Below are 55902 nucleotides of genomic sequence, written 5' to 3'. Positions count from 1 at the left end.
TCCAACCCCAACCACCACCAACCAACTAGTTCGCTGATCGCGATGAGTTCGTCGGTGGGACCGGGTCGGTATGTCATGCATCAGCCCACCTTCACCACCGTCCACTGCAGCATCTCTCTCGATGGCTTCATCGCCGGGCCGAACCAGAGCTACGACGCTCCAGGCGGGATCGGCGGATTCGACCTTCATCGCTGGCACTCCGACCGCGAACAGGGCGGCCGGGTGGTCGACAAGGCCTGGGCGGACTCGTTGCTCCGTCCGCGGGGCGCATACCTGATGGGACGCAACATGTTTTCGCCGGTGCGCGGGGCCTGGTCATCCTGGGAGGACATGCACGGCGAGTGGCGCGGTTGGTGGGGCGACGAGCCCCCGTACCACGCCCCGGTCGTCGTACTGACACATCACGACCATCCGCCCGTCACGATGAACGGCGACACCACTTTTCACTTCGTCACAACCGGTTTCGATGCCGGGTTGGCGCGGGCGCGAGAGCTCGGCGACGGCGACGTGCACGTCGCGGGCGGCGCCGCCACGATCCGGCAGGCACTGGCCGCCGGCGTCGTCGACTCGCTCGCCCTCGACATCGCACCAGTTCTGTTGGGCACCGGCGAGAGGATCTTCGACGGCACGGCCCAGCCCCGGCTGAGCATTGTCGAGGTCGCGCACTCGCCGTACGCGACACACGTGCGATACGACATCGGCTGAGGCCGACAGACAAGCCGTGTCTGTGGTCGCCCCCGCCGGACTGCCGTCAGAGTGACGGTGCACATGTGTCGGACTGCACGCCGTAGCTGTCGACTTCGCGCACCGGTTGGCCTTCCGGTTCCGGCCCCCGTCGTGAATGATGGAAAGATGCGGGGCCCGAGGCAGATGTCGACTGGATGCAGTTGCGTGGCCTTCGCGGTGGTGTTGACGCTCTCCGGTTGTAGCGCAAACGATTCCCGTACGATCCCGGCGGCGACGTCCTCTCCGTCCGCAACCGATCTGGGTGCTCCAGCGGGAATGCGATCGGTGGGGCCGCCGGAGTTCGAGCGCGCCATCGCCGGTGGCGAACGCGTCATGATCAACGTCCATGTGCCCTACGAGGGTGAGATCGCCGGAACGGACCTGTCGATCCCGTTCGACCGGATCGAGGCGGAGAGCGGGCGTTTACCCTCCGACCGTTCGGTCCCTCTGGCGATCTATTGCCGCAGCGACCGAATGAGCGCCGTTGCCGCCCAGTCGCTCTCCCGTCTGGGGTACGACGACATCGTGGAACTCGACGGCGGCATGCAAGCCTGGGAGCAGAGCGGGCGAGCGCTGATCTGGCGCTGACCGCCGGTCGTCGACGAGGGGCAGGTGACGAAGCCATCTCGTTCCGGTGGAGATGTGGTGTCCCGCTGGGGTCATGCGGGGTCGCGCTGTCATCATCGGACGCGTGGTGAGCGGACCAGCGAGGAGGACCGACACGGCCCTCGCGGCCCGGTTGGCCGCACTCGCCTCGTTCGGTGCGGCTGTCATCCACTTTGCGGTGGTGCCGGCGCATTGGCAGGAGTGGATGGTCGCTGGGCAGTTCTTCGCACTCCTGGCGCTGTTCCAACTCGTGTGGGCACGCGCGGTGCTGGCCCGACCGACGAATCTCGTTCTTGCCGGCGGAGTCCTGCTCAACCTGGGAGCCATTGCGCTGTGGGTGGTGTCCAGAACCGTGGGAGCGCCGTTCGGTCCGCACGCCGGAGAGCCTGAGCTCGTGCAGGCTGCCGACCTGTGCGCGCTGCTGCTCCAGCTGTATGTGGTGATGGGAGCGGGGTGGCTGTGCCACCGCGGCCTACGGGGCAAGCCGATTTCGTGGTTGGCCAACGGTGTCGTCCTCCTCGGTGCCACCAGCATCGTCGCGCTCGCCTCCACTGTCGGCGTCGCTTCCGGGCTCCAGCACGGCCATCACTCCCCGTCCGGGACGGGCACCGGTCATCACGGGCCCGGCGTCGATCACGCCGATGAGCATCGAGCTCACCCGCCGGAGGCGAACTCTCCCGCGCCCCTCGACGAATCGGTCGGCACGCCGGCGCAGACCGCACCTGCGCCGCGGGTCGCCCCGTCAGCTGTGCCGTTACACGACTCACATGACCACGAGCACGGCTGACAGCTGATCTCCCGCCGGGATGACAGCGTGCCCGCCGAACGTCGTCGGGATCCCCGCCGGGACAGCCGTCAGCGCCCCATCGAGGCGCGACTGGTGTGACGGTGCTCATGTGTCGGGAACAAATGCGGTGCGCAACCCGTTGACCCGAGCGATAGTTGAGTGAACCAGACTCAAGTCAGGCTTGACACCACGGTGTGACAAGAGCAGGCTTGAGCGCGGCGCACTCAGTTCCACCAAACGTTCTATTCAGGAGGCAGTAACTATGGCTCGTGCGGTCGGTATCGACCTCGGGACCACCAACTCCGTCGTCGCAGTGCTCGAGGGTGGCGACCCCGTCGTCGTCGCGAACTCCGAGGGCTCCCGGACCACCCCGTCGATCGTCGCGTTCGCGCGTAACGGCGAGGTGCTGGTCGGCCAGCCCGCCAAGAACCAGGCCGTCACCAACGTCGACCGCACCATCAGGTCGGTCAAGCGTCACATGGGCTCGGACTGGAACGTCGAGATCGACGACAAGAAATACACGCCGCAGGAGATCAGCGCGCGTGTGCTCATGAAGCTGAAGCGTGACGCGGAGAGCTACCTCGGTGAGGACATCACCGACGCGGTCATCACGGTGCCCGCCTACTTCAACGACTCGCAGCGTCAGGCCACGAAGGAAGCCGGCCAGATCGCCGGCATGAACGTGCTCCGCATCGTCAACGAGCCGACCGCCGCGGCGCTGGCCTACGGGCTGGACAAGGGCGAGAAGGAACAGACCATCCTGGTCTTCGACCTCGGTGGCGGCACGTTCGACGTGTCTCTGCTCGAGATCGGCGAGGGGGTCGTCGAGGTGCGTGCCACCTCCGGTGACAACCACCTCGGTGGCGACGACTGGGACGACCGGATCGTCGAATGGCTGGTCGACAAGTTCAAGGCCAGCAGCGGTATCGACCTGACCAAGGACAAGATGGCGATGCAGCGTCTGCGCGAGGCGGCCGAGAAGGCCAAGATCGAGCTGAGCTCCAGCCAGTCCACGTCGATCAACCTGCCCTACATCACCGTCGACTCCGAGAAGAACCCGCTGTTCCTCGACGAGCAGCTGACCCGCGCGGAGTTCCAGCGCATCACCCAGGATCTGCTGGACCGCACCCGTCAGCCGTTCCAGTCGGTGATCAAGGACGCCGGCATCTCGGTCGGCGAGATCGACCACGTCGTGCTGGTGGGTGGTTCCACCCGTATGCCCGCGGTGTCCGAGCTGGTCAAGGAAATGACCGGCGGCAAGGAGCCCAACAAGGGCGTCAACCCGGACGAGGTCGTCGCCGTCGGCGCCGCGCTGCAGGCCGGTGTGCTCAAGGGTGAGGTGAAAGACGTTCTGCTGCTGGACGTCACGCCGCTGTCGCTCGGTATCGAAACCAAGGGTGGCGTGATGACCAAGCTCATCGAACGCAACACCACGATCCCGACCAAGCGCTCGGAGACGTTCACCACCGCCGACGACAACCAGCCGTCGGTGCAGATCCAGGTGTTCCAGGGCGAACGCGAGATCGCCGCGCACAACAAGCTGCTCGGCAGCTTCGAGCTGACCGGCATCCCGCCGGCCCCGCGCGGTGTGCCGCAGATCGAGGTCACCTTCGACATCGACGCCAACGGCATCGTGCACGTGACCGCCAAGGACAAGGGCACCGGCAAGGAAAACACCATCCGCATCCAGGAGGGCTCCGGCCTGTCCAAGGAAGAGATCGACCGGATGGTCAAGGACGCCGAGGCCCACGCCGAGGAGGACCGCAAGCGCCGCGAGGAGGCCGACGTCCGCAACCAGGCCGAGTCGCTGGTCTACCAGACGGAGAAGTTCGTCAAGGAGCAGCGCGAGGCCGAAGGTGGCTCGAAGGTCCCCGAGGACACCCTGACCAAGGTCGACGCCGCGATCAGCGACGCCAAGTCGGCGCTGGAGGGCACCGACATCGGTGCCATCAAGACCGCGATGGAGAAGCTGGGTGAGGAGAGCCAGGCCCTGGGCCAGGCGATCTATGAGGCCACTCAGGCCGAGCAGGCCTCTGCCGGTGGCCAGGAAGGCGCTGCAGGCGGCGCCGGCGGCTCTGCCGACGACGTCGTCGACGCCGAGGTGGTGGAGGACGATAGCGCGGACGGTGGCGAGCGCAAGTGAGCGACAAGGATCGAGAAGAGCCGATCACCGTCACCGACAAGCGCCGCATCGATCCCGACACCGGACAGGTTCGTGAGAGCCCGAACTCGGCCGGCCCGGCCCCCAGTGGGTCGGGGCCGGACGAGTTCGCCGGGGAGACGCCCGAGGAGGCCGGCAAAGCCGCCGAACTGCTCGCGGATCTGCAGCGGGTCCAGGCCGACTTCGCCAACTACCGCAAGCGGGCCCTGCGCGATCAGCAGGTGACCGCCGACCGGGCCAAGGCGACGGTCATCGGCCAGCTGCTTCCGGTACTCGACGATCTCGACCGGGCGCGCAGCCACGGCGACCTGGAATCCGGGCCGCTGCGGGCGGTCGCCGACAAACTCGTCAGCGCGCTGGAAGGCCTCGGCCTCACGGCGTTCGGCGACGAGGGTGACGAGTTCGACCCGGGGTTGCACGAAGCGGTGCAACACGAGGGCGACGGGACACATCCAGTGGTCGGCACCGTGATGCGCAAGGGCTACAAGGTCGGCGAGCAGGTCGTCCGTCACGCGATGGTCGGTGTCGTCGACACCGTGCCCGAGGCGAATGGTTCCGGCGACACCGGCGCTGATGCCGGCTCCGAAGCCGGCGAGCCCTCAGAATCGTAAGAAGTGACCGCGAACAAGAATCATTAGGTAAGGAGGTGACGCGGTATGGCCCAACGAGAGTGGGTTGAGAAGGACTTCTACAAGGAGCTCGGCGTCGCCTCCGACGCCAGCCAGGACGAGATCAAGCGGGCTGCCCGCAAGATCCTCGCCGAGAACCACCCCGACCGGAACCCGGGCAACTCCGTGGCCGAAGAGCGGTACAAGGCCGCCTCCGAAGCCAAGGAGGTGCTCACCGATCCGGCCAAGCGCAAGGAATACGACGAAACCCGCCGGCTGTTCGCAGGCGGCGGGTTCGGTCGTGGCCGGTTCAGCGGTGGCAGTGGTGGCTTCGGTGGATTCGCCGGAGGCGACGGTCAGGAGTTCAACCTCAACGATCTGTTCGACGCCGCCGGGCAGACCGGCGGCGCCAACATCGGCGACCTCTTCGGCGGACTCTTCGGTCGCGGCGGGGCGCAACCGCGCCCGTCGCGGCCCCGGCGGGGCAACGACCTCGAGACCGAGACCGAGTTGTCCTTCCTCGAGGCCACCAAGGGGGTGGCGATGCCGTTGCGGCTCACCAGCCCCGCCCCGTGCACCAACTGTCACGGCAGCGGTGCACGGCCGGGCACCAGTCCCAAGGTGTGTCCGACCTGCAACGGCGCCGGAGTCGTCAACCGCAACCAGGGTGCTTTCGGGTTCTCTGAACCCTGTACCGAATGCCGCGGCAGCGGGTCGATCATCGAGCATCCGTGCGACGAATGCCGTGGCACGGGTGTGACCACCCGTACCCGCACCATCAACGTGCGGATCCCGCCGGGCGTCGAGGACGGTCAGCGCATTCGGCTGGCCGGTCAGGGCGAGGCCGGGCTGCGCGGTGCACCGTCGGGCGACCTGTACGTCACCGTGCACGTCCGGCCGGACAAGGTGTTCGGCCGCAACGGCGACGATCTCACCGTCACGGTCCCGGTCAGCTTTCACGAGCTGGCGTTGGGCACCACGCTGTCGGTGCCCACGCTGGAGGGCAAGGTGGGTGTGCGGGTGCCGAAGGGCACCTCGGACGGACGAATCCTGCGGGTACGGGGGCGCGGTGTGCCCAAACGCTCCGGCGGTAACGGCGATCTGCTGGTCACCGTCAAGGTCGCGGTGCCGCCGAACCTCGAGGGCGAGGCCGCCGAAGCGCTGGAGGCCTACGCGAAGGCCGAACGCGCGAGCGGGTTCGACCCGCGGGCGGGATGGGCTGGATCCCGATGAGCGCTTGCGCGAAGAGGCGAGAATACCGATGAGCGCCAGTCGGAAGGATCCGGCCGAACAGGCTCGAACCTTCCTGATCTCGGTGGCGGCCGAGCTGGCCGGTATGCATGCGCAGACGTTGCGCACGTACGACCGGCTCGGCCTGGTCACTCCTCAGCGGACCTCCGGTGGGGGGCGCCGCTATTCGCAGCGTGACGTCGACCTGTTGCGCGAAGTCCAGCGGCTCTCGCAGGACGAGGGTGTCAATCTGGCCGGGATCAAGCGGATCATCGAGCTGACCAACCATGTCGAGGCCCTGCAGGCCCGGGTCCGTGAGTTGACCGAGGAGGTCGAACGGCTGCGCTCGCAGCCGCGGCCCAAGAGCACCGCGCTGGTCGTGTGGCAGCCCCGCAATCAGCGCTAGCCGTCAGCCGGGCCATGCGTGAACTCGGCCTCGCGGGCGTTTTCGCAGTGGTGCCCGACGGCTTCACAGCCGAGATGGTTCGGTAGCCGGCTCAATCTGCAAGGCGGTGTTGCAGGCAGCGCATGGGCTGGACGCCGCACTCGCCTTTCATTGCAGGCCACTCGTAGGCTCGGATGCGTGTCCTCCATCTGGCCCGTCCTGCACTACGACGATACGAGGGGAGCGCTGCGGTTCCTCGTTGACGTCTTCGGCTTCCATGAGATTCTCGCCGTCGCCGACGAGGACGGTGACATCGTGCATGCCGAGGTGGGCTGGCCGGGTGGCGGCTGCATGGTCTTCGGCTCGACCAAACATACCGACAGCGTTCACGGAGCCATGAAGCCAGGAGGCAGTGCCGTGTACGTCATCTCGGGCGACGTGGACGCCGTCTACGAGCGAGTGGTTCACGCCGGCAACGCCACCGTCGTCCAGGCGCCGAACAACACTCAGTTCGGTTCGGGCGTTCAAACCTACGCATTCACCGCAGCCGATCCTGAGGGCAACCTCTGGACGTTCGGCACGTACCAAGGGACGACCCAACGGTTGTAGGGGATCACTTCGTGCGACGGCCGGCTGACCGAGAGGTGCGTCGCTCCGCCGACGTGGGGGACTGGCCCGCGCAATCAGCGCTGGCCGTCAGCCGACCACGATCCGGAACTGGGCGGTGACCGACTCACCCGGCTGGACCTCGCGGTAGCCGCCGCGCCGCAACGCATCGGTGGGGGCCGCCATCGGCTCGAAGCACACCACCTCGTCGGTGGCGGGGGCGAAGACCTGCGCGGCGGTGTAACCGGCGTCGAAGTGGACCTCGATGCGGCGGTCCCCGCCCGAGACGGCGAACACCGAGCCGTCGGCGACCTCGTCGAAGCCGTCGTCGATGACCTTGTCTCCCAACGTCTCCGAGGTGGCCGGATGGGCTATCGCGGCCCCGGTCGGGATGCCCCACGGATTGACCGGCCGGTGCCGCATCGTCGGGGTCTCGATCTGCCACTGCGCCCGCGGCACACCGGGGAGTGTGAGATAGGGATGGAAGCCGAAGCACATCGGGACCCGCGCCCCCGTCGTCGCCGTGACAGTGGTCTGCACGGTCAGCGTGCGCTGCATCAATGTCACGTCGAGCGTCAGCAGATGCGGAAACGGGAACGAGGCCAGCAGACCCGGGCGCGCGGCGAAGTCCAGTTCGGCGGTCAGCTGAGATTCCAGCTCGGTCGTGACGCGCCAGCCCGGGTAGGCGGCCAGCGTGCCGTGGATCGGGACACCGTGCTCGTCGGTGCGCACCCCGCCGGTGCCCGGGGTCAGGGTCACGACGGCGCCGTCGACGCCGTAGCCGTTGCTGCTGAGCCGGTTCGCCCACGGGTAGAGGATCGGGATGCCCATGGTCTTGTGGTTCGAGACGTAGGCCTGCAGGCCCCGACGTTGACCCAGCAGTTCCGCGCCGGCGTCGGACAACGACGTGGCGATCATGCCGGCTTCGGGGACATAGGTGGCGGTCAGCGCCGATGACGGGTCGCGCAGGGTGACGGTTTCGAACTCGGCCATGACCCTCGATCCTGCCACGCCGGGATCAGCTGGCCAGCGGGTCGTGCTGAATTCGTTCCGCCGGTGCGCCTTTGGCGATGAGCGCCTGCTTGGTCGCCGTCACCATCGCCGGCCCGCCGCAGAGCAGGATCTGACGGTCACTCCAACTGCCGTAGCGGGTCACCACCTCCGGTAACAGGCCGGTCTGGCGCACGTGCAGTCCGCGTGGCGGGGTGGGGTCGGGGTAGTCGGCGGCCCACGGCGGGTCGAACGTCAGCTCGGACACCGGGGTCACCGACAGCCACGGGTTGGTCGCGGCGACCTCCCACAACGTCGGGAGATCGTAGAGGTCGGCGGGATATTTCGCGCCGAAGAACAGGTGCACGCGCGGATTCTCGCTGAACCGGGCCAGGTCCATGATCAGCGCCCGCAGCGGCGCCAGCCCGGTGCTGCCGGCCACCATGAGCACGTCGCCGGCGTCGCGGTCGATGTGCAGCGCGCCGTGTGGGTTCGACACCCGCCAGCGGTCGCCGGGCCGGGCCTCACCCAGGATCGCGGTGGAGACCATGCCGCCGGGCACCGAGCGGACGTGGAACTCGACGTAGCCGTTCGCGTCGGCCGGAATCGAGGGGCTCAGGTAGCGCCACCGGCGCGGCCACTGCGGTATCTGCACCGGCACGTACTGGCCGGGCAGATAGGACAGGGCATGGTCCATCTTCAGCCGGATCACCGACACGTCGCGGGTCGGGCGCAGATGCTCGAGCACGGTGCCGTCGCAGAACGGGGGGCTGGTTTCGGCATCGGCCGCTCCGCTCATGACTCCCACGACGAGGGTCACGACGTCGTTGACCGCCTCGGACATCCGCCGGTCCCAGTGCTCGGCCAGATGGGTGCGCAGCGCGCCGAGCAGGGCAGTCTTGAGCGTTTCGTAATGGGCCTGGGTGACGCCGTACTTGCGGTGGTCGCGGCCGAGCTGGGCGAGAAAGGCCACGGGCTCCTCGGCCCGCTGGGCGATGAGCTCGTCACACAGCCATGTCAGGGCCTCGGCGAAGACGTAGCGCTGCTTCTCCATGTCCGGCGGGAACAGGTCGCGCGCGGACAGGTCGGTGGCGAACCAGCGGGTGTAGAAATCGCGGATCAGCATCTCGGACTCCGGGCCCGGGCAGACGGCGGCGCGCAGAATGCGCATCGTCTCCCGGTCTTCGAGTCCCACGCCGCACGATCCTAAGTCACCGGGCCGCGAGCTTCCTGTGACGCAACGCAGCAGCCGATAACAGTGCGGTACCGGTCAGGGCCCAGCACACCAGCACGGCGACCGCACCTGACGACCCGGCTCCGTCGAAGAAGGCCGCCGACCGCAGCACCGTGGCGGTCGCCCCCTGGGGCAGCAGCTGGCCCAGCGCGCCCCAGCCCGCAGGCAGCATCTCCGGGGCGCTGGTCAGGCCGGACAGCGGATTGCCGACCAGGACCGCGAGCAAGGCGCCGACGCCGAGCCCGGCCTTGCCGAACAGCGCACCCAGCCCGAGCAGCAGCAACAGCGCAGCCCCCACACCCAGTGTCAGCCCGCCGGCCACGCCCCAGAAGTTCGTCGTCGTCGACCCGAGCACGTAGCGCAGCAGCGCCGCGATCGTGACCCCCGACAGCGCCGCCGAGGCCAGTGCCGCCCCGAACTGCAGGCCGGGCGCCCGCGGGAAGGCGAGTACCAGCGCGATGGCCGGCAGCAGCCCGGCCAGCGTCAAGGGCAGTGCCGAGGCCGCCAGGCCGGCGCCGCGGGGATCGTCCGGGGTGGGCGGGGCGAGGTCCTCGATCGTCACCGGCATGCCGGTGTGCATCCCGAGTTGGTGCCCCATCTGGGTCAGCAGCCCGGCCACGGCGGGGCTGGCGCCGGTGGCGATCAGCAGCGTGGCCGGCTCGCCAGGCGCCGCGGGCAGCGTGATGCCGCCGTAGACCTCCCGGTCCTCGATGGCCCGGGTGAGCGCGGCCCTACTGGGATAGAACGTCACGGCGAAGGCGTCCCGACCGCTGCGCTCGAGCATGTCGACGGTCTGTGCGGAGGCCGCCTGCGGACCTGCCGCGCCGATCGGGACCTCGCGGGGGGCCGAGTGCACCGCGGGGAGCGCGAAGGCCATCGCGACGACGGCCAGCGCCGCGGTGATCGCGAGGACGAGACCGGCGGCCCGGGCGGCCGGAGGTGGTTGGTGACCCTCGCCTGCCGGAGGGGTGGGACGAGCGTTCGTCTGTTGGGTGCCAGTCATGTCGACCCGCCTTTTCACTGGGCGATGAATTAATGCCAGTGACGTTAGACGTCCGTCGACATAATTTCAACGCTCATTGAAATGGTAGCCTGCGTCGATGGCCTCACCAGGGAGAACGCCGCGGCGCCGGGGGCGTCGGGAGGGTGAGCCGGTGTCCCGGGACGTGGTGCTGGCCGCGGCGAAGTCCCGGTTCGCTGCAGACGGCTACGAGAAGACGACGCTGCGTGCGGTGGCCACGGACGCGCGCGTCGACCCGGCGATGGTGCTGTATCTGTTCGGTTCCAAGCAGGAACTGTTCCGGGAATCGCTGCGCCTGATCATCGACCCCGCTGTGCTGGTGGCTGCTCTACAGGGACCGGAAGCCGACGGCGACCCGGACGTCGGAGCCCGGATGGTGCGCACCTACCTCGGGGTGTGGGAAGCACCCGAGACCGGGGATTCCATGCGGGCGATGCTCGCCTCGGCGACGTCGAACACCGACGCGCGCGAGGCGTTTCGCTCCTTCATGCAGAGCTACGTCTTGGCTGCCGTGTCCGAGGTGCTCGGCGGTGGCAGCGAAGCCCGTCTGCGCGCCTCGCTGGCAGGCAGCAGCCTGGTCGGAGTCGCGATGCTGCGCTATCTGATGAGCGTGCCTCCGTTGTCGGAGCTGCCGGCCGACGACGTGGTGCGGCTGGTGGCCCCTGCTGTCACGCGGTATCTGACCGCGGACGCCGACGAACTCGGGCTGCCCACCTAGAGGGCGTGGATCCCCTTGTAGGCCACCAGCAGTCCGATCACGACGAGGATCACCGCGACCAGCGTGGCGTGCTGACGCTCCATCCAGTCCTTCAGCCGCTCCAACGTGGGGTCCAGGCGATCTCCCGACACCGCGTAGGCCAGGATGGGCAGGGCGACGGTGGAGCCGGCGAACATCACGTACCAGATCTCGGCGACGAATGCCCCCGCTGGGCGCAGACCGGAGGTGCCGATGGCCAAACCGGCTGCGGCGCAGATGAACAGCACCTTGAGGTTCAGCACGGTGAGGACGACGGCGGTCACGCCGGCCTTCGCGGGCGTCAGCGTGCTCATCCGCGACATCCATCCCGGCATGTGCTCGGATTTGTGGCGGGTCGCCCAGCGGTAGACGCCGAAGACGATCAACGCGACGCCGATCACGATCCGCAGCCAGGAAGCCCAGCTCGGTGGCTTGTGGTCGAGCCCGCCCAGCAGATTGGACACCGCCACGAACAGTGCGGTGAGTGCGGCGAGGCCAACCAGCCATCCGATCATGAACGCCAGCCCGGTGGGCTTGGGCCGCGGGGTGTGCAACACCAACACGGCCGGGATGATCGTCAGCGGCGACAGTGCGACCACCAGAGCCAACGGGATGAGTTCGGTCAGGACTGAACGCCAAATCTCCGACACGTGAGAGAACCTAGCAAGGCGTGCACCCCGCTGCTCGGAATCGTGCGACCCGGCGGTCGGCACTATCGTCGCTGAGATGGCTGAGGTGCATCTCGGGCACGTGTTCCACATCGCCGGACAGCCCGTCGTCGCCGATGCGTCTGCCGCGCTCGTGTCGATACCCGACGGCGCGCTCGTCGTCGCCGACGGTCGGATCGCCTATTGCGGAGACCGCGACGCGGTGCCCGCCGAGTTCGCCTCGGCGCGGATCCGCGACCATCGTCCCGGGTTCCTGCTGCCTGGATTCGTCGACACGCACATCCATTTCCCGCAGACCTACGCCGGTGACTCCTACGGCGGCGGACAGCTGCTGGAGTGGCTCGAGGGATGCATCTTCCCGGCCGAGGCCCGGTTGTCCGACCCGGATTTCGCCCGGCGGATCGCGACCGAGTTCTGCGATCGGCGGATCGCTGCGGGCACCACCGCGGCGATGGTGTTCGGTTCGGCCTTCCCGCACGCGCAGGACGCGCTGTTCTCCGAAACCCGGCGCCGGGGTCTGCGCATCGTCAGCGGGCGGGGCATCCAGACCGTGGGGCCGGCCTCCGCCGGCGCCCTGATCACCTCCGAAGCCGATGCGCTGCGGCTGACCCGCCAGGAGATCGACACGTGGCACGCCGCCGACACGAATGACGTCGCCACCGCGCGGCTGCACGTCGCGATCGTTCCCCGGTTCTCCCTGTCGGTCACCGCCGAGACCCTGAAAGGCCTTGGGGAACTGTATGACTCGGTACGTGATCGCGGTGTGTACGTGCACACCCACCTCAACGAGAACAACCGGCCCGGCACCGGTGAGATCGACACCGTCAAGCGACTGTTCGGCGTCGAGAGCTATCTCGACACCTACGACGGCAAGTTCCTGCCCGGGTCGTCGGTCGGCGGTTCGAGCCTGCTGGGTCGTCGCACGATCCTGGCCCATTGCGTGCACTGCTCTGATGCCGAGCTGGCGCGGATGGCCGAGACGGGCACGTCGATCGCGCACTGCCCGGTGTCGCAGTTGTTCCTCGGGTCGGGCACCATGCCGTGGCGGCGCACCGTCGCCTCCGGTGTGAACATCGCGGCCGGAACGGATTTCGGCGGCGGCGACGAGTGGCTGATCCCGCGCGTGCTCGCCGACGCATTCAAGGTGCACATCAGCGAGCCCGGTTGTGACAGCGTCTCCATGCACCCCGCCGAGATGCTGTTCCTCGGCACACTTGCCGGCGCCCGCGCCCTGGACATGGAGGACCGTTTCGGCAACTTCGACGTCGGCAAGGAGGCCGACGTCGTGGTCGTCGACCCGGGCCGGACCCCGGCGTTGGCGAGTGCTGTCGACTACGGCGTTCGCTCGTCCGACCCGGCGATGGCGGCCCAGCAGACCCTGTTCGCGCTGTTGATGGGGTTGCGCGAGCCGGCCATCAGCGAGGTCTACGTCCAGGGCCGGCGCCTCGACAACGGCCCGCGATGACTTCTGGCCGACGTGCGGGTCGGTACTGGGGAGAAAGAGAGGATCACATGCCGATCTCGCACGTGCTGGCCGTCGTCCCGGTGACCGACATCGAGGCCAGCAGGCGGTGGTACACCGCGTTGTTCGACCGCCCCGAAGACAACAATCCGATGCCCTCGCTGGTCGAGTGGCAGGTGCTGCCCGGCGCCTGGGTGCAGGTGTTCGCCGACGAATCCGCCGCGGGGCAGGCGTACCTGAACTTCGCGGTCGACGACCTCGACCAGCATGTCGACGATCTGCGCCGGCGCGGTCTGCATCCGGGTGAGATCAGCGCGGCGGACAAAGGGGTGCGACTGAGCCGGATCAGCGATCCAGATGGCAACACCGTCGGGCTGATCGGCGGGTTCCGGGTGGTGTACTGAGCATCGCGTAAAGACAGTGGTGGCCTGGTGTTCGCGGCCCGCTCACGGAACCGACACCTGCCGACGCCACAGTGGTCACGTGTCCGTCGACGTGGCACTCGGCCCGCCGCAGCGCTTCCACAGCTGGTGTGCGCACCTCGTGGCGCGGCTGCCGTTCGGGCTGGCCGGCCTGGTCGCCCCCACTTTCCTGGGCTTCTGCCTCATCAACAGCTTCACCTTCGGGGTGGACCTGGTTCTGCTGGTGAGCCTGCACGGCCTACTCGGCGTGCCCTACCCGGCCGCGGTCAGCGTCGCCTACGGGTGCGCGTTCGGGCTGAGCTACGCGCTGAACCGGTATTTCAACTTTCGTTCGCATGCCCCGGTGGGGCCACAGCTGAGCGTCTACGTCGTCGTGGTGGTGATCAACTACGTCGCGTTCATCCTCGCGGTGTCGTCGGCGCTGACCGCGCTGGGCCTGGACTACCGGGTGGCGCGCATGCTGGCCGGCGCCTGCGAAGCGGTCTACATGTACTCCGCGATGCGCTGGGTGGTGTTCCGCAGGTCCTGACCGTGACCCTGATCTGAAGATCGGCGATTGATCGCCCGACCGTTCGGGTAGTCGTGCATCGATTGCACGACGGTGTCAGTCAGCGGCCAACCACTGCGGCGACGGTGAGGACCTCACACATGACAACGCCCGAACGCCCCGCGCTCGACCCCGACGTGTCCGAAAAGCCTCGACCGCCCGCGGAATCGACGCGGGTGGCTCTGCTGGGGGCCATGTTCCTGATGGCGACCAGCGCGGTCGGGCCCGGCTTCATCACCCAGACCACCGACTTCACCATGCGCCTCGGTGCCGCCTTCGCCTTCGCGATCGTCGCGTCGATCGTCATCGACTTCGCCGTGCAGTTGAACGTGTGGCGGGTGATCGGCGTCTCGGGGTTGCGCGCCCACGAGCTCGGCAACCGGGTACTGCCGGGTGTCGGCTATGCATTGGCGGCCCTGGTGGTACTGGGCGGCCTGGTCTTCAACATCGGCAACACCAGCGGGGCGGGGCTGGGTACCGACGCGATGTTCGGCCTCGACCCGCGCATCGGAGGTGCGGTTTCCGCGCTGATCGCCATCGGCGTGTTCCTGAGCAAGCGGGCCGGCGTCGCGCTGGACCGGATCGTCGTCGTCCTCGGGGCCGGAATGATCGCGATGACCGCCTACACCGCCATCGTGTCGCGGCCACCGCTCGGTGAGGCGCTGCGCAACGCGGTGCTGCCCGAGTCGATCGACTTCCTCGCCATCACGACGATCGTCGGCGGCACCGTGGGGGGCTACATCACCTACGCCGGTGCGCACCGGATGCTCGACACCGGCATCACCGGACCCGCCAACGTCGGACGCATCACCACCGCCTCGGTGTACGGCATCCTCGTCACCGGTGTCATGCGGGCGTTGCTGTTCCTGGCGATCCTGGGTGTGACCGCCGGCGGCGTCGCCCTGGCGAAAGACAATCCGACCGCCTCGGCTTTCGAGACCGCCCTCGGCACCGCCGGTGGTGTCTTCTTCGGCGTCATCCTCTGGGCGGCATCGATCACGTCGGTGATCGGTGCGGCGTACACCTCGGTGTCCTTTCTCACCAGATCGGAGACGTCCCGGCGTCGGCAGAACGTGTTGACGGTGGGTTTCATCGCGGTCAGCGCCGCGCTTTTCGTGCTGCTCGGCGCCGCGCCGGTGAAGCTGCTCATCTTCGCCGGCGCGTTCAACGGGTTGATCCTGCCGATCGGTTTCACCATCGTGGTCTGGGTGGCCTGGATGCGCCGCGACCTGCTCGGCGGATATCGGTATCCGCTGTGGCTGAAGGTGATTGCGCTGGCCGTGTGGCTGTTGACGCTGTACCTCGGGTGGATGTCGCTGAGCGAGCTGCCCGGGGTGTGGAGCTGATCCCCGCCCATGTCCGCTGATCCGGCCGGTATCCCGCCCGCGCAGGCGCGGACCCGATTCCGCGCCGGGCTCAGGGTTCCGACCGCGGGATGGTCGGCGGGTTACGCCCAGGCCAACCTGATCGCCGTGCCGCGCGACCATGCCTACGACGTGCTGCTGTTCGCTCAGCGGAACCCGAAGGCCTGCCCGGTACTCGACGTCCTCGAACCCGGAAACCGCAGCGGCCCAATGCTTCCCGACGGCGACATCCGCACCGACCTGCCGGCCTACCGGGTCTACGTCGACGGAGAGCTCGTCGCCGAGCCCAGCGATGTGGTCGAGTTCTGGACCGAGGACCTCGTCGCCTTCCTGATCGGCTGTAGTTTCACCTTCGAAGCGGCACTGCAGGATTCAGGGGTGGCGATGCGCCACATCGAACAGGGGCGCAACGTGCCGATGTACCGGACCAGCCGCATGTGCCGCTCGGCCGGGCGGATGAGCGGCCCGCTCGTGGTGTCCATGCGGCCGGTGGCGCCTGAACAGGTCGCCGACGCGGTGCGTATCACCTCGCGTTATCCCTCGGTGCACGGCGCCCCGGTGCACGTCGGCGATCCGGCCGCGCTGGGTATCGCCGATCTCGCGGCGCCTGACTTCGGTGAACCGGTGACCGTGCTGCCGGGTGAGATACCCGTCTTCTGGGCTTGCGGTGTGACACCGCAGGCGGCCGTCATGCAGTCTCGCCCGCCGGTGGCGATCGGTCACGCCCCCGGGCACATGCTGATCACGGATCTGCGCGACGCCGCTCTGGTCGTACCGTGAGTCACCGATCGGGGCTGTCGGCGTCGTAGCGGACGAACTGCACGGTCAACCCGCCGTCGTCGGTCAGCATCGCCGAATCGGCCCTGGCCGCACCCAGGCGGTAGGGCGGGCGCGTCACCTGCAGCGGCGGTGGAGGTGACGCGGCCGCCGCGTCGACGTCATCGACCTCGAAGGCGAGGTGAGCCAGCCCGTCGGCGCCGGACTCGATGAGCTCGAGCTTGAACCCGCGTTCATCGGAGAGCATCGCGATCCTGCGGCCGGGGTCGGCGCTGAGCGAGCCGACCCGTCGCACCACCATGCCGAGCTGCTGCAACATTGCGATGCGGTCGTCGAAATCGCCGACCTCGACCGCGATGTGGTCCAAGCGTGCGCTCATCGGCCCGGCCCCGTCCACGCTCCGGTCACCCGCTGCCCCAACCACCCGATGAACCAGAACACGACGATGCCCAGCGACGAGGACGCGAAGATCGCGGCGATGAGGCCCTCATAGTTGAGGTTCGCCCGGTAGATGTCGAGCAGCCGGCCGATCCCCGGATAGCCCTGGCGGAAGAAGAAGTCGCTGACGATCGCGCCGATCACCGACAGCCCGCCGGCGATCCGGATCCCGGTGAACATCGCGGGCAGCGCATTCGGGAAGGCGATGGTGCGCAACCGGGTCCAGCGCGACGCGTTGTGCAGGGTGGCCAAGTCGTGCAGGCCCGGGTCGGCGGACTTGAGCCCGAACAGGGTGTTGGTGATGATCGGAAACAGGCTCATCACCACGCACACGATGACCCGGCTGGAGAAGTTGAACCCGAGCCACAACCCGACCAACGGCACGATCGCGACGATCGGCAGCGTCTGAACGATCACCGCGTACGGATAGATCGACTCCTCGAGCCAGCGGGCCTGGCTCATCAGCACCGCGATCGTGACACCGACGAGCACGGCTACCCCGAGCCCGGTCAACGCGACCGTCGCGGTCTGGGTCAGCGCGGCGACGATGGCCGAACGCGAAACTGGGTCGACCAGACCGGTGTGGGCGACCGCCCACGGCGGCGGCAGCAGGAATCGGCGGCGCTCGTCGAGCACCAGGTACGTGACCGCCACCCACAGCGCCAGACCGGCCAACAGCACCAGTGCGGGAAGCACGATGCGACGGGCGCGGTGCGCCGCCGCGCGACGTGGCGTCGCGGTGGTCGTGGACGCAGCGAGGACTCGCGGTTCTTCGGTGGTCGTGCTCATCGGCTCACCGCCCGCAACGCCTCGGAGGCCGCGGCGCAGACTTCGGCGAACTGCGCCGAGTAGCGCAAGTCGTCGCCACGCGGGTAGGCAAACGGCACGTCGATGTCGGCAACGATGCGACCCGGCCGCGGCGACATGACCAGCACCCGGGTGCCCAGGTACACCGCCTCGGCGATGGAATGCGTCACGAACACCCCGGCGAACGGGGCGTCCCGGAAGACCTCGATGAGTTCGTCGTTGAGTCGTTCGCGGCTCAGTTCGTCCAGTGCGCCGAACGGCTCGTCGAACAGGAAGACGTCCGGGCGTAGCGTCAGCGATCGGGCGATCGACGCCCGCATCCGCATGCCACCGGAAAGCTGTCGCGGGTAGTGCTTTTCGAAACCGGAGAGGTTCACGCGGTCAATGGCCTGCTGGGCGAGGCGGCGACGTTCGGCCCTCTTGACGCCGTTGAGCTCGGCCAGGTAGCCGACGTTGCCGATCAGGGTGCGCCACGGCATGAGCGTGGGGTCCTGGAAGACGTAACCCAGCTCCCCGCGCACCGACACCGTTCCGGCGGTGGGACGCAGCAGACCCGAGGCGAGTTTGAGCACCGTGGACTTCCCGCAACCGGACGCGCCGACGATGCTCACCATCTGTCCGGGCGTCACCTCCAGATCGACGCCGTCGAGCACTTCGGTGCCGTCCGGGTAGCGCATGCTCACGCCTGATAGTCGAAGGCCTTGTACGACAGTGTCGTTGGGTGCGACGGCGACGGCGCTCACAGCATCTCCTCGATCGGGTCGCGCCGGTACTTCAACGAGAAGTCCTTGGTGGCGTTGGCGATGTGCACGCTCATCAACTGATCGGCCCCTTCTACGTCGGCGGCTTCGATGGCGTTGAGCAGGTCGGCGTGTTCGTGCCACGACGACGCTGCCCGGTTGGCGATGTCCACCGAGTACATCCACGCCACCTTCTTCATCAGATCGGCGATTATGCGGCGCGCGACCTGATTGCCGCTGGCCTGTGCCAGCAGATCGTGGTACTCGGTGTTGAGGGCGGCCAGGTCGTCGAGGCGATCCTGCGCCATCGCGGCTTCGGCCTCGCCCATCACCCGATGCAGTTGCGCCAGGTGCGCGTCGGTGCGCCGTTGCGCTGCCGAGCGGGCGATGAGCGTTTCCAGGTTCGCCCGGACCTCGAGAATGCTTCGTGCTTCGTCTTCGTCGAGGCGCGCGACGACCACGCCGCGCCCCGGCCGTGACACCAGGAAACCTTCGGCTTCCAGCACTCGCACGGCTTCGCGCACCGGGTTGCGTGAGACACCGAGCTCGGCGGCGACCTCCGCCTCGCCGAGCGCCGTTCCGGGGGCACGCCAGCCCTTGATGATCTCTTCGCGCAGACGGTGGGCCACACGTTCGTGCAGCGGGTCCAGGCGCGATCGGCGGGTCAGTGCGTCGGTCATGGCATCAGCTTGCCCGGGTTGAGCAGTCCGCGCGGATCGAATGTGGCCGCCGCCGCCAGGTAGCCGTCGAGGCCACCGTGGCTGCCGACGAGCCAGGTGTGCGGGTTGACGACCACGACTCCCAGCGCACGGAGGGCCTCGATGCCTCTGGTCAGCGTCTCGTCGTCGACCCACGTGGACAGCAGCAGGCCCGAGAAGCCCTTGCCGTAACGCCGGGGGGCGTTCCCGTCCAGATGGATGCGGGCGTCCGGAAGCGCTGCGCGGACGGCCTTTTCGTGTTCGACCACGGCGTCGCCGCGGATCTGCACCGCCGCCAGCCCTGGGTCGCAGCGGTGAGCCCGCAGCGTGCTGTGGTTGTAGACGCTGCTGGTCATCGCGCGCACGGCGGTGTCGTCGATCGCCGTGACCCGGCCCCCGGCCGCGCCAGTGATCGTGCGGGCCGCCTCGGCGGTGCCCACCTCGAGCATGGCGCGCAGCAGCACCGCGCCGTCGTGACCGTCGTGCGCGATGAAGGTCTCCCAGACGGCGCGGTCGTCGACCGAGATCGCGCGTGGCAATACCGGGAGATCCATCAGCTCGCGTCCGGCCCGGCTGGCCGCGGCGAGCGTGTCGAACGCGGCGAACAGCACGGTGCGGTCCCGCTTGGGCGCGGTACCCAACCTGGCTCGGGTGATGATGCCGGTGGTGCCGTAGGCGTGCAGGTGCCGGCCCATCGAATCGCCGGTGATGTCAACGGGTTCGGGGTCCTGCACGCAACCGACGACGGTGAGGCCCCGGACCCAGCCGTCCCAGATGGAACCGAACTCGATGGAGCCGATGCCCTGGTTGCCGCCGGACAGGAAGCCCGCGACCGTGCTGGTCACGGTGCTCGGCATCACCGCGACCTCCCGGTTGTGTTCGGCCAGCGCCTCTTCCAGCGCCGCGAAGGTGACGCCCGCCTCGACGAGGACGCTGTCCGCGTCGATGTCGCTGATGCCGGTGAGCCGGGTGGTGTCGAGCACGATGCCGGGTGCCATCGGAACGGACTGGCCGTAGTTGCTGGTGCCGGCGCCGCGCGGCGTCACCGCCAGCCGGCGCCGGTAGGCGAAGTCCAGCACGTCGGCGACCTGATCGGTGTGCTCGGGACTGACCGCGACGGAGGCGGGCACCGAGCGCAGATCGCGCGACAGGATCGGTGACAGCCAGGAGAAGTCCCGTGACAACCGGTGGAGCACCTCGGGTCTGGTCTCCACCCCCGGCCGGCCGACGAGCGCGATGAGCTCGTCGGCCAGATCGGCCGATACCGTCACAGGCCGATCTCCGGATCGATGAACTCGTTGGTGTAGACGACCGCCGGGTCGTCGACAGGGATGAAGTCAGGGTTGGACTCGGCCAGAATCGGTGTCACCCGCGCCGCGAACTCCGCGACGCGGGCCGGGTCGAAGTTGCCGAGCGTTCCGTCGGCGCCGTTTCCGACCACGCCGCGTTCCCGCATCGTCTCGGTGGCGAACTCGTTGGCGTCCAGAGTCAAGGTCCACGAACTGGCCAGCTCCTCGACGATCGAGACGAGCCGCTCGTTCATCGGTGCGGGATCGCTGATGTAGTCGACCTGGGCCTGCTGGAGCAGCGGCACCAGACCGGCGAGGCAGTCGCGGCGCTGCTCCAGGGTCTCCGGGGTGGCGCCGAGTGCGTTCTCGTACGGGTTGTAGCCGGCCTCGGCCAGCAGCAGCGAATCCACCGGCTGGCCCCATTCCGGGAAGTCGTGCTGGTAGGTGTAGGGCTCGCTGGTGACATAGCCCTGCTGCACGACGTCGCCGCCGCTGGCCACCAACCGGGACGGCGAACCGTCGTAGCTGTCATCGATCTGGCCCGCCGTCAGCTGGCCTTCCTCGACGAAGTAGGTGACCCAGGGGTCGTCGGAGCCGTAGACCAGCACCGGCAGGCCGGAGGCTCCGATGTCGGCCATCGAGCCGAACTCGTGCTTCTCGGGGTCCCACAGCAGCACCTGCGGGCTCTGCTCGAGCGGCGCGAACACCGAGACCGTCGGGAACTCGGCGTTGAGGTTGAGTGCCTCGTCGGTGTTGATCTCGCCGAGCAGGATGTCGGGATCCTGGTACAGCATGGACACCGCGGACTGATCGCCGACGTACGGGCCGCGGACGCGCACTTCCAGATCGACGCCCGTGGAGCCCAGCGGCCCGACGTAGGCGCCTTTGTCCACATCGACCACGCCCTCGGTGCCGATGAGCTGGTACAGGTAGCCGCGTTCGGGTTGCGGGAACCACCCGGTCTGGATGACCACGGTGTCGGGACAGACGCCCGACAGGTCGGTGGTGTAGGCCGCGGCCGCACGTTCGTCGGACCCGGCCTCGGGTGCGGGATCCGAGGAGCAGCCGGCCAGCGCGGCGGCCGAGCCGACCGCGGCAAGCACCGATGCGGTGCGGGCAATCTTGTATACATCCATGCCCGCAATGTTGTGGGCATGCTGTTTCGGGGTTGTGACGTGGTCGTGAAGATCGCTCGACGGCTGACGGTGCGCCGCGGCCCGCACGCGCATCGGCGAGAGCCGCCGCGTCGTCGGTGTTGCCAGGTGGTGCGGGGGTGCGCGGACCGATCGACGCTCAGCGGCTCTCGAACTGGTTGCGTCCCAGGCTGCCGACGAAGCGCGGGCCCACCGCGTCGAGTTCGCGGCGGTAGGACTCGGCCCAGGTGCCGAACGGGTGCTCGGCCAGGTATTCGTTGCGGAACCGGTCGTCCTCCGAGACCTCGGTGGTGCAGAACGACGGGATGGTCAGGTCGACCACGGGTCCGTCCCGCTCGACCTCGGCCATCATCAGCGGCGCGTTGCCGGCGAGGAACCGGTCGATGATCCAGCCGTCCTCGCCCAGCCAGACCGAGGACCGCACCTTGAGCACCACATGCGCTGCCCGCGAGACGATCTGGCCGGCCACCAACGCGTCGAGCTCGCGTTCGGCCTCGTAGCGGGTGCCGCCCGCGGCCGGCCCCTTGGCGGTCATGGTGCCGATCGCATCGTCACCCAGCATGGTCAGCAGCTCGGCGAGACTGGCATCCAGGTCGGCGGGCGCGGGCCCCTGCAGTCGAACCCTTACCGCGTACCCGTCGGCGGCGAACAGATACGCCTGGGCGATGAGGACGGGACTGGGGTCGGAGGCCGCCACGGCCGGCATGTCGAGCACGAAGAACTTCCGTTCGAACTCGAAGTCACCGAAGTCGGCCATCTTGGGACGTTAACCCGGACGCGTCCTCAGCTCCGGCGACCAGGGGCTGTGTTGGGCGTGCAAAATTGCCGGAAATTTTCTAGAGTTGAGCGGAACAGACTCAACCTTGACTGCGTTGGCCTAGAGGACAAGCATTTTTCCCACCGATGAATGGAGGTGTCGTGGACTCGTTCAACCCGACCACGAAGACCCAAGCGGCACTGACCTCGGCGATGCAGGCGGCCACCACCGCGGGCAACCCACAGATCATGCCCGCGCACCTGTTGATGGCGCTGCTCACCCAGAACGACGGCATCGCCGGCCCGCTGTTGGAGGCGGTCGGAGTTGATCCTGCGACGATCCGCGCCGAAGCGGAACGCCTGATCGGCCGGCTGCCCACGGCCAGTGGTGCCAGCACGACCCCGCAGCTGAGCCGGGAGTCGATCGCCGCCATCACCGTGGCCCAGCAACTGGCCACCGAACTGGACGACGAGTACGTCTCCACCGAACACCTGCTGGTCGGCCTGGCCAGTAACGACACCGACGTCGCCAAGCTCCTGACCGGCCACGGCGCGTCCCCGCAGGCGCTGCGCGAAGCGTTCCAGAAGGTGCGCGGCAGCGCGCGGGTGACCAGCCCGGACCCCGAGGGCAGCTATCAGGCGCTGGAGAAGTACTCCACCGACCTGACCGCCCGGGCCCGGGAAGGCAAGCTCGACCCGGTGATCGGCCGTGACAACGAGATCCGGCGCGTCGTGCAGGTGCTCTCCCGGCGCACCAAGAACAACCCGGTTCTCATCGGCGAGCCCGGCGTGGGCAAGACCGCCATCGTCGAGGGCCTGGCGCAGCGCGTCGTGGCCGGTGACGTGCCCGAGAGCCTGCGCGACAAGACCGTCATCTCGCTCGACCTGGGCTCGATGGTGGCCGGCGCCAAGTACCGCGGTGAGTTCGAGGAACGCCTCAAGGCCGTCCTCGACGAGATCAAGAACTCCGCGGGGCAGATCATCACGTTCATCGACGAGCTGCACACCATCGTCGGCGCCGGCGCCACCGGCGAGTCGGCGATGGACGCCGGCAACATGATCAAGCCCATGCTGGCCCGCGGTGAGCTGCGGCTGGTCGGGGCGACCACGCTCGACGAGTACCGCAAGTACATCGAGAAGGACGCCGCGCTGGAACGCCGCTTCCAGCAGGTGCTGGTGGGCGAGCCGTCTCCCGAGGACACCGTCGGCATCCTGCGTGGCCTCAAGGAGCGCTACGAGGTGCACCACGGTGTGCGCATCACCGACTCGGCGCTGGTGGCCGCGGCGACGCTGTCCGACCGGTACATCACGTCGCGGTTCCTGCCCGACAAGGCCATCGACCTCGTCGACGAGGCGGCCTCGCGGCTGCGGATGGAGATCGACTCCCGCCCCGTCGAGATCGACGAGGTGGAACGCCTGGTGCGGCGCCTCGAGATCGAGGAGATGGCGCTGGCCAAGGAGCAGGACGTCGCCTCCAAGGAACGCCTGGAGAAGTTGCGGGCCGAGCTGGCGGACTACAAGGAGAAGCTCTCCGAGCTGACCACCCGTTGGCAGAACGAGAAGGGCGCCATCGACGTGGTGCGCGAGCTCAAGCAGCAGCTGGAGGACCTGAAGGGGGCCGCCGACCGCGCCGAACGCGACGGTGACCTCGCCAAGGCCGCCGAGCTGCGCTACGGGCGCATCCCCGAGGTCGAGAAGAAGCTCGACGCCGCGGTCCCGCAGGCCGAGGCCCGCGAGAACGTGATGCTCAAGGAGGAGGTCGGCCCCGACGACATCGCCGAGGTGGTGTCGGCGTGGACCGGAATCCCGGCGGGCCGGATGCTCGAGGGAGAGACGGCCAAGCTGCTGCGCATGGAGGAGGAGCTGGGTCGTCGCGTCGTCGGGCAGAAGAAGGCCGTCGCCGCGGTGTCCGACGCGGTTCGCCGCAGTCGCGCCGGTGTCGCCGACCCGAACCGGCCCACGGGCTCGTTCATGTTCCTGGGCCCGACCGGTGTCGGCAAGACCGAGCTGGCCAAGGCGCTGGCGGAGTTCCTGTTCGACGACGAGCGCGCGATGGTGCGCATCGACATGAGCGAGTACGGCGAGAAGCACTCGGTGGCACGCCTGGTCGGCGCCCCTCCGGGGTACGTCGGCTACGACCAGGGTGGTCAGCTGACCGAAGCGGTGCGCCGGCGCCCGTACACGGTGATCCTGTTCGACGAGATCGAAAAGGCCCACCCGGACGTGTTCGACGTGCTGCTGCAGGTGCTCGACGAGGGCAGGCTGACCGACGGCCAGGGCCGCACGGTCGACTTCCGCAACACGATCCTGATCCTGACCTCCAACCTGGGTGCCGGCGGCACCGAGGAGCAGGTGATGGCGGCGGTGCGGGCGGCGTTCAAGCCCGAGTTCATCAACCGGCTCGACGACGTGATCATGTTCGACGCGCTGAACCCCGAGCAGCTGGTGTCGATCGTCGACATCCAGCTGGCCCAGCTGGACAAGCGCCTCGCGCAGCGCCGGCTGGCGCTCGAGGTGTCGTTGCCGGCGAAGAAATGGCTGGCCGAGCGTGGCTTCGACCCGCTCTACGGGGCCCGGCCGCTGCGCCGCCTGGTGCAGCAGGCCATCGGCGACCAGTTGGCCAAGATGCTGCTGGCCGGCGATGTGCACGACGGCGACGTGGTGCCGGTGAACGTGAGCGCGGACGGCGACTCCCTGGTGCTGGGATGAGCGCTTGCGCGAAGACCCGAGGGCCGGGCTGACAGCCCGAGGGCCGGGCTGACATCCCGCCGAGACTGCGGTCAGATCGCGAAATCCCCGTTGGGGGCGATCTGACCGCAGTTTCGCGCTGTGTGGGGGCTCAGCTGTGTGGGGACTCAGTTGAACGCGCTGCTGGGCACGTCGGTTTCGTCGCCCAGCAGCGCGTTCACGATGCGCTCGGCGACCACGTCGGGGTCCAGGCCGGTGGGCAGCCGCGGCGGCTCGCCGGCGATGGCCCGGCCCGCCAGCCCGGTCTCGGTGTGCGGCGGCCGGACGTCGACGACCCGGATCTTGCGTCGCCGGGCCTCTCCGCGCACGGCCGTGAACAGCGCCGCCGCGGCGGCCTTGACCGCCGAGTAGACCGCCATGTTGGCCATCGGCTTCTCGGCGACGACCGCGCTGATGTTCAGGAGCACCCCGCCGGGGGCCAGCTCGGGCAATGCGGCCCGTACCACCCGCAGCGGCGCCAGGAAGTCCACCAGCACCAGGTCGTCGACGGTGTCGTCGTCGATGTCGGTCACCGGCCCGAACGCCACCACGCCCGCGGCGATGACGACGCCGTCGAGGTGCCCGTGCTGCTCAACCGCGGCGGCGACGACGCTTCGGCCGGCGTCGGGGTCCCGCAGATCCGCGGTGACGACATGGGCCCCGTCGAACGCCGCCAGCGCGTCAGCGGAGCGTCCCGTCACCGTGAGCGCGGCTCCGCGCGCGGCGAGTGCCTGCGCAACGCGTGACCCGAGTGCGCCGCTGGCGCCGACGACGAGGTAGGCCTTACCGGAGAAGTCGGTCACCATCCGAGTATGCGTGGGCAGCGCCGACGGCGGTCCCGGGAGAAGGTGACCGGGTTGTGACCCATTCGGATTCGGAGTGCGCCGCCGGAAGCGGATACTCTGGAGCCAATGGTCCCGCTCTGGTTCACGCTGTCCGCACTCTGTTTCGTGGGTGCGGGCGTGTTGCTGTACGTCGACCTGGATCGACGCCGCGGTCTGGGCCGCCGCCGCAAGTCGTGGGCCAAGTCGCACGGCTTCGACTACGAGGCCGAATCCGCCGACATCCTGCAGCGCTGGAAGCGCGGCGTGATGTCGACCGTGGGCGACGTCACCGCACGTAACGTCGTGCTCGGCCAGATCCGCGGCGAAGCGGTGTTCATCTTCGATCTCGAGGACGTCGCCACCGTCATCGCGCTGCATCGCAAGGTCGGCACGAACGTGGTGGTCGACATGCGGCTCAAGGGCCTCAAGGAGCCCCGCGAAAGCGACATCTGGCTGTTGGGCGCCATCGGCCCCCGGATGGTGTATTCGACCAACCTCGACGCCGCCCGCCGCGCCTGCGACCGGCGCATGGTCACCTTCGCCCACACCGCGCCCGACTGCGCGGAGATCATGTGGAACGAGCAGAACTGGACCCTGATCAGCATGCCGGTGACCAGCACGCGCGCCCAGTGGGACGAGGGCCTGCGGACCGTGCGGCAGTTCAACGATCTGCTGCGCGTGCTGCCCCCGGTGCCGTCGACGGCCGCCGGCCAGCCCGCCCCGCGGCGCACCGGCTCACCGAGTCGCCCGCTGACCCCGGCACCGGCGGGCCGCGCCGAGATGCCTCCCGGCTATCCGCCGCCGCGTCCGGAACCCGGCCGCGCGCAGCAGCCGACGCGCAACGGTCGGCAGTCGCCGAACTATCAGCGATAAGTACTGTCTAGGGCATGTCCCGCCCTGTCGCCCTGATCACCGGGCCGACGTCCGGCCTCGGTGAGGGCTTCGCCCGCCGCTATGCGCTGGACGGCTACGACCTGGTGCTGGTGGCCCGCGACCAGGACCGTCTGACCCGATTGGCCGCCGAATTACGCGACGAGGCGGGTGCTGATGTCGAGGTGATCCGCGCCGACCTGGCGCAGGCCGCTGACCGTGCCGCCGTTGCCGACCGGTTGCGCGCCGGTGTGCAGGTGCTGGTCAACAACGCGGGGTTCGGCACAGCGGGGGAGTTCTGGTCGGCCGACTACGCACTGCTGCAGTCCCAGCTCGACGTCAACGTCACCGCCGTCATGCAACTGACCCATGCCGCGCTGCCGCCGATGCTGGCCGCGGGGACGGGCACGGTCCTCAACGTCGCCAGCGTCGCCGGCCTCCTGCCGGGCCGCGGGTCGACGTATTCGGCGTCCAAGGCCTGGGTGGTGTCCTTCTCCGAAGGGCTGGCCAACGGATTGGGCGGCACCGGGGTCGGGGTTCATGCGCTGTGCCCGGGTTTCGTGCGCACCGAATTCCACGCCCGCGCGGGCATCAACATGACGGGCACCGCGTCGTTTCTGTGGCTCGAGGTCGACGACGTGGTGCGGGAAACCATGGCCGACATCGCCAAAAACAAGATCGTCATCATCCCCGGCCTGCAGTACAAGGCGCTGACGACCGGTGGACGGATGATCCCGCGGAACGTGGTGCGGGCGCTGACCCGAGTGGTGGGCAAGGGCCGTGACCGGACGTGAGCCGCGGTGCGGCTGATCGTGCTCCTGGCGGCGATCATGCTGGCCGCCACCTCGTGTGCCGGGGGAGATGACCGCTCCGACGTGTATTCGGCGCCGACCGCCGCCCTCGGGGAGTCGATGGCGGTGCTGGGCTGGAACATGTCGGTCGCCAACCTGCGCTTCGACGCCGACTATGTGCTGGTCGACGTCGACGCATCGCCCTCGCAGGAGGGGGGTGAGCACGTCGCCCCCGGGGACGTCCGGTTCGGGCTCTACGGCGCGCTGGCCCACCCCATCGAGGCCGACGCCGTCGGTGGCTGCGGGGACGTGCCCGACCTGGACATCGACCCCGTGTCGGCGTCGACGCCGGACCGGATGACGGGCACGGTGTGTCTGGGTCCGCTGCGCGACCAGTCGCAGGTGCGGGGCGTGTATGCGTATTCGTCCGAGGACCGGATCGCCGGCACCACCGCGGCCTACCCGGCGGCGTTTCCGGTCGGCGTGCTGCCCACCAACCAGAACGACACCGGTCTGGCGATGAAGACCACCAGCGTCGACGCGTTCCGGGCCGACGGCGCGAAGCTGGACCCGTCGGCGCTGGGCGATCCCACCGCCTTCACCGGCAACGGTTACATGCTCATCGGACTCGAGATCGACGGGCTGGCGGCGCGGTATCGGGAGGAGTCCGCCGAGCGCGGCGGCCCACTGATGGTGGTGGCCGGTCCCACCATCGACGGCCGCGGCCTCAGCCACGCCTGCGACAAGTACGGGGCCTCGGTGCTGGTGCTGCCGGAAGCCTCCCGCGAGCGCGTGCAGGTCCAGGTGTCGCTGTGCACGCAGGGCGAGATCAACAACGCCCTGCTCTATGCGACGGTGTCGATGACGGGGACCCACGCCGCGCTGTGGCTCGTCGATGCCTGAGCTGCGCGAGCCTGAGCCGCCGGGACCCGAACTGCCCGGCCCGACCGAGTGGGGCGACGGCCCCGGGGTCGGGCCGTGGCAGGGGCCGCCGCCCGACGACCCCCGTTACGACCCGGATCTGTTGCGCGACGGAGACACCCGCAACGTCGTCGACGCGTACCGGTATTGGACGCGGGACGCGATCGTTGCCGACATCGACGCACGCCGGCACCGGCTGCACATCGCGATCGAGAACTTCGGCAACGACGCGAACATCGGCGCGGTGGTACGCACCGCCAATGCGTTCGCCGTGCACACCGTGCACATCGTGGGTAGGCGCCGCTGGAACCGGCGCGGAGCCATGGTGACCGACCGTTATCAGCGGTTGTGCCACCACGACACCACGGCCGATCTACTGCGGTTCGCCGCGGGTGCGGGACTCGTGGTCGTGGCCGTGGACAACGTCCCCGGCGCCGCACGGATCGAGGACACGGTCCTGCCGCGAGACTGCCTGCTCGTCTTCGGGCAGGAGGGGCCGGGCATCACCCCCGAGGTGAAGGTTGGGGCCGATGCGACGGTGTCGATCGCACAGTTCGGCTCGACGCGCAGCATCAACGCCGCCGTCGCCGCCGGAATCGCCATGCACACCTGGATCCGTCAGCACGCCGACCTCGGCGATGCCTGGTGACACCGGATGTGTGCGCAGCAGCCACCAGACCGCGACCGCGGCCGAGAGCAGCAGGGCCGCACCGACTCCCGAGGCGACGGCCAGGCCGTGGGTGAAGGCTTCCCGTGCCGGATCGAGCAGCCGTTCGGCCTGCTCGGCCGGCAGTGACTGCGCGGCGTGGATCGCGCTGGGCAGCGAATCCCTTGCCTGCGTGGCGATCTCGGCAGGAAGGCTGGGCGGGACCGACACCGTGCGGTACACCGCGGTCAGGATCGAACCCAAGGTGGCGATGCCGAGCGCCATGCCGAGCTCGTAGGCGGTCTCGGAGACCGCCGCCGCCGAACCCGCGCGCTGCGGGGGGACGCTGGCCAGGATGACGTCGCTGGCCACGGTGAAGGCCAGGCCGAGCCCGACCCCGACGACGAACAGCGCGATGCCCAGCGGCAGGTAGGAGATCGGTGAGATCAGCAGCAGGAACGCCATGAGCGTCCCCATCGCCACCCCGACCAGCGTCAACCCGGCGGTCAGGACCAACCGGTGTGACACATACCGCACAGCGATCCCGGCCAGCACGCCGAACACCGTGGCGGTCACCGCGGCGGGCAGTTCGGCCAGCCCTGCCTGCAGCGGACCGTAGCCCCGCACCAGCTGGAAGTACTGCGACAGGAAGAACACCAGACCCGAAAGGCCCAGCACCGAAAGAAGGTTCGCCACCACCACGCCGGTGAACACCGGGCGGCGGAACAACCGGACGTCGATCAGCGGGACGGGAAGGCGCAGCTGACGGCGCACGAACAGCGTCAACGCGGCGGCGCCGAGCAGCGCGGCCAGCACCGCGTCGATCCGGATACCGTGCGCGGCAGCCGCGATGCCCTCCTTGATCGCGTAGACGACGCCCAACATGCCGACCATGGACAGGCCGACACTCGGCAGATCCCACGGTCCCGGCTCGGGATTGCGATGTTCGGGCAGCAGCACGAGACCGCCGACGACCAGGACGACCATCGCCGGAATGTTGATCAGGAACACCGAGCCCCACCAGAAGTGCTCCAGCAGAACACCTCCGATCACCGGGCCCAGCGCCGCACCGGCCGAGAAGGCCGACGCCCAGATGCCGACGGCGATGCTGCGTTCACGTTGGTCGGGGAACAGCCCGCGGATCAGCGCCAGCGTGGCCGGGGCCAGCGTGGCGCCGGCCATCCCGAGCAGGGCGCGGGTGGCGATGAGCATCTCCGGCGACGACGAGTACGCCGTGATGGCCGATACCACGCCGAATACCGTTGCACCGCAGAGCAACAGCTTCTTGTGTCCGATGCGGTCACCGAGGCTGCCCATGCTGATGAGCAACGCGGCCAGCACGAAGGAGTAGATGTCGCCGATCCACAGCAGCTGGGTGCCGCTGGCCGAGAGGTCGGCGCTGATGAACGGCATCGCCAGTGCGAGCACGGTGCCGTCGACGCCGATGATGAGCACGGCCATGGTCAGGACGCCGAGGGCAAACCAGCGTCTGCTCATTGCTTCACTCCGTTGAGTAGTAGGTCGGTGATCAGTCGGGTTCCGTCGCGTGCGGCGACCCGCCCGGCGCGGATGGACCAGTCGGTCGCGGCGACCAGGCTGTAGAAGGTCTCGGTCAGCCAGGCTGCGGGCAGTTCGGGCCGGAACACCCCGTCCTGCTGGCCGCGCAGGAAGAGTTCGGTGATCGTCGAGTCGATCTCACCCCACACCTCTATGCAGGTGTCCGGATCCTCCTGGCTCTGGCTGTAGAGCAGCGCGAGGTACGGGGAGATCGGCTCGCAGGCGGTCACCAGCCGTCGCAATGCCTCGTCGGCGGGCCCTTCATGCAGCCGGACGGCGGCCAGCACCTCGGACATCTCGGCGATGGCGAGCTCCTCGAGCGCCGTCATCAGCGCGGAGCGCCCGGCGAAGTGCCGGTGCAGTGTTGCGCGGCTGACGCCGACCGCCGAGGCGATCTCGTCCTGTGTCGCGTTCGGCCGCCGGCCGAGGTAATCGGCGGCGGCGCGCAACAGATCTTCACGCGTGGACATGAGACGACTATAGCTCAGATGAGACAAATTTGTCTCATAGCGCTTCGGGTGGCTGGTGAGGCAGGATCGACGGATGGATCAGTTGTGGGCCAACCGCGCCGCCAGCGCAGAAGCCGCGATCGCCCGGCGGCATCTCAGGCGGTTGTGGGGGCTGCCCGGGACGCAACTCGGGGTGGTGGCCTGGCCCGCCGCCCCGCGCTACCGCCGCTTCGGCACCTGGCACTACTGGTGGCAGGCCCATCTGCTGGACAACCTCGTCGATGCGCAGCGGCGCGACCCGACCGAGGCGCGGCAGAAGCAGATCACCCGCCAGATCTGCGGGCACCGGCTGCGCAACGTCGGTCGCTGGACCAACGACTACTACGACGACATGGCCTGGTTGGCGCTCGCGCTGGAGCGGGCCGGCCGGATCGCCGGTGTCGAACGGACCAAGGCGCTGGAGACGCTGACCGAGCAGTTCGTCACGGCCTGGGTGCCTGAGGACGGCGGCGGGATCCCGTGGCGCAAGCAGGACCAGTTCTTCAACGCGCCGGCCAACGGGCCCGCTGCCATCTTCCTGGCCCGGCACGGCGAACGGCTGCGCCGGGCCCAGCAGATGGCCGACTGGATCGACGAGACACTGATCGATCCGGAGACCCACCTGGTGTTCGATGGCATCAAGGCCGGGTCTCTGGTCCGTGCCCAGTACACCTACTGCCAGGGCGTGGTGCTGGGACTGGAGACGGAACTCGCCGCACGCACCGAGGACTCCCGGCACGCGCAGCGGGTGCACCGGCTGGTGGCCGCCGTCGCCGAGAACATGGCACCCGACGGAGTGATCAAGGGCGCCGGCGGTGGCGACGGCGGGCTGTTCAACGGAATCCTGGCGCGTTACCTCGCGTTGGTGACGACCATGCTCCCCGGACACGCGCCCGACGACGACACGGCGCGCGACACCGCCCGCTCGATCGTGCTGGCCTCGGCGCGCGCGGCGTGGGACGGCCGGCAGACGGCCGAGGAGCTGCCACTGTTCAGCGCGTTCTGGGACCGCCCCGCCCAGGTGCCGACCCCGGCCGGAGGGGACGCGCAGTTCGTCGACGGAGCGGTGAACTCGTCGGAGATACCCGAGCGGGACCTGTCGGTACAGCTGGCGGGATGGATGCTGATGGAGGCCGCGCACACCGTCGCGGGCGACGAATCGGAAACCGTCGCGGGCGACGAATCGGAAACCGTCGCGGGCGACGAATCTGGTGAGTGAGCTCCCGTCGTCGCGGGGTTTCCCGCTGCTGCCGTCGCGGCGGGTCAACCGCGGGTCGAAGACCACGTCGACATCGGACAACACCGCCGCCGCGCTACTGCTCGGGTTCACCGTCATCGCCATCCTGTGGGCCAATTCGCCGTGGGCGCAGAGTTATTCAGAGCTGCTCGAGACCCATCTCGGTGTCGCATTCGGCGACCACCACTTCGACATGTCGGTCAAGCACTTCGTCAACGACGCGTTGATGGCGTTCTTCTTCTTCATCGTCGGACTCGAGGTCAAACGTGAATTCACCATCGGCGAGCTGACCGACCGCTCGCGCGCGGCGGTGCCCGTCGTCGCTGCCGCGGCCGGTCTGGTGTTGCCGGCGGTGGTGTTCCTGGCGTTCAACCCGTCCGGGGAGAACGCCGCGGCGTGGGGCGTGGTGATCTCGACCGACACCGCCTTCCTCGTCGGTGCGCTGGCCCTCATCCGGCCGATGTTCCCCGCCCGGGTGCGGGTTTTCCTGCTCACCTTGGCGGTGGTCGACGACGTCGGTGCGCTCGGCGCGATCGCGCTGTTCTATTCCGACAGCATCCAGGTCGTGCCGCTGCTCAGCGCGGTCGCGCTGCTGGCGGCGCTGGCGTCGGTGAGGTTCCTGCCCACGGCCCGCGGGCCCGCCTACGCGGTGCTCGGTGTGGCGTTGTGGATTGCGCTGTACCTGGCCGGTGTGCACCCGACGCTGGCCGGCGTCGCGGTCGCCCTGCTGATCCCGGTGTTCACCCCCGAGCGACGGCCGGTGGAGCAGGCCGTCGAGCAGATCCGCGCCTTCCGGCAGTCCCCGAACTCGCAGTACGCGCGCGCGGCCAGCCGCTCGCTGCGGGAGTCGATCTCGATCAACGAACGGCTGCAGGAAAGCGTCGGGCCTGCAGTGTCATTTGTCATCCTGCCTTTGTTCGCGTTGGTCAACGCCGGGGTTCGTCTCGATGCGCAAACCCTGTCCACCGCTGTGCGGTCGTCGCTGACCTGGGGCATCATCGCCGGGCTGGTGTTGGGCAAGTTCGTCGGCATCACCGCCGCCACCTGGTTCATGCGTCGTAGCGGTCTGGGTGTACTGGTGCCGGGCCTGACGTTGCGGCGTATCGCCGGCGGCGCCGCACTGTCCGGAATCGGCTTCACCATCTCGCTGTTCATCGTCGACATCGCGATCGCCGAACCCGAACGCCAGGATCAGGCCCGCATCGGTGTGCTGGCGGCGTCGGTGCTGGCGTTCGTGTTCGGCTGGGCGGTGTTCCGCATCACCGACTGGCTCAGCCCGCCCGAACCGGTCGGGCTCAAGCTGCTGCGGCCGGTGGATCCCGACCGCGATCACGTCCGCGGGCGGCACGACGCACCGCTGACGCTGGTCGAGTACGGCGACTTCGAGTGCCCGTTCTGCAGTCGCGCGACCGGTTCCATCGACGAGGTGCGCGATCACTTCGGCGACCGCCTGCGGTACGTCTGGCGACATTTCCCGCTGGAACGGGCCCACCCCCGGGCGTTCGACGCGGCCCGGGCCAGCGAAGCGGCGGCGCTGCAGGGCAGGTTCTGGGAGATGGCCCGCGAGCTGTTCGCCCATCAGGACGACCTGGAGTGGTCGGACATGTATCGCTATGCGGTCGCGGCGGGCTGCGACATCGATCAGTTCGACCAGGATGTGCGCGTGCACTCGTCGAAGGTGCTGCACCGGGTAACCGACGACGCCGAGGACGCCGAGGCGATGGACCTCAACGCGACACCCACGCTGTTCGTCAACGGGCTGCGCCACAGAGGCCCGTGGGACGCCGCCAGCCTGATCCGCGCGCTCGAAGAGGATCGTTCACCGAAGGCGTAGCCCACCGGCGAAACCTGTGCGAAACAGCACGCATCTGTATTTAACATGCGCCATTTAGTATTCGGCATTGACCTTATGAATACGTAAAGCTACATTCTGTATACGTAATATGGATCACAGATACAGGTAGGTGTGATGGCATCGTCAGTCGTCGGGCACGCCGTGGTGAACAAGCTTCGCCATGCACTGCTCACGGGCGAAATCGGCGCCGGAGTGCGGCTGTCGTATTCGAAGCTGGCAGAGCAGTTCGGGGTCAGCCGGATACCGGTGCGCGACGCGATGCAGGCACTCGTTGCCGAGGGGCTGGTCGTCATGCTCGACGGCATCCCGTACTCGCGGCGGCTGTCCATCCTCGAACTACAGGAACTGTACGAGCTGCGGATGGCGGTCGAGCCCACGCTGACCCAGATGGCGGTACCGCAGATCGGTCGCGCCGAAATCATCCAGATGACCGGGCACTACGAAACGATGTCCGAAACCACCGACGTCGTCGAGTGGCTGGAAGCCAACGCCAACTTCCACGCCACCATGTATCACCGGGCGAACCGGCCGATGACCATCGCGCACATAGATCAGCTTCGTAAGCTCGCCGACCGCTACCTCTATCTGCACCTGGCGGTGATCGGCAACGTCGAGCATCTCCAAGAAGAACACGCCGCGATTCTCGAGGCCGCTAAAACCGGGGACGGCCCAGCGCTGTACGCGCTAACCCGCACTCATCTCGAAACCTCCCACGAGTTCATCGTCCGATATCTGCTGGCCAACGACGAGGTCAGCTCCTGAGTCTGACCCCTGGGTTCGCCTGGAGGGCAGGGATTTTCGGCGCCGACACCGACGACGACGCCGACCTGGTCGACCGAGCCGAGAAAGGAAAACAGTGAACAGAACCAAACGAGCCATTGGCGCGGTCTCCAGTGCCGCTCTCCTGCTGACAGCGTGCAGTAGCGGAGGTGGCAGTGCCGACGATGACGTGATCAAATTCGGCTGGCTGAACGGCATCACCGGCGACTACTCGTCGTACTACGAGCCGTCACAAGCCGCTGTCTCGGTGGCCATTGACGAAATCAACGACAACGGGGGAGTGCTCGGCAAACCCGTCGAACTTGTCGCCGCGGACAACCTGTCCACTGTCGAAGGTGCTGTTCAGGGCTTCTCTCGGCTGGTCGACGTCGAGGGTGTGGTGGCCGTCGGCGGCGTCGAGTCGACGGGCGGCCTCGCCATTCGTGACAGTGCCAACGAGCTGGAGATCCCGGTATTCTGCCCAGGCTGCGGCACCCCGGAACTCGACGATGCCGGCGGCGAATACATCTGGCGTATCACCGGTTCGGACACCGACGGCGGCACCATCGCGGCGCAGTTCGCCCGCGACGAGGGAATCCAGCGGGTCGCCATCATGGCGCAGAACACCGAAGGTTTGTCCGAACCCGCCGACATCTTCAAGGAAGTGTTCGAGGAAGGCGTCGGCGGTGAGGTCGTCGCCGACGTCCGGTTCAACCCGGGCCGATCCTCCTATCAGGCCGAGCTGGCCCAGGCGTTCGACGCGAACCCCGACGCGGTCTACCTCGCCGCCGGGCACGAAGCAGGGTCGGTGATTCTGCGGGAATGGCAACGCCGCGGATACGGCGGAAAGTTCTTCGTCTCGCCCGACCTCGTCACGCCCCCCATCGGCTCGCTGATGCCAGAACTGGAAGACGGGGTGGCCGTAGGCGCGATCGCCGCCTACGACACCGAATCACCGGCCTACCAGAGCTTTGCGGAGCGCTTCAAAGCCAAGACCGGGGAGGATCCGGCGGCCGGGGTCTACGACGCGAACCAATACGACCAGTACATCGCGTTGGCGCTGGCCATCACCAAGGCGGAAAGCACCGAAGGTGCCGACATCGCGGCCGCTATCCCCGAGGTGCTCAGTCCCGGCGGCGTCGAGGTGTTCTCCTACGCCGACGGTGTTCGGGAGCTCGAAGCGGGCAACGAGATCAACTATCACGGCGCCTCGGGAACTCTGGACCTCAACGACGCCAACAACCTGGCCGCGCCGCTGTTCGGTGAACAGTTCATCGTCGACGGCGCCTGGACGCAGGTCGACGTGCTCGAGCTCGATCCGGCACTGAGCGAGGTACTCGATCGCTAGCCGGTGAGGTGGGCGGTCACCCCGGTGGCCGCCCACCCCAGCGCGCACTCGACGCATTCCTCCGTCAACGCCCGAAAGGCAGTGCAGTGCAGTACGTCATATTCGGCCTGGTGACCGGGAGCATTCTCGCCATGGCCACCGTCGGGTTCTCGATGGTCCGTCAAACCGAGGGATTCCTGAACATCGCCCACGGCCAATTCCTCGCCCTCGCTGCGTTTGTCGGCCTCTTTGCCAGCCGTGATCTCGGCATGCCGACATGGTTTGCCGCATTGTTCGCCGCCGCCACCACCGGGGTGGCTGCGGTAGTGCTATCGGTGGTGGTATTCGAGCCGATCCGACAAAAGGGCGTCCTCGTGCAGCTCTTCTCGTCGGTCGGGGTCGCTTACATCATCTACGGGCTGCTGGTGATGATCTTCGGCGCCAACCTGCAACACTACGAGGTCTCGTTCGGCACCTCGTACTCCGTGGCCGGAATGCAGATCTCCTTCGGCGAGATCGCGATCATGGCGACCGCCGCGGTGGCCATCCTGGCACTGCACGTCTTCTTGACCAAGACGCCGGCAGGGATCTCGGTGCGCGCGGTGGCCACCAACCCGGACTTGGCCAGAGTTCGTGGGATCTCGACTCGGTTGGTGTCCTACCAGGTCTGGTTCATCGCCGGCTTTCTCGCCGGACTGGCCGGCGTGATGATCGGCATCATCGGCTCGGTGGGCCCCGAATTAGGCTGGCAGAACATCATTCTCATTCTGGCCGCCGCAGTACTTGGTGGCCTCGGCAGCACCTACGGGGTCATCATGGCCAGCCTCTTGTTGGGACTGGCGATGGACCTCAGTGCGCTACTCATCCCGACGTCCTATCGCACCGTCGTGGCCTTCGCAGCGCTGATCATCGTGCTGTTGTTCAAGCCGAGCGGCCTGTTCAGTGTGCGGCAGCGGAAGCAGGCGGCCTGATGCAGTCATTGATCGTTTTTCTGGTGGGGGTGTTGACCCTCGCCGCCATCTATGCAGCCCTGGCAATGGTGTTGAATCTGGTCGCCGGTTGGGCGGGCATGTGGGACCTCGGGGTTGCCGGCCTGGTCGCCGTGGCGGCGTACACCTACATCATCGTGACCCAGACGAAAGTGGATTCGGGCCTGTGGTTCGCGCCGGGCTGGTCGATGGCGACCGGCATAGTCGCTGCCGTCGCCGTCACCGCGGTGGCCGCGTTGATTGTCGCGCTCCCGGCGATTCGGCTGCGGGGAGAGTACTTCCTGATCACCACGCTCGCCTTCGCCGAAGTCATCCACCAGTTGATCATCAGTGAGGACAAGCTGACCCGGGGCGCCACCGGATTCTCGTCGATCGACCGGCCGTTAAGTGACCTGGTACCGGCGAGCGACTACCGGTGGGTGCTGCTCGGGCTGGCCCTGGCGGTCGCGCTCGGTGTCTACCTACTGACCAACCGGCTGTCCAAGACACCGTTCGTCCGGGTGTTGCGGGCGAGCCGGGATAACGAGGCGGTTGCCCGATCGCTGGGCAAGAACGTCGTACGGTACCGCATCGTCACCTACGTACTGGCCGGCGCGTTGATCGCTGTGATCACCCCGCTGTATCTGTGGCATGTACGCAGCGTGGTGCCCTCGCTGTTCGTCTCCGAGCTGACCTTCGTGGTGTGGACCGCGCTGGTCGTCGGAGGGATGGCCAGCCGTAGGGGACCGGTGATCGGTGCGACGCTGCTGATCGTGTGCACCGAACTGCTGACCTTCCTACAGGGTTCAGCCGAGTACGCACAGATTCTGGCCGCGACCCGGCCGCTGATCCTGGGCCTGCTCCTCGTCCTGGTACTGCGGTTCCGCCCGGAGGGCCTGTCCAGCGAGAGATCGGCGTTCCGGTTCAGCGAGGCTGATCTGCTGCCGGACAAGACTTCCGAAACCAAGGCGGTGCCATGACGATGGCTGAATCAGACGACGTGGTCTTGCGCGCGGACAACGTGACGAAGTCCTTCGGCGGCGTGACCGCGGTCGACGGAGTGGCGCTGCGCGCCCGCAAGGGCACCATCACAGCCGTGATCGGACCGAACGGCGCCGACAAGACCAGCCTGTTCAATGTGCTGACCGGGTTCGACCAGCCGGATACCGGTGAGGTCGTGTTGTACGGACGGCGTATCGACCGGGAACCGGCGTGGAAGATCGCTCGGCGCGGGATGGTTCGGTCATTTCAGACTCCGGTCGGCTTTCCGCTGCTGTCGGTGTGGGAGAACCTCATGACCGCCGGTGCCGACCAATCGGAATCCTTGTGGTCAGCTGTTTTTCGTCGGTCTCGCTGGACCCGTCAGGAGCGCGAACTCGCTTCTCGGGCGGATCGTCTGCTCGACGAGATCGGGCTTGGAGCGGTCAAGGATCAGCGGCTGGAGGACCTCACCGCCGGTCAGACCAAGCTCGTCGACTTCGCCCGGTTGATGATGGTGCAGCCGCAGATGGTGCTGCTCGACGAGCCGGCAGCCGGAGTAGCTCCCAGTGGAATCGGCAAGTTGTCCGAACAGGTCAGTGACATGCGAGCGCGTGGGATCACCCTGTTGATCATCGACCACAACATCCAGTTCGTCTTCGCGGTGTCGGACTACGTGTACGTGATGGCCGAAGGCCGAGTGGTGGTTTCCGGCACACCCGGGGAGATCGCCGAGCATCCGACGGTCGCCGAGATCTACTTGGGGAGTGCCACATGACGCTGCTTGACGTCCGGGGCGTCACTGCCGGCTACGGCAAGTTGCCCGTCATCCACGACGTCTCCTTGTCGGTCCGGGAAAGCGAGACAGTCGCGCTGGTCGGGCCCAACGGCGCGGGCAAGTCCACGCTGTTGAAGACTGTGTTCCGGCTGCTCAAACCGATGTCCGGGCAGATCGAGTTCTCGGGTTCGGATTTGAAGGCCATTCCGACCGAACGGATGGTGCGCAAGGGTATGGCCTATGTGCCCCAGGGGGGCAACACTTTTCCGACCCTCACCGTCGAAGAGAACATCCGTGTCGCGGCGATGCCGTTGGGCAGGTCCAAGACCGCCGCCGCGCTGGACACAGCGCTGGACCGATTCCCGTCTCTGCGCAAACGGCGCAACAGCAGCGCCTCCACGCTTTCCGGCGGCGAGCGCCAGATGCTCGCTGTCGCCGGCGCATTGGCCTCCAACCCGACCTTTCTGGCGCTGGACGAACCGACGACCGGTCTGGCTCCGACAATTGTGCAGGAACTGATCAGTCGCCTGGCCGACGCGGCCGACAGCGGTGTCGGTGTGCTGTGGGTGGTGGAGGAGAACCCCGCGGCGATCCTGCCGCACTGCAGCCGGGTGCACATCATGCAAGGTGGCCGCATCGGTGAGGAGCAGGATGTCGCCACGGTGCTGCAGGACGAAGGTTTGCGACGGCTCTTCTTCGGCATCGACGAGGCTTCCTCGTAGGCGAATCGTGCCAGGGCCACTAATCGCAAGTACAGCAAGAGAATACGGTTTTAAGTCAGTGTTGTCGTGGGCGGTAATCCGCCGGGGAGGAAGTGCGCTTCATGTCGAGCTCGGGTAGCCAGACGCATACCGTGGAGTTCCTGGTCGAGGAGCGAGTTACGGTCAGCGACGGTCTGGTCTTCGTGTCGGGTCTGACCGCCGCCGACCCTGAGGTCGGCATACCGGCTCAGGCTGCGGTCTCGCCTGAGTTCCCCTATTACGGAGCTGACATCCAGCGGCAGACGACCTACATTCTGGAGAAACTCAGCAGGTTGCTCGAATCGGTGGGTGCCAACCTCGGGGCCGTCGTCAAGACTCAGGTGTTCCTCACCGACTGCCGGTTGTTCGACGCCTTCGACCAGGTGTGGAAGCGCTTCTTTCCGATGCCGCCGCCACGCACGACAGTGGGTGTCGGTTCGGACGCGATGCCGGTGCCGGGCGCGCTGGTCTCGGTGGACGTCATCGCGGCACAGCCTGAGGTCCTCGCGGTCACACAGGTCGACAGCCCGCGGTTACCGAAGCCGCTCGCCAACTACACGCCCTGCGTCGCGGCGGGGGATTGGCTGTTTCTTGCCGGCCAGCTGCCAACAGAATTCGGTGTGACCGGCTTGGCCCCAGCGGCGACGGTGAATCCGAACTTCCCCCATCATGTCTCACCGCTGGTGGCCCAAGCCACCTTCACCCTCGGCATCTGCACCACGCTGCTAGAGGACGCGGGGAGTAACTGGGACCAGGTGGTCCGCGTTCATGTGTTCTTGAAGAACGTTGCCGATGCACCGTTGTTCGAGGCGTTGTGGAACGACATGTTCGACGCCGGTCCTCCGCCGTCTCTGGTCATCGGGGTGGATGAACTGCTGACCGGCGGTGCCCTCATCGAGGTCGACGTCATCGCGATCCGGGCGGCTACCCCCAAACAGGTCCGCACCGCGCCGGACGGCACCGTCGCTGTCGGTGCCAACGCGACGCTGTTCGCCGTGGCCCGGGCTGGGGTGGTCGAGCATGCACACCGGGTGCTCGCCGTCGAGGCGGCTGTGACCACAGCTCTTTCGAGCGCCGGTCAGGCCGCCGGAGACGGCGCGCGCCCGGTCAAGCTGCACGCTTTTCTACCCCACCCGCAGGACACGTTCGGGTTCGGTCGTGGACTCGACAGCGTCGCTCAGGCAGCCGCTGTCACAACCTCGCCGTCGGTCGGCGCCACCGGCGTGGCGATGGAGATCGTCTACCGCGCCGAGAGCTAGCCCTTCCGCGCTAGGTCGTCTGTTCGCCGGACTCCATGGGCGGGGTCGGGATGCCGGCTCGCTTGGCGGCCTTGCGGCGCTTGTACCACTCGACGGCGATGGGCAGCACCGACAGGAGCACGATGCCGATGACGATGGGCTCGAGCAGCTTCTGGATGATCTCGATGCGCCCCAGCCAATACCCCAGCAGCGTCAGACCGACCCCCCATACGACCGCGCCGACGGCGTTGTACAGCGTGAACACCGCGTAGTTCATCCTTGCTGCGCCGGCGGTGATCGGGGCCAGCGTGCGGACGATCGGCACGAACCGGGCGATGACGATCGCGAACGGGCCGCGCTGCTCGAAGAACAGGTGGGCCTCGTCGAGGTACCTCTGCTTGAGGAACCGGGCGTTGGGCTTGAACATGGCGGTGCCGACGTTGCGGCCGATCCAGTAGCCGACCTGCGCGCCGAGGATCGCGGCGATCGGGATGAACAGCAGCAGCTGCCACAGCTGGAAGTTCACGTCGGCGACGTTGCCCTCCGCGGACGCCGTGGAGATGCCCGCGGCCAGCATTCCCGCCACGAACAGCAGCGAATCTCCTGGAAGGATCGGGAACAGCACGCCGGACTCGACGAACACCACCACGAGCAGGCCGACCAACGCCCACGTGCCGAAGTAGCTCAGCAGGTTGATGGGGTCCAGAAAGTCGGGCATCAGGGCGAGATTGTCGATGACCACGGCTCCCTAGGGTACCGGCGCTAGGGTTCATACATGTCCTCCCACAAGGCCGTGCAGGTTCCCGCCGCCAACGAGGCGCTGACCGTCGTCGAGGTCGACACCGTGTCACCACCGCCGGGACATGTGCGCCTCGACGTGGCCGCCTGCGGTGTGTGCGGCACCGACCGCGAGTTCTACGCGGGCCACTTCCCGGGTCTGCAGTGGCCGCTGACGCTCGGTCATGAGATCGCCGGGACCGTGGCCGAGGTCGGCGATGGCGTCGAGGACTTCGCCATGGGCGATCGGGTGGCGGTCGGCTGGTTCGGCGGCAACTGCAACCGCTGCATTCCGTGCCGCAAGGGTCTCTTCATGCAGTGCGAGCGGATGCAGGTGCCCAGCTGGCACTACCCCGGCGGTTATGCCGAGTCGGTCACCGTCCCGTGGACCGCGTTGGCGCGGGTGCCCGAGGGGTTGTCGTTCGTCGAGGCCGCGCCGATGGGATGCGCGGGCGTGACGACGTTCAACGGGCTGCGGCAGACCCGCGCCAAGGCCGGGGACCTGGTCGCCATTCTGGGCGTCGGCGGGCTCGGGCACCTCGGTGTCCAGTGGGCGCGGGCCATGGGCTTCGAGACGGTCGCGATCGCGCGCGGTAGCGGCAAGGCCGATGAAGCCAGGCAGTTGGGCGCCCACCACTACATCGACTCGACAGCGCAGGACGTCGCGGCGGAGCTGCAGAAGCTCGGCGGTGCCGCCGTCGTGCTGGCCACGGCGAACAACGCCGAGGCAATGGCCGCAACCGTCGGCGGGCTCGGTCCGGCCGGGGAACTGGTCGCAGTCGGCGTGACGCCGGAGAATCTGCCGATCAGCCCGCTCGACATCATCAACTCGGGGCTGTCGGTGACCGGGCACCCGTCCGGCACCGCGCGCGACGTGGAGGAGACGCTGCACTTCGCGCTGCTGACCGGAGTGCGCGCCATGGTGGAAGAACGACCGCTCGCCCAGGCCGCCGAGGCTTTCGAGGCGATGGACGCCGGCCGCGCGCGCTACCGCATGGTGCTCACCACCTGATCGTCCGCGCACCGGGCCGGGCGAGGCGCTGACGACCGATGACCGCTGCCGGGCATCTGACGGCTGCGCTGTGCATCCAAGCCATTCTTGCGATACTGGCGGGCGACGCCAGCACAGCTGAGAGGAAAGCCGATGCCCATCGCCACGCCCGAGGCCTACGCCGAGATGCTGGGCCGAGCCAAGGAGCACGCGTACGCGTTCCCGGCCGTGAACTGCACCTCGTCGGAGACCATCAACGCCGCACTCAAGGGCTTCGCCGACGCGGGGTCCGACGGGATCATCCAGTTCTCCACCGGCGGTGCGGAATTCGGCTCCGGACTGGGCGTGAAGGACATGGTCACCGGTGCGGTCGCGCTGGCGGAGTTCGCGCACGTCGTCGCCGAGAAGTACCCGATCACCGTTGCGCTGCACACCGACCACTGCCCGAAGGACAAGCTCGACACCTACGTGCGGCCGCTGCTGGACATCTCCTCGGAGCGGGTGCGTGCGGGCCAGAACCCGTTGTTTCAGTCGCACATGTGGGACGGCTCGGCCGTGCCGATCGACGAGAACCTCTCGATCGCGCAGGAACTGCTCAAGCAGGCGGCGGCCGCGAAGATCATCCTGGAGATCGAAATCGGCGTGGTCGGCGGCGAAGAGGATGGCGTGGAAGCCGAGATCAACGACAAGCTCTACACCACGCCCGAGGATTTCGAGAAGACCATCGATGCGCTCGGTGCCGGTGAGCACGGCAAGTATCTACTGGCCGCGACGTTCGGCAACGTCCACGGCGTCTACAAGCCCGGCAACGTCGTGCTCAAGCCCGAGGTGCTCGCCGAGGGGCAGCGGGTGGCCGCGGCGAAGCTGGGCCTGGGCGACGACGCCAAGCCGTTCGACTTCGTGTTCCACGGGGGATCGGGCTCGCTGAAGTCCGAGATCGAGGACTCGCTGCGCTACGGCGTGGTGAAGATGAACGTCGACACCGACATGCAGTACGCGTTCACCAAGCCGGTCGCCGCGCACATGTTCACCAACTACGACGGTGTGCTGAAGATCGACGGCGAGGTGGGCAACAAGAAGGTCTACGACCCGCGTAGCTACATGAAGAAGGCCGAGGCCTCGATGAGCGAGCGGGTCGTGGAGGCGTGCAACGATCTGCTCAGCGCCGGCCGGAGCGTGACCGCCGGCTGAGTCCTCGCTGGCTCGAACACGACGAGATCCGACTTTTGCGCGCGAAGAGCGAGTGATCGCCGGCAAAAGTCGGATCTCGTCGCGTCGAAGGTGTCGAGGGTGAGGCCGCCCGAGGATCGGCGGGCTCGGCTGCTCAACCCGTCGGGGCCTGGCAGATCTTCCACTGGTCGTCGCGGAACTGCAGGTCGAAACTGCGGGTTGAGCGGGTCTGCGGGGCGTACGCCATGAAGGTGGTGACGTTGGCTTCGGCATGGTCGCCGTTCACCACCACCTGGTCGATGCTGGCCACGACCGGGTACTGCTTGGCGGCCGAAACCCGGGCGTGGGTCTCGGCCCAGGCCTTGTCGTCGTAGCGGACGTAGCTGTCGCGGGTCGCCCCGCAGGTCATGCTGCGCAGTGCGGCCAGATCACCGTTCTGCACTGCGACGTCGAAGTCTTCGATGGTGGACCGGACCATGTCTTCCTGTGAGACCTGCGGCGCGGAGCTGCGGGTGATCAGCAGGGTCCCCAACACGGCGATGGCCGCCAACGCGATGACGATGATCGCGATCGCCACGACCCAGCCCCAGCTGCGTTTGCGCCCGGGCGGTTTGGGGCTGTCGCCGCGCGGGGGGATCTCCTGCGGGCCGGCCGCTCTCTGCGCGGTGAACACCTCGGTGGGCGGCTCACTGGGCCGGTTGATCACCTGGGTGGAGCCGGCGTCGAAACCCGAGGGCGCGGTGAAGCGCCGCTCCTCGGGTTGATCCTGGGCGCCGGGCGCATTCGGATCCGCCGGGGCCATCACCTCGGTGGCAGGCTCGTGTTCGGACTCCGGCAACACCTCGGTCCGCTCTTCTTCGCTGTGCGGGCCGTGCTCGTCCTGCTCGTTCGGCTCGCGGACCTCGTCGGTGGTCTCGTCCGGCCGGTCAGGCTCTGTGGGGTTCGACATCCCTGCTGCGGTCCTCCCTGGCGTCCCCAACGATCGTAACGGCGGAAGCTTAGTCATCCGCGGTGACGCCCGCTCATCCGCGCACGGCACAATGGGGCCATGACTCGGATGGGTGACCTCCTCGGACCAGAACCAGTGCTGCTTCCCGGCGACCCGGCGGCCGAGGCGGAGCTGGATGCGCAGGAGAATCCCGCGATCGTGGCTGCCGCGCACCCGTCGGCGTCCGTCGCCTGGGCAGCGCTGGCCGAGGACGCGCTCGACGACGACAAGGCGGTCACCGCCTACGCCTATGCCCGCACGGGCTACCACCGGGGCCTCGACCAGTTGCGCCGCAACGGCTGGAAGGGCTTCGGACCGGTGCCGTATGCGCACGAGCCCAACCAGGGCTTCCTGCGCTGTGTTGCGGCGCTGGCCAAGGCGGCCGACTCCATCGGCGAGACCGACGAGTACCAGCGCTGCCTGGATCTGCTCGACGACTGCGATCCGGCGGCGCGCGTCGCGCTGGGGTTGTCCTGACCTAGGTCGTCTCGCATTCGCAGTCGGCGGCGGCGTCCGGGGGTTCCACCTGGACGGTGGAGTGGCCCAGGCCCCGGGCTGTGAGAACCGCACGCGCGTCGTCGAGGACGAGGGCTGCCTCGCGTCTGCTGGTGAGGTGTGCGGTGACCATGTCCTTGCCCGGCACCAGCGTCCACACGTGCAGGTCGTGGACCTCGGTCACCCCTTCCACCGACCCGAGGGCGGTGCGCAGTTCGTCGACGTCGATGTGGCTGGGTGAGCTCTCCGACAGGATCCGCAGCGCTGACCTGGCCAGCGCGATGGCCCGGGGCAGTACCCACAGGGCGACGAGCACCGCGACGACGACGTCGGCGTACGGCCAGCCGGTGGTCACGGTGACGATGCCGGCGATCAGCACCCCGATGCTGCCGAGGGTGTCGGCGACGACCTCCATGTAGGCGCCCTTGACGGCCAGGCTGGATTTCGAATGTGAGCGCAGCAGCAGCACGACCGCTGCGTTCGCGGCCAGTCCGACCAAGGCGACGACGATGAGCGGCACGCCGGGCACTTCGGGGGCGTCCCCGATCCGCTCGACCGCTTCGTACAGGATGAACGCGGCCACGCCCAGCAGCAGCACCGCGTTGGCGACCGCGGTGAACACCTCGGCGCGATGCCAGCCGTAGGTGCGCGACGGCGACGTGCTGCCCCGCCGCGCCATCAGCACCGCGGTCAGGCCCATGAACATCGCGACCAGGTCGGTCAGCATGTGACCGGCGTCGGCCAGCAGCGCGATCGAGTTGATCGCCAGCGCGGTGGTCAGCTCGACGACGAAGAAGATCGACAGGATTCCCGCGGCCAGCACCATCCGGGACACCCGGGCATCGGCGTGGCTGTGGTCGTGTCCGGCACCCATGGCGGCAATATATGCGAACTCGCGCATGTGTTGCAAGGGCCTCGTCTACGATGGCCCGATGCCGCCGACCTGGGAATCTCCTGTGTTCTACCTGGTGACGACGGCCGGATATCCCAACTTCGGTGACGAGCTGATCCTGAGCGGATGGCTTCGTCACCTGGCCCGGGTCGCCCCGCGGGCCACGGTGTGGGTCGACACCCATTCGCCGGGCCCCGTGCAGATGCTGCTGGGCGACGCGCATCCCGGCGTGCGGTTCACCGACACGTTGTGGCGCCTGTGCTGGGAGGCGCCGAGTGAGGACCCGTGGGAGGTGGCCAGCTGGGTCCAGCACGCGGTGGCCAATCCCGGCCTGGCGCCGCGCTGGCATCAGGGCATCATGGCGCTGCGCACGCTCGACGTGGTGCACGTCGTCGGCGGCGGCTACGTCAACGCGATCTGGCCGCGCCACGTCGGACTGCTCGCCGGAGCCGCGGCGGCGGCCCGCCATTCCGGCGCCCGGTTGGCGATGACGGGCCAGGGCCTGGCTCCCGAGCCGCCCGGTTCGGCTCCGCTTCTGCGCGCGCTGGCCGACCGGTTCGACATCGTCGACGTGCGTGACGCCCCGTCCGCGGAGCTGCTCGGCATGGATGCCGGTGAGGCCGGGGTCGACGACGCGTTCCTGACCGTCGGCACCGAGCGCAGCGTCGACCCGCGCGAGGTCTGGCCGGACGGTCCCGGGCCAGCGGTGATGGTGTGTCTGCAGTCCGACCTCAACGAGGTCGGGACCGCGGCGGTGGCCGGGGCGACGCTGTCGATGCTGCGCGCCTGGGGCGTCCGCGGCGACCAGGTGTGCGTGGTCGAAGGAATCCCGCGGGTGGACCGCGAGGTGTACGCGTTGATCGAGCACGAGTTACCCGGCGCTGCCTTTTATCCGTTCGTCGACGTGTGGGAGCGCGGCCTGCCGGTCGCGCCGGGGCAGACATGGATCTCCACCCGCTTTCATCTGCACATGGCCGCGGCGACGGCCGGCGCCGGTGGGGTCGCGATGGCGATCAGTTCGGACTACTACGCGATCAAGCACCAGTCGCTGATCGACCTCGGCTCGGGATGGACCCTGCTCGAGGACATGAGCCAGGTGCCGCCCCGCCCGTCAGGTCGCGGCTTCCCGGCAGGGGCCGTCGACAAGCTGCGGCGCGACAAGATCGCATTGGCCCACGCCGTGTACGGCGCGGCGGCTCACACCCAGGCCGACCAGAACCGGGTCAGCTGACTTCCCTCCCAGGACAACCCCGGCGACACCCCGGACAGGTCGAACAACCAGTACACGGCTCCGAAGAACCACTGGTTCAGCGGCGGGGCGATCAACACGACCAGCAGAATGACAAAGCCCCACTGCTTGGCCGGATCCACCGCCCGTCGGGTCTGCGGGCTCAGATGCGGTTCGAGTGCGCCGTAGCCGTCCAGCCCCGGAATCGGCAGCATGTTCAACAGAAGTGCGGTGACCTGCAGGAAACCCAGGAATGCGACGCCGGCCCAGAACACCGAATGCGCCGGGTCGTAGAGCACCGTGGTCAGCGCCAGCAGTGCGATCGCGAAGCCGAGGTTGACCGCCGGGCCGGCGAGGCTGACCAGCGTCTGCCTGCGCGGCGTCATCCACCCGGTACGCACGTACACCGCACCGCCGGGCAGTCCGATCCCGCCGATGGCGATGAACAGCACCGGCAACCCGAGGGACAGCAGCGGATGCGAGTACTTCAGCGGGTTCAGCGTCAGGTAGCCCCGCACCGCCACGTCGTGGTCGCCGAACCGCCACGCGAGGTAGGCGTGGGCGAATTCGTGCACGCACAGCGTGACCAGCCAGCCCATGATGACGAAGACGAACACCCCGATGTAGGCCATCGGCCGTGCCTGGTTCGCCGACAGCCACGCCAGCGTCCCACCCGCCGCGGTCGCGGCGAGTAGCGCCAGGAACACCGGGCTGGGACGCACCGCCTGCCGCATCGGCCGGACGTTCATGTCTGTGAACGTACCTGCAACTATTTGCGCTTACCGGGCCCGACCCGCAGCCAGCCCTGGGTGTGCCGGTAGAACGTCGAGCGCCGCACCGTGCGTGGCGCCGCCACGCCGTCGCGCAGTACCACCGCTCCTTTGGTGCCGAGTTGGGCCGCCCGGCCGGTGACCCAGCGTCGGGGGCGTAGCGGGTCCGGGGCACCGTCGGGTGTCCGGCGGGACCTTCCGGGCGCCAGCACCCTGGCGCGCAGACCCGGCGCCGACGCGATCGGCTCGATCCGCACGCCGGCGGCCTCGCCGTCGAACAACACGGTGTCATCGACGACCGCTTCGCCCCGCACCCGCGGCGCATTGTCGGCCGGCAGCCAGTAGGCCACACCCGTCAGCACGGTCCCGGTTTCGTCGCGGATCAGCGGGACCCGGCGGGCGACACCGGTGAGGGCTGTTCGGGCGTGCCACCAGTGCCGCACGTGCGCCACCTCGACGTCGAGCCGGTCGGCTTTGAGCAGCCGGGTCAGGGCGGCGGCCAGGTCCCGGTCGGCTCCGACAACCACCACCCGGTCGCAGTCGGGCAGGCCGTCGAGGTCGACGACCGGCAACCGGCGCAGCGGCCGCGGCACCCGCCCGGGACCGAAGACCGCGGCCTCGCTCCGTTCACTGCGGGGTGGCACCGAACTCTCCTCTTCCCGGTCGGTCGACGTCGAACAGTGCGACGATCTTGGCACGTCCATCGAGTGGCCGGGCATCCCCAGGGGCCGCCGTCGCGCTATGGCCGGGTACGTCGGTCGATTACCCTGTCTGCCGGGATGTGCCCAGAAGGGGTTCACGACAAGCGGGAGTACCAGCCATGCCGGCAATCGTGCTCATCGGCGCCCAGTGGGGCGACGAGGGCAAAGGAAAGGCCACCGATCTGCTCGGTGGCCGTGTGCAGTGGGTCGTGCGGTATCAGGGGGGCAACAATGCGGGTCACACGGTGGTCCTGCCGACGGGGGAGAACTTCGCGCTTCACCTGATCCCGTCGGGGATCCTGACCCCCGGGGTGACCAACGTGATCGGTAACGGGGTGGTCGTCGACCCCGGTGTCCTGCTGACCGAACTGCGCGGTCTCGAGGACCGCAGCGTCGACACCGGACAGTTGCTGATCTCCGCCGACGCGCACCTGTTGATGCCCTATCACGTGGCCATCGACAAGGTGGTCGAGCGGTACGCCGGCAGCAAGAAGATCGGCACCACCGGACGCGGAATCGGTCCGTGCTACCAGGACAAGATCGCGCGCATCGGCATTCGTGTCGCCGATGTGCTCGACCCGGTCCTGCTGGCCGAAAAGATCGAGGCGGCACTGGAATTCAAGAACCAGGTGCTGGTCAAGATCTACAACCGCAAGGCGCTCGATCCCGCCGAGGTGGTCGACAACCTGCTGGCCCAGGCCGACGGTTTCAGGCACCGCATCGCCGACACCCGGCTGCTGCTCAACGAGGCACTCGAAGCCGGCGAGACGGTGCTCCTCGAAGGGTCGCAGGGCACGCTGCTCGACGTCGACCACGGCACGTATCCCTTTGTCACATCGTCGAATCCGACCGCGGGCGGGGCCGCCGTCGGGTCCGGCATCGGCCCGACCCGCATCACCACCGTACTGGGCATCCTCAAGGCCTACACCACGCGCGTGGGGTCGGGGCCGTTCCCCACCGAACTGTTCGACGAGAACGGCGAGTATCTGGCCAAGACCGGCGGCGAGGTCGGGGTCACCACCGGTCGTCGCCGTCGGTGCGGCTGGTTCGATGCCGTGATCGCCCGGTACGCCACCCGGGTCAACGGCATCACCGACTACTTCCTGACCAAGCTGGACGTGCTGTCGAGCCTGCAGACGGTGCCCATCTGCGTCGGCTACACCGTCGACGGCAAGCGCACCGACGAGATGCCGATGACCCAGAGCGACATCGCGCGCGCCGAACCGGTGTACGAGGAGCTCCCCGGTTGGTGGGAGGACATCTCGGGGGCCCGCACCTTCGACGAACTGCCCGCCAAGGCCCGGGATTACGTGCTTCGGCTCGAAGAGCTTGCCGGAGCGCAGGTTTCGTGCATCGGCGTCGGTCCGGGGCGAGAGCAGACCATCGTCCGGCACGACGTCCTCGGGCGCGCGTGACGTCCGCGGCCGACGGCGATCCGGGCTCCGATCCACGCACCGCCGATCCCGACTACGACCGGCACGGCGGCTTCCCCAATTTCCAGCCCGCACAACCCGGGCCGGGCTTCGGGCGCTTCCTGGCGGCGGTGCGCCGAGTGCAGGACCTGGCGGTGTCCGCCGATCCGGATGCGGCCACCTGGGACCGGGCTGCCGAGCTGGCCGAGGAACTCGCCGGGCTGCTCGGACCCTTCGAGGCCGCCGAAGGTGTCGGACCGGCCAACCGGGTGCCGTCGCTGCCGGGTGCGGGCAGTCTGCTGATGCCGCCCTACCGGGTGAGGAAATTCGAGCCCGACGAGGTGGTGCTCGAGGTGGCGTTCAGCCGTTTCTCGGTCGGGGGCAACTACGCGGTGCACGGCGGCGTGCTGCCGCTGCTGTTCGACTCGGTGTTCGGCATGGTGATCCACGCCGCGGGAAGGCCGATCAGCCGCACCGCGTTCCTGCACGTCGACTACCGTCGGGTCACACCCATCGACACCACGCTGACCGCACGGGGCTGGGTGCGCGAGACCGACGGGCGCAAGGCGTTCGTCAACGCCGAGCTGCTCGACCCGGAGGGCAATCTGCTGGCCGAGGCCAACGGGTTGATGATCCGGCTGCTGGCCGGGCAGCCCTGAGGCAGCGCGGGTTGGGCTGATGGAGAAGGGTTTCCGCGACTACTTCCGGACCTGGCTCCGTCAGCCGTTCGACTTCGACTGGACCGTCAACCACCTGCGGTCGCGCGGGTTCCTGCGGATCCACATGGTCTTCATCGGCAGCTTCTCGCTGCTGTACGGGCTGACCGCGCTGCTGACCGTGCTGTGGGCGCAGACCGACGGCGGCGCGGTGGTCGCCAAGCCGCTGGTCATGATCATCGCGGTGAGTTCGGCGATGCTCGGTGTGCTGTGGATCTTCGGTCCGTGGCCCACCGAACGGCAGTCGATGGTCTTCGCCGTGTACGCCGACATCGCGGTGGTGACCGTGATCCTGTGCTACCAGGACGCGTTCACCGCGATGCCGGGGCTGGCCTTGCTGGCGGCCAACGGGATCTACATCGTGGTGGTGCACGGACCGCGGGCGCTGCTGGCGCACCTGGTGTTCACCACCGCGGCGTTCGCGTGGCTGTACGGCTGGGCGCTCACCCAGCAGGCTCAGCCGGCAACCCTGATCACTGTCCGGCTGCTGGTGCTGCTGCCCACCGTCGTCGGTGTCCCGGTGATCGTGCAGTCACACCTGTTGGCCTTGCGCCTGGGTGCGGTCGACGCCCTACACGACCCGCTGACCAGACTGCACAACCGGCGTGGGCTCGACGTGGCGGTGGAACAGCTGGTGCACTCCGGCGGTGGTCAGATCGGGGTGCTGGCCGTGGACATCGACAAGTTCAAGGCCATCAACGACGGTTTCGGCCACGACGCCGGTGACCGGGTGCTGGTGTCGGTGGCCAACGCGACGCGCGACGCCGTCTCGGCGGTCGAGGCCCATGCGGTGATCGCCCGCACCGGAGGCGAGGAGTTCGTCGTCGTCGTGGCGGGCGGTCCCTACGTGCTCGAGCGGGTCGCGGCGCTGCTGCACCGGGCGGTGGCCACCAGCGACGGCCCGGCGGCGGCGACCGTCAGCGTCGGACTGGCCTCCGGGCACAGCGGCGGTGCGGGCGTGGTGTCGGTGGTGCACGAGCTGATCGACCGCGCGGACGCCGCGATGTACCGGGCCAAGCACGCCGGGGGAAACCGCACCGTGACGGCCGACGGAGAAGTGGCCCCGGATTGACCGCCGTTCGTGCCACGATGACGGCATGCCCACTCCGGTCGACCGACAGCTGCGGCGCCTGAGCACACCACGGGCGGCGGCGTTCGCCGGGGTGCTGTTCGCGCTGCTGTTCGGGACGGCGCTGGTGCTGATGCGCACCTCGCTGCCCGCCGACGCCGAGCTCGGTCTGCAGTGGGTGGAGGGGCCGGGCAAGCGGCTGCGGGTGGCGGTGGTGTTGATGCCGTTCGCCGGCATCGCCTTCCTGTGGTTCATCGGTGTCGTGCGTGACGGGCTGGGCGAGCTGGAGGACCGCTTCTTCAGCTCGGTGTTCCTCGGCAGCGGGTTGCTGTTCCTGGCGATGATCTTCGCGTCGACGTCGGTGGGCGCAGGGCTGCTGGTGAGCCGCGAGCTGGTGATGCGCGCCGACACCCGCACCGAGGTCGTGGCGTTCGGGCAGGGCCTGCTGCTCGCGCTGAGCAACACCTACGCGCTGCGGATGGCCGCGGTGTTCATGATCTCGCTGGCCACCATCTGGCTCCGAACGCGGCTGATGCCGCGCTGGCTGGTGTTCGCGACGTATGCGACGGCACTGGCGGTGCTGGTGGCCAGCGACATCAACATGTGGATGACGGTCAGCTTCCCCGCCTGGGTGCTCGTGGTCAGTGTGGTCATGCTGGTGCGCGCGGGCGTGATCGACCTGCCCGGCGACGACGAGCGGCGGCTCAGTCCTCCGCCAGGCTCAGCGCGCTCGACGGACACAGCTTGACGGCCTCGCGGACCCGGTCGGCGAGTTCTCCGCTCGGGTCCACGTCCTCGTCGAGCACCACGACGATGCCGTCGTCGTCCTGGTCGAACACGTCGGCGGCGACCATCACGCAGTTGCCCGCCTGGATGCACGCCTCCCGGTCGGCCTGAACTCTCACCAGTTCACCTCCAACGACTTCAGACCGTAGATGAAGTGGAACGAGCGGAACGCCACATCCTCGAAAGCCTCGGCCGGGGACAGCGTCGGGAACCGGCGCAGCAACGCCGGCAGAGCGATCTGCATCTCCATGCGCGCCAGCGGCGCTCCCAGGCAGTGGTGCACGCCGTGGCCGAACGCCAGATGCCCGAGCGCGCCCCGGCCGATGTCTAGGGCATCGGGTCGGAGATGAATGCGGGGTCGCGGTTGCCCGTGGGCAGCGAAGCGAATACGAGCTGACCCGGCGGGATGACGGTGCCGGCGATCTCGACCTCGGTGGTCGTGATGCGCGGAACCGCCGCGTGCACGATCGACAACCAGCGCAGCAACTCCTCGACCGCCGGCGCGACCGCGGCCGGGTCGTCGCGCACGGCGGCCAGCTGCTCCGGGTGGCGCAACAGTGCCAGGGTGCCCAACGCCAGCATGTTCGACGTCGTCTCGTGACCGGCGAGCAGCAGCAGTCCGGCGATGCCGATCAGTTCGTCGTCGGTGAGCTCGGCGCCGTGCTGGCGCACCAGCATGCCCAGGATGTCGTCACCCGGGCGGCGGCGCGCCCCGTCGACCAACGTCGCCATGTAGGCGCGGCCCTGCCGCGCCAGGTCGAGCCGCTCGGGGATCGAGATCGACAGATCCAGCTGGCGGGCGCTGCGCCGCTGGAAATCGTCGCGGTCGGCATACGGCACCCCGAGCAGCTCACAGATCACCAGCGACGGGACCGGCAGCGCGAAGTGCTCCACCAGGTCGGCCGGGGCTCCGGCGGCGGCGAGCTCGTCCAGCTGGGCGTCGACGATGTCGACGATGCGCGGCTGCAGGCGTCTGATCCGGCGGATGGTGAACTCCGGGGTCAGCATGCGGCGCAGCCGCTGATGTTCGGGCGGGTCCAGCCCGAGCAGGTTCCCCGCGCGGGCCCGGCTCTGCTCCTCGTCGCTGAGTTGGGGCGCGCCCGGAGCGACGAACCCGGGCGGGCGGGAATTGGAGAACCGGGCGTGGTCGGAGAGCACCGTCTTGACGTCGTCGTGGCGGGTGACGAGATACACCGTCATGCCGAACGCGTTGGTCACCGTGCGCACGCCGTCGGTGTCGCGGATCCGCGCCAGCTCGGGGATCGGGTCGAAACCGTTGCGCCGCATGTGCAGCGGGGGCGGGGCGGTGTCGGCGGCGGGTGCCTCGGTCATCACACGACGCTACTCGCCTTGCGGTGTCGGGGACGCGCACCGACGGGCGCCGGCCACCAGATCCGCGGCCCGATCAGCGTGAACAACGCTGGGATGACGACCGTGCGGACGACGAAGGTGTCCAGCAGGATGCCCAGGCCGACGATGATGCCGACCTGGGTGAGCACGATCAGCGGAAGCACTCCGAGCACACAGAACACCGCCGCGAGCACGATGCCCGCGCTGGTGATGACCGCGCCCGTCGCCGACACCGCCCGCACGATGCCGTCGGTGGTGCCGTGCTCGGGGGTTTCCTCCTTGGCGCGGGTGACCAGGAAGATCGTGTAGTCCACGCCGAGCGCCACCAGGAACAGGAACGCGAACAGCGGGGCGGTGTTGTCCAGTGCCGGGAAGCCGAACACGTGCACGCTGGCCCAGCCGCCCAGCCCGAGGGCGGCCAACGCCGACAGCACGGTCGCGGCGACCAGCACCAGGGGTGCGAGCGCGGCGCGCAGCAGGACGTAGAGCACGGCGAGCACCACCGCGAGGATGGCCGGGATGACCACCACCCGGTCGTGTCGGGCTGCTGCCGCAGCGTCGCGGGCCTTGGCATCGGACCCGCCGACCAGTCCCGACGGATCAGCCCGGTGCACCGAGTCGCGCAGCGCGTCGACGGCGTCGAATGCCTCGTCGGAGGCCGGTGGGGCGTCGAGTACGACCGTGAACTGCTGCAGGCCGTTGGATGCGGACCCGGCGGGCGTGACCGACACGACGCCGGGGGTGTCGGAGATGGCTCGCTGGACCGTGTCGGCGCGTTGCGCGGAGGCGATGACGACGGTGGGGTCGGTGAGCCCGCTGGGGAAGTGCTCGGCCAGTGTGGAGTATCCGTCGACCGACTCGGCCTGCACCCGGAACTGCTCGGTCTGCGACAGGCCGAGCGGGGTGGCCAGGATGCCGGTGCACAGCAGCGCGAGCGCCCCGATCGAGACCGCGGCGACCGGGGCAGGACGTCGCGCGACCGCCGAGGCGACCCGGTGCCAGACACCGCTGTCGGTCAGTGCCCGCGCCCCCATCTTGGGGATGAACGGCCAGAACAGTTTCCGGCCGAACAGGCCCAGCAGCGGGGGCAGCACCAACAGCACGAAGATCGCGGCGACCACGAGTCCCGACGCAGCCTGCACACCGAGGCTGCGGGTGGTGGGTGCTTCGGCCAGCAGCAGTGTCAGCAGGGCCAGCACCACGGTGGCGTTGGACGCCAGGATGGCCGGCGCCGCCCGGTGCACCGCGACGTCCAGCGCGTCGCGGGGGGACTCGTGGCGGCCCAGCTCTTCGCGGTAGCGCGAGATCAGCAGCAGCGCATAGTTGGTGCCGGCCCCGAACACCAGCACGCTGGTGATGCCCGATGTCGAGCCGTCCGGGGTCATGCCGACGGCCTCGGCGATCGCGGTTCCCAGCACGGCGGCGACCCGGTCGGCGAAGGCGATGACCAGCAGCGGGACCAGCCACAGCGTCGGGGAGCGATACGTGATGATCAGCAGCAGCGCCACGACGGCCGCGGTCACGGCCAGCAGGGTGACGTTGGCCCCGGAGAACGAGTCGGCGATGTCGGCGCCGAACGCCGGCCCGCCGGTGACCTCGGCGCGCAGCGCGTCGGGCAGGCCGTCGTCGGCGGCGGCGCGG

The 55902-nt window shown here is 68.4% G+C and carries 56 protein-coding genes and 2 pseudogenes; 36 read left to right on the top strand and 22 right to left on the bottom strand.

The features are described 5' to 3' along the window. Positions 1-42: 42 nt before the first annotated feature. The 8 genes from J3476_RS20085 (at position 43) to J3476_RS20050 (ending at position 7112) form a co-directional block, all read left to right on the top strand. The gene (locus J3476_RS20085; protein WP_307726969.1) at positions 43-705 is read left to right on the top strand and encodes a dihydrofolate reductase family protein; all 663 of its coding nucleotides are present in this window, start codon (positions 43-45) and stop codon (positions 703-705) included. Positions 706-891: 186 nt separating this feature from the next. Then, on the top strand, positions 892-1314 hold the full coding sequence (locus J3476_RS20080) for a rhodanese-like domain-containing protein (protein WP_286183394.1): 423 nt from the start codon (positions 892-894) through the stop codon (positions 1312-1314). 73 nt (positions 1315-1387) lie between these two features. Then, positions 1388-2119 (top strand): hypothetical protein, encoded by a 732-nt coding sequence (locus J3476_RS20075; protein WP_207068125.1) that lies wholly within the window; start codon positions 1388-1390, stop codon positions 2117-2119. 262 nt (positions 2120-2381) lie between these two features. Continuing rightward, the gene (gene dnaK, locus J3476_RS20070; RefSeq protein WP_207068124.1) at positions 2382-4262 is read left to right on the top strand and encodes a molecular chaperone DnaK; all 1881 of its coding nucleotides are present in this window, start codon (positions 2382-2384) and stop codon (positions 4260-4262) included. Then, positions 4259-4891 carry a nucleotide exchange factor GrpE gene (gene grpE, locus J3476_RS20065; protein ID WP_207068123.1) on the top strand — a complete coding sequence of 211 codons (633 nt, stop codon included), beginning with the start codon at positions 4259-4261 and terminating at the stop codon, positions 4889-4891. Before dnaK ends, grpE begins: the two co-directional genes overlap by 4 nt. A 45-nt stretch (positions 4892-4936) precedes the next feature. Next, entirely contained in the window at positions 4937-6121 is a 1185-nt protein-coding gene (gene dnaJ, locus J3476_RS20060; RefSeq protein ID WP_207068122.1) for a molecular chaperone DnaJ, read from the top strand. Between the two features lie 28 nt (positions 6122-6149). Then, a complete protein-coding gene (locus tag J3476_RS20055) occupies positions 6150-6524 on the top strand; it encodes a heat shock protein transcriptional repressor HspR (protein WP_207068121.1) in 375 nt (124 codons plus the stop codon). Between the two features lie 177 nt (positions 6525-6701). Beyond that, on the top strand, positions 6702-7112 hold the full coding sequence (locus J3476_RS20050) for a VOC family protein (protein WP_207068120.1): 411 nt from the start codon (positions 6702-6704) through the stop codon (positions 7110-7112). A gap of 87 nt (positions 7113-7199) precedes the next feature. Here the strand turns inward: J3476_RS20050 and J3476_RS20045 are convergent, their stop codons facing one another. The 3 genes from J3476_RS20045 to J3476_RS20035 are packed head-to-tail and all read right to left on the bottom strand — an operon-like array spanning position 7200 to position 10336. Continuing rightward, on the bottom strand, positions 7200-8102 hold the full coding sequence (locus tag J3476_RS20045) for an aldose 1-epimerase (protein WP_207068119.1): 903 nt from the start codon (positions 8100-8102) through the stop codon (positions 7200-7202). Between the two features lie 25 nt (positions 8103-8127). Continuing rightward, positions 8128-9294, bottom strand: a complete 1167-nt coding sequence (locus J3476_RS20040) for an FAD-binding oxidoreductase (RefSeq protein WP_207068118.1) — start codon at positions 9292-9294, stop codon at positions 8128-8130. 16 nt (positions 9295-9310) lie between these two features. After that, complete coding sequence (locus J3476_RS20035; RefSeq protein WP_207068117.1) at positions 9311-10336, bottom strand: ABC transporter permease; 1026 nt, start codon at positions 10334-10336, stop codon at positions 9311-9313. A gap of 97 nt (positions 10337-10433) precedes the next feature. Here J3476_RS20035 and J3476_RS20030 point away from each other — a divergent pair, with 97 nt between their 5' ends. Next, complete coding sequence (locus tag J3476_RS20030) at positions 10434-11072, top strand: TetR family transcriptional regulator (RefSeq protein WP_207068116.1); 639 nt, start codon at positions 10434-10436, stop codon at positions 11070-11072. Here the strand turns inward: J3476_RS20030 and J3476_RS20025 are convergent. Continuing rightward, positions 11069-11740, bottom strand: a complete 672-nt coding sequence (locus J3476_RS20025) for a GAP family protein (protein ID WP_207068115.1) — start codon at positions 11738-11740, stop codon at positions 11069-11071. The two genes, J3476_RS20030 and J3476_RS20025, sit on opposite strands and share 4 nt — an antisense overlap. Before the next feature lie 76 nt (positions 11741-11816). Between J3476_RS20025 and J3476_RS20020 the strand changes: the two genes are divergently transcribed. The 5 genes from J3476_RS20020 (at position 11817) to J3476_RS20000 (ending at position 16333) form a co-directional block, all read left to right on the top strand. After that, positions 11817-13223 carry a guanine deaminase gene (locus J3476_RS20020; RefSeq protein ID WP_207068114.1) on the top strand — a complete coding sequence of 469 codons (1407 nt, stop codon included), beginning with the start codon at positions 11817-11819 and terminating at the stop codon, positions 13221-13223. A gap of 47 nt (positions 13224-13270) precedes the next feature. Next, positions 13271-13624: a VOC family protein gene (locus tag J3476_RS20015; RefSeq protein ID WP_207068113.1), complete on the top strand. Its 354-nt coding sequence runs from the start codon at positions 13271-13273 to the stop codon at positions 13622-13624. A 79-nt stretch (positions 13625-13703) separates the two neighbouring features. Beyond that, positions 13704-14171 carry a GtrA family protein gene (locus J3476_RS20010; RefSeq protein ID WP_207068112.1) on the top strand — a complete coding sequence of 156 codons (468 nt, stop codon included), beginning with the start codon at positions 13704-13706 and terminating at the stop codon, positions 14169-14171. Positions 14172-14290: 119 nt separating this feature from the next. Continuing rightward, positions 14291-15535, top strand: coding sequence for an NRAMP family divalent metal transporter (locus J3476_RS20005; protein ID WP_207068111.1), 1245 nt, complete (start codon positions 14291-14293; stop codon positions 15533-15535). Between the two features lie 9 nt (positions 15536-15544). Beyond that, positions 15545-16333 (top strand): putative hydro-lyase, encoded by a 789-nt coding sequence (locus tag J3476_RS20000; protein ID WP_207068110.1) that lies wholly within the window; start codon positions 15545-15547, stop codon positions 16331-16333. Position 16334: 1 nt separating this feature from the next. Here the strand turns inward: J3476_RS20000 and J3476_RS19995 are convergent, their stop codons facing one another. The 7 genes from J3476_RS19995 to J3476_RS19965 form a co-directional block, all read right to left on the bottom strand. After that, a complete protein-coding gene (locus J3476_RS19995) occupies positions 16335-16709 on the bottom strand; it encodes a VOC family protein (RefSeq protein ID WP_207068109.1) in 375 nt (124 codons plus the stop codon). Next, positions 16706-17557, bottom strand: coding sequence for an ABC transporter permease (locus J3476_RS19990; protein ID WP_207068108.1), 852 nt, complete (start codon positions 17555-17557; stop codon positions 16706-16708). Before J3476_RS19990 ends, J3476_RS19995 begins: the two co-directional genes overlap by 4 nt. After that, positions 17554-18252, bottom strand: a complete 699-nt coding sequence (locus tag J3476_RS19985) for an ABC transporter ATP-binding protein (protein ID WP_207068130.1) — start codon at positions 18250-18252, stop codon at positions 17554-17556. Before J3476_RS19985 ends, J3476_RS19990 begins: the two co-directional genes overlap by 4 nt. A gap of 62 nt (positions 18253-18314) precedes the next feature. Beyond that, on the bottom strand, positions 18315-18995 hold the full coding sequence (locus J3476_RS19980; protein WP_207068107.1) for a GntR family transcriptional regulator: 681 nt from the start codon (positions 18993-18995) through the stop codon (positions 18315-18317). After that, positions 18992-20284 (bottom strand): FAD-binding oxidoreductase, encoded by a 1293-nt coding sequence (locus J3476_RS19975; RefSeq protein WP_207068106.1) that lies wholly within the window; start codon positions 20282-20284, stop codon positions 18992-18994. The genes J3476_RS19980 and J3476_RS19975 overlap by 4 nt, the downstream gene beginning before the upstream one ends. Next, positions 20281-21438 carry an ABC transporter substrate-binding protein gene (locus J3476_RS19970; protein ID WP_207068105.1) on the bottom strand — a complete coding sequence of 386 codons (1158 nt, stop codon included), beginning with the start codon at positions 21436-21438 and terminating at the stop codon, positions 20281-20283. The genes J3476_RS19975 and J3476_RS19970 overlap by 4 nt, the downstream gene beginning before the upstream one ends. 157 nt (positions 21439-21595) lie before the next feature. After that, the gene (locus J3476_RS19965; protein WP_207068104.1) at positions 21596-22213 is read right to left on the bottom strand and encodes a hypothetical protein; all 618 of its coding nucleotides are present in this window, start codon (positions 22211-22213) and stop codon (positions 21596-21598) included. A 161-nt stretch (positions 22214-22374) separates the two neighbouring features. Here J3476_RS19965 and clpB point away from each other — a divergent pair, with 161 nt between their 5' ends. Further along, positions 22375-24921 carry an ATP-dependent chaperone ClpB gene (gene clpB / locus J3476_RS19960; RefSeq protein WP_207068103.1) on the top strand — a complete coding sequence of 849 codons (2547 nt, stop codon included), beginning with the start codon at positions 22375-22377 and terminating at the stop codon, positions 24919-24921. Positions 24922-25067: 146 nt separating this feature from the next. On the opposite strand, the gene J3476_RS19955 is transcribed toward clpB, so the two are convergent. Continuing rightward, positions 25068-25745, bottom strand: coding sequence for an SDR family oxidoreductase (locus tag J3476_RS19955; RefSeq protein WP_207068102.1), 678 nt, complete (start codon positions 25743-25745; stop codon positions 25068-25070). A gap of 105 nt (positions 25746-25850) precedes the next feature. On the opposite strand from J3476_RS19955, the gene ttfA reads away from it, so the two are divergent. From ttfA to J3476_RS19935, 4 genes are read left to right on the top strand one after another with little or no spacing between them, the layout of a single operon-like run. Further along, the gene (ttfA, locus tag J3476_RS19950; RefSeq protein ID WP_207068101.1) at positions 25851-26636 is read left to right on the top strand and encodes a trehalose monomycolate transport factor TtfA; all 786 of its coding nucleotides are present in this window, start codon (positions 25851-25853) and stop codon (positions 26634-26636) included. A 14-nt stretch (positions 26637-26650) separates the two neighbouring features. Further along, complete coding sequence (locus J3476_RS19945; protein WP_207068100.1) at positions 26651-27427, top strand: SDR family oxidoreductase; 777 nt, start codon at positions 26651-26653, stop codon at positions 27425-27427. Between the two features lie 36 nt (positions 27428-27463). Next, positions 27464-28327: a hypothetical protein gene (locus J3476_RS19940; protein ID WP_207068129.1), complete on the top strand. Its 864-nt coding sequence runs from the start codon at positions 27464-27466 to the stop codon at positions 28325-28327. Further along, positions 28320-28994, top strand: a complete 675-nt coding sequence (locus J3476_RS19935; RefSeq protein WP_207068099.1) for an RNA methyltransferase — start codon at positions 28320-28322, stop codon at positions 28992-28994. The genes J3476_RS19940 and J3476_RS19935 overlap by 8 nt, the downstream gene beginning before the upstream one ends. Here the strand turns inward: J3476_RS19935 and J3476_RS19930 are convergent. Beyond that, positions 28884-30488 (bottom strand): annotated as a pseudogene (locus J3476_RS19930) (MFS transporter); the annotation flags it as partial. The gene J3476_RS19935 and the pseudogene J3476_RS19930 overlap by 111 nt on opposite strands. Continuing rightward, entirely contained in the window at positions 30485-31018 is a 534-nt protein-coding gene (locus J3476_RS19925) for a TetR/AcrR family transcriptional regulator (protein ID WP_207068098.1), read from the bottom strand. The gene J3476_RS19925 and the pseudogene J3476_RS19930, both read right to left, overlap by 4 nt. Before the next feature lie 73 nt (positions 31019-31091). On the opposite strand from J3476_RS19925, the gene J3476_RS19920 reads away from it, so the two are divergent. The 9 genes from J3476_RS19920 to J3476_RS19880 all read left to right on the top strand — a co-directional run bounded on the left by J3476_RS19920 (position 31092) and on the right by J3476_RS19880 (position 40937). Continuing rightward, on the top strand, positions 31092-32255 hold the full coding sequence (locus J3476_RS19920) for a glycoside hydrolase family 76 protein (protein ID WP_207068097.1): 1164 nt from the start codon (positions 31092-31094) through the stop codon (positions 32253-32255). Further along, the gene (gene nhaA / locus J3476_RS19915; RefSeq protein ID WP_207068096.1) at positions 32248-34107 is read left to right on the top strand and encodes a Na+/H+ antiporter NhaA; all 1860 of its coding nucleotides are present in this window, start codon (positions 32248-32250) and stop codon (positions 34105-34107) included. Before J3476_RS19920 ends, nhaA begins: the two co-directional genes overlap by 8 nt. A gap of 135 nt (positions 34108-34242) precedes the next feature. Continuing rightward, positions 34243-34890, top strand: a complete 648-nt coding sequence (locus J3476_RS19910; RefSeq protein ID WP_207068095.1) for a GntR family transcriptional regulator — start codon at positions 34243-34245, stop codon at positions 34888-34890. A gap of 94 nt (positions 34891-34984) precedes the next feature. Beyond that, on the top strand, positions 34985-36235 hold the full coding sequence (locus J3476_RS19905; protein WP_207068094.1) for an ABC transporter substrate-binding protein: 1251 nt from the start codon (positions 34985-34987) through the stop codon (positions 36233-36235). A gap of 86 nt (positions 36236-36321) precedes the next feature. Continuing rightward, entirely contained in the window at positions 36322-37185 is an 864-nt protein-coding gene (locus tag J3476_RS19900; protein WP_286183392.1) for a branched-chain amino acid ABC transporter permease, read from the top strand. Further along, on the top strand, positions 37185-38162 hold the full coding sequence (locus J3476_RS19895; RefSeq protein WP_207068093.1) for a branched-chain amino acid ABC transporter permease: 978 nt from the start codon (positions 37185-37187) through the stop codon (positions 38160-38162). Before J3476_RS19900 ends, J3476_RS19895 begins: the two co-directional genes overlap by 1 nt. A gap of 2 nt (positions 38163-38164) precedes the next feature. After that, positions 38165-38938, top strand: a complete 774-nt coding sequence (locus J3476_RS19890; protein ID WP_286183391.1) for an ABC transporter ATP-binding protein — start codon at positions 38165-38167, stop codon at positions 38936-38938. Then, positions 38935-39660 carry an ABC transporter ATP-binding protein gene (locus tag J3476_RS19885; protein ID WP_207068091.1) on the top strand — a complete coding sequence of 242 codons (726 nt, stop codon included), beginning with the start codon at positions 38935-38937 and terminating at the stop codon, positions 39658-39660. The genes J3476_RS19890 and J3476_RS19885 overlap by 4 nt, the downstream gene beginning before the upstream one ends. A gap of 101 nt (positions 39661-39761) precedes the next feature. Continuing rightward, positions 39762-40937 (top strand): RidA family protein, encoded by a 1176-nt coding sequence (locus J3476_RS19880; protein ID WP_207068090.1) that lies wholly within the window; start codon positions 39762-39764, stop codon positions 40935-40937. Positions 40938-40947: 10 nt separating this feature from the next. On the opposite strand, the gene J3476_RS19875 is transcribed toward J3476_RS19880, so the two are convergent. Beyond that, the gene (locus J3476_RS19875; protein WP_207068127.1) at positions 40948-41634 is read right to left on the bottom strand and encodes a VTT domain-containing protein; all 687 of its coding nucleotides are present in this window, start codon (positions 41632-41634) and stop codon (positions 40948-40950) included. Positions 41635-41691: 57 nt separating this feature from the next. Between J3476_RS19875 and J3476_RS19870 the strand changes: the two genes are divergently transcribed. Further along, complete coding sequence (locus J3476_RS19870) at positions 41692-42705, top strand: alcohol dehydrogenase catalytic domain-containing protein (RefSeq protein WP_207068089.1); 1014 nt, start codon at positions 41692-41694, stop codon at positions 42703-42705. Positions 42706-42837: 132 nt separating this feature from the next. Continuing rightward, on the top strand, positions 42838-43875 hold the full coding sequence (gene fbaA, locus J3476_RS19865; RefSeq protein ID WP_207068088.1) for a class II fructose-bisphosphate aldolase: 1038 nt from the start codon (positions 42838-42840) through the stop codon (positions 43873-43875). Positions 43876-44008: 133 nt separating this feature from the next. Here the strand turns inward: fbaA and J3476_RS19860 are convergent, their stop codons facing one another. After that, positions 44009-44803, bottom strand: coding sequence for a DUF4878 domain-containing protein (locus tag J3476_RS19860; RefSeq protein ID WP_207068087.1), 795 nt, complete (start codon positions 44801-44803; stop codon positions 44009-44011). A gap of 99 nt (positions 44804-44902) precedes the next feature. Here J3476_RS19860 and J3476_RS19855 point away from each other — a divergent pair, with 99 nt between their 5' ends. After that, complete coding sequence (locus J3476_RS19855; protein WP_207068086.1) at positions 44903-45319, top strand: DUF3151 domain-containing protein; 417 nt, start codon at positions 44903-44905, stop codon at positions 45317-45319. A 1-nt stretch (position 45320) separates the two neighbouring features. On the opposite strand, the gene J3476_RS19850 is transcribed toward J3476_RS19855, so the two are convergent. Beyond that, the gene (locus tag J3476_RS19850; RefSeq protein WP_207068085.1) at positions 45321-46211 is read right to left on the bottom strand and encodes a cation diffusion facilitator family transporter; all 891 of its coding nucleotides are present in this window, start codon (positions 46209-46211) and stop codon (positions 45321-45323) included. 58 nt (positions 46212-46269) lie between these two features. On the opposite strand from J3476_RS19850, the gene J3476_RS19845 reads away from it, so the two are divergent. Then, on the top strand, positions 46270-47460 hold the full coding sequence (locus tag J3476_RS19845) for a polysaccharide pyruvyl transferase family protein (RefSeq protein ID WP_207068084.1): 1191 nt from the start codon (positions 46270-46272) through the stop codon (positions 47458-47460). On the opposite strand, the gene J3476_RS19840 is transcribed toward J3476_RS19845, so the two are convergent. Continuing rightward, the gene (locus tag J3476_RS19840; protein WP_207068083.1) at positions 47427-48206 is read right to left on the bottom strand and encodes a site-2 protease family protein; all 780 of its coding nucleotides are present in this window, start codon (positions 48204-48206) and stop codon (positions 47427-47429) included. The two genes, J3476_RS19845 and J3476_RS19840, sit on opposite strands and share 34 nt — an antisense overlap. A 20-nt stretch (positions 48207-48226) precedes the next feature. After that, a complete protein-coding gene (locus J3476_RS19835) occupies positions 48227-48871 on the bottom strand; it encodes a peptidase M50 (RefSeq protein WP_286183384.1) in 645 nt (214 codons plus the stop codon). Positions 48872-49047: 176 nt separating this feature from the next. On the opposite strand from J3476_RS19835, the gene J3476_RS19830 reads away from it, so the two are divergent. Genes J3476_RS19830 through J3476_RS19815 form a run of 4 tightly spaced genes read left to right on the top strand, consistent with a single transcriptional unit; the run spans position 49048 to position 52873 of the window. Next, the gene (locus J3476_RS19830; protein WP_207068082.1) at positions 49048-50343 is read left to right on the top strand and encodes an adenylosuccinate synthase; all 1296 of its coding nucleotides are present in this window, start codon (positions 49048-49050) and stop codon (positions 50341-50343) included. Further along, positions 50340-50999 (top strand): PaaI family thioesterase, encoded by a 660-nt coding sequence (locus tag J3476_RS19825; RefSeq protein ID WP_207068081.1) that lies wholly within the window; start codon positions 50340-50342, stop codon positions 50997-50999. The genes J3476_RS19830 and J3476_RS19825 overlap by 4 nt, the downstream gene beginning before the upstream one ends. Positions 51000-51018: 19 nt before the next feature. Beyond that, entirely contained in the window at positions 51019-52128 is a 1110-nt protein-coding gene (locus J3476_RS19820) for a diguanylate cyclase (RefSeq protein ID WP_207068080.1), read from the top strand. Between the two features lie 25 nt (positions 52129-52153). Further along, entirely contained in the window at positions 52154-52873 is a 720-nt protein-coding gene (locus tag J3476_RS19815; RefSeq protein ID WP_207068079.1) for a hypothetical protein, read from the top strand. On the opposite strand, the gene J3476_RS19810 is transcribed toward J3476_RS19815, so the two are convergent. The 3 genes and pseudogenes from J3476_RS19810 to J3476_RS19800 all read right to left on the bottom strand — a co-directional run. Then, positions 52830-53030 carry a ferredoxin gene (locus tag J3476_RS19810; protein WP_207068078.1) on the bottom strand — a complete coding sequence of 67 codons (201 nt, stop codon included), beginning with the start codon at positions 53028-53030 and terminating at the stop codon, positions 52830-52832. The genes J3476_RS19815 and J3476_RS19810 overlap by 44 nt on opposite strands. Then, positions 53027-54243: pseudogene (locus J3476_RS19805) on the bottom strand (cytochrome P450). The gene J3476_RS19810 and the pseudogene J3476_RS19805 overlap by 4 nt, the downstream one beginning before the upstream one ends. Further along, a partial coding sequence (locus J3476_RS19800; protein ID WP_207068077.1) for an MMPL family transporter occupies positions 54243-55902 on the bottom strand: 1660 nt, incomplete at its 5' end. The gene J3476_RS19800 and the pseudogene J3476_RS19805, both read right to left, overlap by 1 nt.

Origin of the sequence: Mycobacterium sp. PO1 (assembly GCF_017312405.1) — a bacterium.
Lineage (GTDB): Bacteria > Actinomycetota > Actinomycetes > Mycobacteriales > Mycobacteriaceae > Mycobacterium.
The sequence above is the reverse complement of the archived record's forward strand: the minus strand, read 5'-3'. Positions and strand labels throughout refer to the sequence as shown.

Coding starts and splice junctions, on each gene's coding strand:
- J3476_RS19845 (WP_207068084.1), top strand. CDS start 46,270: ATGCCGCCGACCTGGGAATCTCCTGTGTTCTACCTGGTGACGACGGCC.
- J3476_RS19830 (WP_207068082.1), top strand. CDS start 49,048: ATGCCGGCAATCGTGCTCATCGGCGCCCAGTGGGGCGACGAGGGCAAA.
- J3476_RS19855 (WP_207068086.1), top strand. CDS start 44,903: ATGACTCGGATGGGTGACCTCCTCGGACCAGAACCAGTGCTGCTTCCC.
- fbaA (WP_207068088.1), top strand. CDS start 42,838: ATGCCCATCGCCACGCCCGAGGCCTACGCCGAGATGCTGGGCCGAGCC.
- J3476_RS19840 (WP_207068083.1), bottom strand. CDS start 48,206: ATGAACGTCCGGCCGATGCGGCAGGCGGTGCGTCCCAGCCCGGTGTTC.
- J3476_RS20000 (WP_207068110.1), top strand. CDS start 15,545: ATGTCCGCTGATCCGGCCGGTATCCCGCCCGCGCAGGCGCGGACCCGA.
- J3476_RS19990 (WP_207068108.1), bottom strand. CDS start 17,557: ATGAGCACGACCACCGAAGAACCGCGAGTCCTCGCTGCGTCCACGACC.
- J3476_RS19880 (WP_207068090.1), top strand. CDS start 39,762: ATGTCGAGCTCGGGTAGCCAGACGCATACCGTGGAGTTCCTGGTCGAG.
- J3476_RS20055 (WP_207068121.1), top strand. CDS start 6,150: ATGAGCGCCAGTCGGAAGGATCCGGCCGAACAGGCTCGAACCTTCCTG.
- J3476_RS19965 (WP_207068104.1), bottom strand. CDS start 22,213: ATGGCCGACTTCGGTGACTTCGAGTTCGAACGGAAGTTCTTCGTGCTC.
- J3476_RS19925 (WP_207068098.1), bottom strand. CDS start 31,018: ATGTCCACGCGTGAAGATCTGTTGCGCGCCGCCGCCGATTACCTCGGC.
- ttfA (WP_207068101.1), top strand. CDS start 25,851: ATGGTCCCGCTCTGGTTCACGCTGTCCGCACTCTGTTTCGTGGGTGCG.
- J3476_RS20035 (WP_207068117.1), bottom strand. CDS start 10,336: ATGACTGGCACCCAACAGACGAACGCTCGTCCCACCCCTCCGGCAGGC.
- J3476_RS19815 (WP_207068079.1), top strand. CDS start 52,154: ATGCCCACTCCGGTCGACCGACAGCTGCGGCGCCTGAGCACACCACGG.
- J3476_RS19940 (WP_207068129.1), top strand. CDS start 27,464: ATGCTGGCCGCCACCTCGTGTGCCGGGGGAGATGACCGCTCCGACGTG.
- J3476_RS19985 (WP_207068130.1), bottom strand. CDS start 18,252: ATGCGCTACCCGGACGGCACCGAAGTGCTCGACGGCGTCGATCTGGAG.
- J3476_RS20030 (WP_207068116.1), top strand. CDS start 10,434: ATGGCCTCACCAGGGAGAACGCCGCGGCGCCGGGGGCGTCGGGAGGGT.
- J3476_RS20005 (WP_207068111.1), top strand. CDS start 14,291: ATGACAACGCCCGAACGCCCCGCGCTCGACCCCGACGTGTCCGAAAAG.
- J3476_RS19920 (WP_207068097.1), top strand. CDS start 31,092: ATGGATCAGTTGTGGGCCAACCGCGCCGCCAGCGCAGAAGCCGCGATC.
- J3476_RS19970 (WP_207068105.1), bottom strand. CDS start 21,438: ATGGATGTATACAAGATTGCCCGCACCGCATCGGTGCTTGCCGCGGTC.
- J3476_RS19935 (WP_207068099.1), top strand. CDS start 28,320: ATGCCTGAGCTGCGCGAGCCTGAGCCGCCGGGACCCGAACTGCCCGGC.
- J3476_RS19860 (WP_207068087.1), bottom strand. CDS start 44,803: ATGTCGAACCCCACAGAGCCTGACCGGCCGGACGAGACCACCGACGAG.
- J3476_RS19890 (WP_286183391.1), top strand. CDS start 38,165: ATGGCTGAATCAGACGACGTGGTCTTGCGCGCGGACAACGTGACGAAG.
- J3476_RS19945 (WP_207068100.1), top strand. CDS start 26,651: ATGTCCCGCCCTGTCGCCCTGATCACCGGGCCGACGTCCGGCCTCGGT.
- J3476_RS19955 (WP_207068102.1), bottom strand. CDS start 25,745: ATGGTGACCGACTTCTCCGGTAAGGCCTACCTCGTCGTCGGCGCCAGC.
- J3476_RS20015 (WP_207068113.1), top strand. CDS start 13,271: ATGCCGATCTCGCACGTGCTGGCCGTCGTCCCGGTGACCGACATCGAG.
- J3476_RS19895 (WP_207068093.1), top strand. CDS start 37,185: ATGCAGTCATTGATCGTTTTTCTGGTGGGGGTGTTGACCCTCGCCGCC.
- J3476_RS19870 (WP_207068089.1), top strand. CDS start 41,692: ATGTCCTCCCACAAGGCCGTGCAGGTTCCCGCCGCCAACGAGGCGCTG.
- J3476_RS20085 (WP_307726969.1), top strand. CDS start 43: ATGAGTTCGTCGGTGGGACCGGGTCGGTATGTCATGCATCAGCCCACC.
- J3476_RS19995 (WP_207068109.1), bottom strand. CDS start 16,709: ATGAGCGCACGCTTGGACCACATCGCGGTCGAGGTCGGCGATTTCGAC.
- J3476_RS20075 (WP_207068125.1), top strand. CDS start 1,388: ATGCGGGGTCGCGCTGTCATCATCGGACGCGTGGTGAGCGGACCAGCG.
- J3476_RS20020 (WP_207068114.1), top strand. CDS start 11,817: ATGGCTGAGGTGCATCTCGGGCACGTGTTCCACATCGCCGGACAGCCC.
- J3476_RS19850 (WP_207068085.1), bottom strand. CDS start 46,211: ATGGGTGCCGGACACGACCACAGCCACGCCGATGCCCGGGTGTCCCGG.
- J3476_RS19910 (WP_207068095.1), top strand. CDS start 34,243: ATGGCATCGTCAGTCGTCGGGCACGCCGTGGTGAACAAGCTTCGCCAT.
- dnaJ (WP_207068122.1), top strand. CDS start 4,937: ATGGCCCAACGAGAGTGGGTTGAGAAGGACTTCTACAAGGAGCTCGGC.
- J3476_RS20045 (WP_207068119.1), bottom strand. CDS start 8,102: ATGGCCGAGTTCGAAACCGTCACCCTGCGCGACCCGTCATCGGCGCTG.
- dnaK (WP_207068124.1), top strand. CDS start 2,382: ATGGCTCGTGCGGTCGGTATCGACCTCGGGACCACCAACTCCGTCGTC.
- J3476_RS19980 (WP_207068107.1), bottom strand. CDS start 18,995: ATGACCGACGCACTGACCCGCCGATCGCGCCTGGACCCGCTGCACGAA.
- J3476_RS19875 (WP_207068127.1), bottom strand. CDS start 41,634: ATGCCCGACTTTCTGGACCCCATCAACCTGCTGAGCTACTTCGGCACG.
- J3476_RS19885 (WP_207068091.1), top strand. CDS start 38,935: ATGACGCTGCTTGACGTCCGGGGCGTCACTGCCGGCTACGGCAAGTTG.
- J3476_RS19820 (WP_207068080.1), top strand. CDS start 51,019: ATGGAGAAGGGTTTCCGCGACTACTTCCGGACCTGGCTCCGTCAGCCG.